This window comes from Streptomyces sp. TRM49041 (assembly GCF_008271805.1).
Taxonomy (GTDB): domain Bacteria; phylum Actinomycetota; class Actinomycetes; order Streptomycetales; family Streptomycetaceae; genus Streptomyces.
Genome location: NZ_VSRY01000173.1, coordinates 280,866 through 328,764, shown reverse-complemented (window position 1 = coordinate 328,764; position 47,899 = coordinate 280,866). Strand labels below are relative to the sequence as shown.

Genomic DNA, 47,899 nt, shown 5'->3' with positions numbered 1-47,899 from the left:
TGACCGGAGCGGGCGCGGCGGTGACCGTCAGGGGCCGCCGCCGGCGAACAGCGCGATGGCGGACGCCCTCCGCAAGGCGGGCCTGCTGGACGGCGGCGGCAAGCGCCGGCGCTGAGCCCCTGGGCGGATGCGGGGCGGGCGGGGTCTCCCCGCCCGCCCCGGTCGTGTTCCGGCCGACATGCGGAGGTGGCCGGGCCGTGTGACTCTGACCGCGTCGCGGGACCGTCCGACGACGCGACGGAGACGAGGACGGAGACGCTCATGAATCAGATCGGGGACAAGCCCGAAGAGGTCCGCAAGCACCACGAGGAGGAGCGGCGGCAGGCCAGGAAGGACAGGCGCGAGCCCGGTGAACGGGCGGCCGAGGCCCCGGAGCCGGACCGCGTCAAGGGCGCCGCACCCGACGACGAGGCATACAGCACCTTCGACGCCTACGAGGAGCCGGAGGACCGCCCGTAGGGTCGGCAGCGGTCGCGCCGGTCACGCCGGCCCGTCCGTCACGCCCGGCCCGTCCGTCACGCCGGTCCCGTCGGTCGCAGCGGCCATGCCGGTCGCACCGGTCACACCTCCGTGACCTTGCCGTCCGCGACCTCGATCCGGCGCGTGACGTGGACCGCGTCCAGCATGCGGCGGTCGTGCGTGACCAGGAGCAGCGTGCCGGGGTACGAGTCGAGGGCCTCCTCCAGCTGCTCGATGGCCGGCAGGTCCAGGTGGTTGGTCGGCTCGTCCAGGACCAGCAGGTTCACGCCGCGGCCCTGGAGCAGGGCGAGGGCCGCGCGGGTGCGCTCGCCCGGGGACAGCGTCGTCGCGGGCCGCATCACGTGCGCGGCCTTGAGTCCGAACTTGGCGAGGAGCGTCCGTACGTCGGCGGGCTCGGTGTCGGGCACGGCCGCGCAGAACGCGTCGAGCAGCGACTCCGTCCCGTGGAACAGCCGCCGGGCCTGGTCGACCTCGCCCACGACGACGCCGGACCCGACCGCGGCGTGGCCCGCGTCCAGCGCGAGGCGGCCCAGGAGCGCGGCGAGCAGGGTGGACTTGCCCGCGCCGTTCGCGCCGGTGATGGCCATCCGGTCCGCCCAGTCGACCTGGAGGGAGACCGGGCCCAACGTGAAGTCGCCGCGCCGGACCTCCGCGTCCCGCAGGGTCGCCACGACCGCGCCGGAGCGCGGGGCGGCGGCGATCTCCATGCGCAGCTCCCACTCCTTGCGTGGCTCCTCGACGGCATCGAGCCGCTCGATCATGCGCTGGGTCTGGCGGGCCTTGGCGGCCTGCTTCTCGCTGGCCTCGCTGCGGAACTTGCGGCCGATCTTGTCGTTGTCGCCGGCCTTGCGGCGGGCGTTCTTGACGCCCTTGTCCATCCAGGACCGCTGGGTCCGCGCGCGGCTCTCGAGGGCGGCCTTCTTGTCGGCGTACTCCTCGAAGTCCTCACGCGCGTGCCGGCGGGCGGTCTCGCGCTCCTCCAGGTACGCCTCGTAGCCGCCGCCGTACAGGGTGATCCGCTGCTGGGCGAGGTCGAGTTCGAGGACCTTGGTCACCGTACGGGCGAGGAACTCACGGTCGTGGCTGATGACGACCGTGCCGGCGCGCAGGCCCCGGACGAAGGTCTCAAGGCGCTCCAGGCCGTCCAGGTCGAGGTCGTTGGTCGGCTCGTCGAGGAGGAACACGTCGTAGCGGGAGAGGAGCAGCGAGGCGAGGCCGGCACGGGCGGCCTGGCCGCCGGAGAGCGCGGTCATCGGCTGGTCGAGGCCCACGGTGAGGCCGAGCGCGGCGGCCGTCTCCTCGGCCCGGTCGTCCAGGTCGGCGCCGCCGAGGGCGAGCCAGCGCTCCAGGGAGGCGGCGTACGCGTCGTCGGCGCCGGGCGCCCCGTCGACCAGGCCCTGGGTCGCCGCGTCCATCTCCGCCTGGGCCGCGGCGACACCGGTGCGGCGGGCGAGAAAGGCCCGCACCGTCTCGCCGGGGCGGCGCTCCGGCTCCTGCGGGAGGTGGCCGACTGCGGCGGTGCGCGGGGACAGGTGGACGTCGCCGTCCTCGGGGGTGTCGAGCCCGGCGAGAAGCCGGAGCAGCGTCGACTTGCCGGCGCCGTTGACGCCGACGAGGCCGATGACGTCGCCGGGAGCGACGACGAGGTCGAGTCCTGCGAAGAGGGAGCGCTCGCCGTGGCCGGCGGCGAGGTTCTTGGCGACGAGGGTGGCAGTCATCAGGAGGCCGATCCTAGGTCAGGGCGGTCCGGCGAGTGCGTGGAGGGCGAGGGAGGCGGCGAGGGCGATGTTCGGGCCGCCGCCGGCTCCGGGCCTGTGCGGCCCCGCTGCCGCGCCGGACCGGCCGGTCGAGGGGATCTCCCGTCCTGGGGCCGCCCCTCCGGGGAAAACGCGGGCGCCGACCAGCAGTAGGCGCGGCCCGGCCTCGGCCCGTGCCGCGTCGGAGGCGTCCGGGAGCGGTCGCCCGTCGCGGGTACCTGCCGGCCGACTGATCCGGGGTCGAGTTCACGGCCCCGTGCGGCGGATGTCGGTCTGCCTCTACGGTCCGGGATCTGTAGATTTGCTTGGTAGGGCAAAGGCCGCAGACCTGTCGGCGGCTATGCCGGTGCCCATCACCTCAAGGGCGAGGGAACCATGATCGATCTGAGCGCGCCGATCGTGATCATATTCATTGCCTATGTGCTTGCCATGATCGGTATGGGTATCTGGGCGTACCCGCGCATCCGCACCTTCGCCGACTTCGCCTTGGGCAGCCGCAGGCTCCGCGCACCGGTCGCCGCGCTCTCCGCAGGGGCCAGCGCCATGTCGGCCTGGCTGTTTCTGGCACTCCCCGGAGCGGTGTACGTCGCCGGCATCGGTGTCAGCTGGCTCCCCATCGGTCTGGTGATCGGCACGTACCTCAATTGGCTCTTGGTCGCGCCCCGGCTACGCACCTACACCGAGCGCGCCGGAAACGCCGTGAGCCTGTCGGCCTACCTGGAGGAGCGGTTCGAGGACCGCACCCGGTTGCTCCGGATCATTTCGGCGGCCGTCATCCTTCTGTTCTTCACCGTCTATATCGCCAGTGGCCTGCTGGCCGGCGGAGTGCTGCTCGAGCAGGTCTTCAACCTCGACTTCGAACTCGGCGCGCTCCTGACCGCCCTGGTGATCATCGTCTACTCATGCCTCGGTGGTTTCCTCGCCGTGAGCCTGACCCACGTGGGACAGGCGACGCTGATGTTCCTGGCGCTGGTCGTGCTCCCTGCTGTCGGCCTCGGGGTACTCGGGGGTTTCGGGGCGCTGAGCGACGACGTCAGGGACAAGGCGCCGACGCTCCTGGACATGGGGGCCGGAGCCAGTTTCAGCGACGGCCAGTGGTCGGCAGGCGGGGCACTCAGCGCTGTCGCGATCATTTCGCTGCTCTCCTGGGGCCTCGGTTACTTCGGCCAGCCGCACATCCTCGCCCGCTTCATGAGCATTCGCAGCACCCGTGCCATCCCCACGGCCCGGCGTATCGGAACGGGCTGGGTTCTCGTCGCGCTCACCGGCGCCACGCTCGTGGGCCTCGTCGGCATCGCGCGCCTCGATCAACCACTCGACAACCCGGAGACGGTGTTCATCGCCCTGAGCCAGACCCTGCTCAATCCCTGGATCGCCGGGGTGATGCTGATTGCCGTACTTGCCGCGATCATGTCGACTGCGGACAGCCAGCTCCTGGTGTCGTCCGTCGCCCTCACGGAGGACTTCTACCGAGCCTTCCTCCGCCGCCGCGCCTCGGACAAGGCGCTGGTGTGGGTCGGCCGCGGCGCCGTGGTCGTGGTGATCCTGGTCGCCTATGTGATCGCGCTCAATGGCGGCGGAGTGCTGAACATCGTCGCCTATGCCTGGGCGGGTTCCGGAGCAGCCTTCGGGCCGGTCGTCCTCCTCTCGCTCTACTGGCCGCGTATGACCTGGGCTGGGGCCGTGGCCGGAATCGTGTCGGGCGCGGCCACGGTGCTTCTCTGGAGGTGGATCAATCCGCTGCTCGGGCCACTGGAGTCGGACATCTACGAGATGGTCCCGGGCGTGCTGGTAGCCACGATCGCGGCACTGGTCTTCGGCCGGTTCGTCGGCCGGCCACCGGAAAGTGCCTTCTGGCGGATGCCGGGAGGTGGGGTGAGCCAGCTGATGCTCGAGCCTTTCCTCGCGCCCGCACCGGTCGGTGTGGCCGTCCTGGACACGGATCTGCGGTACGTCTGGGTGAACGACGTCCTGGGACGCGTGATCCCCCTCGAGCGCCGGCTGGGCCGGTCGGTGAAGGAGGTGCTGCCGAGCTTCGAGGCGGAGCCGTTCGAGGAGAAGATGCACATGGTCCTTCGGACCGGGGTTCCGGTGATGGACCACGAGTTCCGCGGCCCCAGCTATGCCGATCCCCACCGGGAGCGTGCGTACTCGGCCTCGTTCTTCGGGATGAGGGACCGCCACGGCAGGCACGTGGGCATCTGGTACATGATCATCGATGTCACCGAGCGCTGGCGCGCCCAGGAACGGCTTGCCCTGCTGAACGACGCCAGCGCACACATCGGCAGCACGCTGGAGGTGACGCGAACGGCACAGGAACTGGCCGACGACGCCGTGCCGTCCCTCGCCGACTTCGTCGCCATCGACCTGCTGGACTCGGTCATGAGAGGCGACGAACCGGCCCCGGGGCCGGTCGACATCGGCCCCGTCATCCGTCGGGCGGCCCAGAAATCGGTACGTGAGGGCTCTCCGGAGGCGCGACTGGCCGTGGGAGAGAGGGTCCAGCGCGCCCCCTCGTCGCCCGTCGCCCGCTGCCTGCTGGAAGGCAGGACCCTGGTGGAACCGATCCTGGACACCTCCGCCGGCGCATGGGTGGCCATGGACCCGTCGCTGGGCGCCGTCTTCCGCGAGTTCCAGTTCCGCTCGATCATGGTGGTACCGGTGAAGGCTCGCGGCGTCACCCTGGGCGCGGCGACCTTCGTCCGTTCCGGTCGCCTGGGTCCCTTCGAGGAGGACGACGTACGCCTCGCCGAGGAACTCGTCTCCCGTGCGGCGGTGTGTGTCGACAACGCCCGCCGCTACACCCGCGAGCGGAACGCGGCCCAGTCGATGCAGCAGAACCTGCTGCCGCGAGAGGTGACGGGAGGATCCGCCCTGGAGGTGGCGTCCTGGTACCTCCCGGCGGATGCGCCCAGCGGCGTGGGGGGTGACTGGTTCGACGTGATTCCGCTCTCCGGGACCCGGGTCGCACTGGTCGTCGGGGACGTGGTCGGACATGGAATCAACGCGGCGGCCAGCATGGGGCGGCTCCGCACGGCCGTGCGCACGCTCGCCAATCTGGACCTCCCCCCCGACGAACTGCTGGCCCACCTGGACGACCTCGTCATCGGCCTGATGGAGGGACACGGCGGCGACGGGCAGGGGGCCGAGAACGAGAGTGTGGGCGCCGCGTTCTTGGGAGCCACCTGCCTGTACGCCGTGTACGACCCGGTCACCGGGCTGTGCACACTGGCCCGGGCCGGCCACCTCCCGCCCGTGATCGTCAGCCCCGACGGCGCCGTCGACTTCCTGGACCTGCCCGCCGGACCGCCGCTCGGCCTGGGCTCCATGCCCTTCGAGTCCGCGGAACTGGAACTGGCACCGGGCAGCCTCATCGGGATGTACACCGACGGCCTCATCGAGACGTTCGACTGGGACATCGACGTCGGACTCTCCCGGCTGAGCAGCACACTCGCGGTACCGATGCCGACGCTGGAGGAGATCGGCGACAATGTGTTCGACGCACTGTTGACCGTTCCGCCGTCCGACGACGCCGCCCTGCTCCTTGCCCGTACCCGCCTGCTGGGCCCGGGCCGGGTCGCGTCCTGGGACCTGCCCTCGGACCCCGCAGCCGTCGCCGACGCCCGCAGCGTGGCCACCCGGCAACTGTCGGCATGGGGCCTGGACGATCTGACGTTCACCACGGAGCTGATCGTCAGCGAACTGGTCACCAACGCCATCCGTCATGCGACCGGCCCGATCAGTCTGCGGCTGATCCGGGACCGCGGCCTGATCTGCGAAGTGTCCGACGCGAGCAGCACCTCGCCTCGCCTGCGCCACGCCCGGACCACGGACGAGGGAGGGCGGGGCCTGTTGATCATCGCGCAGCTCGCGCGACGATGGGGCACGCGCTACACGAAAACAGGCAAGATCATCTGGACAGAACAGCCAGCCCCTGACGAATCGTCGGTATGAGCCCGGGTCGGCCCTGGCCAGGACCTCCTTCGGCACTCGGTGGAGTGCCGGCGTGACGCGATCGAGCCCGTGCGGTCGTCGGGCCGGACGGCGACCGAGGTCGCGGGTGGGCGGGGCGTCGACGACCGGGGGAGGACGAGGAGCTGAAGCGGCTGCGCAAGCCGACCGCTCAACTGCCGGTCCCGGTACGTGCGTACTGGCCGGGGGTGATGCCCACGACTCGCTTGAAGTGCCGGGTGAGATGGGACTGGTCGTAGAAGCCGACGGCGGTCGCCACCTCGATCGGCGGCTGTCCGTCGAGTAGCAGCCGTCGGGCCAGGTCGACGCGGCGGGATGTCACGTACTGGTGAGGTGCGATGCCGAAGGCGGCGCTGAAGGCACGTACGAGATGCGTGGGATGGGCGTGGACCACGGCTGCGGCCTCTTCCAGGGTGATGACTTCAAGCAGTCGCTCGTCGAGGAGCTCACGCAGGGTCTGGGCGACGCGGCGATCGGGCCCCGCGCTGCGGACGGCCGACCTGGGGCGCAGGTGTTCGCGCAGGCGTTCGCTGATGAAGGCGAGACGGCTCTCGGCCTCGAACTCGTCGCCCCGGTTCGCGAGAGCCGTGTGCAGCTGTCCGACGCGTTCGCGCAGCACGGGATCGGCGACGTCAGGGCCATCCACCGCCGGACCGATGAAGCTCTCGTCCAGCTGCGTCATGTCGAGATAGAGGACACGCTTGTGGAAGCCGTGAGGGGTAGCCGGTGATCCGTTGTGCGGAACCTGCGGCGGGAGCAGGCTCACGGTGTCGTTCGGGGTGCCACGTTCGTGGCGGTCAAGGTCGTAGCGGACCGCACCGTCGTCGACGATCAGCAGAGTCCAGGCGTCGTGGACATGCATGGGGTACGCGTGCTCGGTGAAGTGGGCGTGGAAGACCTCCACGACACCCGCGACCAGCGGGCGCCACGCAGAGACCTCCTGCCGGGGCATCACGCAAAGAACGTACATGACGGAGAATCCCAGCACCCTGGAGTCTCGAAGCATGAGAACCAAGGATGAGACTCACACCGGAACCGGGGTCGAGACCGGCGCAAGGGATGGGAGCGTGCCTGTCCGCTTCGACACCAAGATCGCCGTCCTGCTGCGCGACGACCTTGAGCCCTGGCAGCGCCTGAATGTGACCGCCTTCCTGGTCAGCGGGCTCGGCACGGTGTCACCCGAGGTGATCGGCGAGCCGTACGCGGACGCCGACGACACCGCGTATCTGCCGATGTTCCGCCAGCCTGTTCTGATCTTCGAGGGGACGAAGGAGACGCTGACCGCCGCCCACGGTCGCGCGCTGTCCCGCTCGCTGCCGAGGGCCGCGTTCACGGCGGATCTGTTCAGCACGGGCAACGACCGGGACAACCGCGCGGCCGTACGGGCTGTGGGAAGGGACCAGCTCGATCTGGTAGGGATGGCCGTCTACGGGCCACGCAACGCAGTGGACAAGGTCCTCAAGGGCGCGCGAATGCATCCCTGAGCAACGAGACATCACCGCAGAGGCCCTGCGTACCGCATCCGCTGCTATCGAGACCCGAGAAGAGCGGTGACCGCAGGTTGGACCGGCCCACGCAACGACGAAGCTCCTGGCAGACGGGGCGTCAATCAAGATAAACCGTCGTCGCCAGGGGCTTCGCGTGCTTGTCTGCCGTCGTCGACCTGTCCAGTCGCAGCCTTGCGACAACCGGCCGGACAACTCGCCGCATGCCGCAGCTGTCGTCGAGGAGTCCAGGCACGGGGGGTCAGTCCGCCCGTCAGCCGGACGCGGTCCGGCTTCTCGGCCTTCAACCACTTGCCGGCGTCGCCGAGGAGGCAGCCACGGCAACCGCGACATTCACGAGGAAAGGCCGGGCACCCTCCACAACCGGAGCGAACGGCGCTTTCCGCTCGGTAGGGCGGGGCTCGCGTCCGCGGCTTCGCGCGGCCTCGCCGCATCGCGCGGGGCGAAAGACCGAGACACGACATTGAAGAATCGTTGAACAATCCATAGGGTGATGCGAGTGGCGCCGCCCACGCCAGCACCGTGATGCCCCACTCACGGGCCACTTCCCCGTTCCCGCGCTCTCAAGGTGTGCCATGACCTTCGTCGCCACCCGGCCGCCGGCCGTACCGTCGCCACTCCTGCACAACCGCGTCCGGTACCGGCCGAGAGCGCCCTCGCCGCCGCCCGTCCCCGGCGGAGTGCGGCAGAGCGGCCGTACTGCCGCCGGGGGTGCTCTGATCGGTTGCCTCGCCGCAGGGACTGTTCGGGGCGGAGCCGACTACAGACTGTCATCCCTGCCACGCTGACGCTGCAGCGGTCGGCACAACTCACGCAATCAGGAGCCATCGTGCGCAAGGTGCTCATCGCCAACCGTGGCGAAATCGCTGTCCGTGTCGCCCGTGCCTGCCGGGACGCCGGGATCGCGAGCGTAGCCGTCTACGCCGATCCGGACCGGGACGCCCTGCACGTCCGTGCGGCCGACGAGGCGTTCGCTCTGGGCGGTGACACTCCGGCCGCCAGCTATCTGGACATGGCCAAGGTGCTTCGGGCAGCGGCCGATTCGGGGGCGGACGCGATCCACCCCGGATACGGTTTCCTGTCCGAGAACGCCGCGTTCGCCCAGGCCGTCATGGACGCCGGTCTGACCTGGATCGGCCCGCCGCCCCAGGCGATCCGCGACCTCGGCGACAAGGTCGCCGCCCGTCACATCGCCCAGCGCGCCGGCGCCCCGCTGGTCGCCGGCACCGCGGACCCGGTGACCGGCGCCGACGAGGTCGTGGCGTTCGCGCAGGAGCACGGGCTGCCGATCGCCATCAAGGCCGCCTTCGGCGGTGGCGGGCGCGGTCTGAAGGTGGCCAGGACGCTCGAAGAGGTGCCGGAGCTGTACGACTCGGCGGTCCGCGAGGCGGTCGCCGCCTTCGGCCGCGGAGAGTGCTTCGTCGAGCGCTACCTCGACAAACCGCGCCACGTCGAGACCCAGTGCCTGGCCGACTCGCACGGCAACGTGGTGGTCGTCTCGACGCGTGACTGCTCGCTGCAGCGCCGCCACCAGAAGCTGGTGGAGGAGGCCCCGGCCCCCTTCCTGTCACAGGCTCAGAACGCCGAGCTCTACCGCGCGTCGAAGGCCATCCTCAAGGAGGCCGGTTACGTCGGCGCCGGCACGGTCGAGTTCCTCATCGGCCTCGACGGCACGATCTCCTTCCTGGAGGTCAACACCCGGCTCCAGGTCGAGCACCCGGTCACCGAGGAGGTCACCGGCATCGACCTGGTCCGCGAGATGTTCCGTATCGCCGACGGCGAGAAGCTCGATTACGGTGACCCGGCGCTGCGCGGCCACTCTTTCGAGTTCCGGATCAACGGCGAGGACCCGGGCCGGGACTTCCTCCCCGCCCCAGGCACCGTGACCGCCTTCGCCCCGCCCAGCGGCCCCGGTGTGCGTCTGGAGTCGGGCGTCGAGACCGGCTCGGTGATCGGCCCGGCCTGGGACTCCCTGCTCGCCAAGCTGATCGTGACCGGCGCGACCCGCGAGCAGGCGCTGCAGCGCGCGGCGCGCGCGCTGGCGGAGTTCAACGTCGAGGGCATGGCCACGGCCATTCCCTTCCACCGCGCGGTCGTCGCCGACCCGGCGTTCACGGCAGACCCTTTCCGGGTCCACACCCGCTGGATCGAGACGGAGTTCGTCAACGAGATCAAACCCTTCACCGTCCCCACGGCCGCGGAGGAGGACGAGGCTGGCCGCGAGGCCGTCGTGGTCGAGGTCGGCGGCAAGCGCCTCGAGGTGTCGCTGCCGTCCTCCCTGGGCATGACGCCGGCCCGCACCGGTCTCGCGGCGGGTGCGAAGCCCAAGCGCCGGGCGGCCAAGAAGTCGTCGGCCGCATCCGGTGACACCCTCGCCTCGCCGATGCAGGGCACGATCGTCAAGGTCGCGGTCGAGGAGGGCCAGGAGGTAGAGGAGGGCGACCTGGTCGTCGTCCTCGAGGCCATGAAGATGGAACAGCCTCTCAACGCCCACCGGTCCGGCACGATCAAGGGCCTGGCAGCCGAGGTCGGCGCGTCGATCGCCTCCGGCGCCACCATCTGCGAGATCAGACACTGATGCCGGCTCAAGGGCCGGACGCTCCGTGGCCGCCCCCGCCCCGGGCGCCGAACGCCTCTCGGGCACCGAACGCCTCTCGGGCATCGAGCGCCTCTCACGATGTCGTCACCACTCACCAGGAGAAGGAGAGACGCCCATGACCTCCGAGCACACCGCCGAGATGAAGGACCCCTGTGCCGTCGGGGATCCGGAGGAGACCGTGCGTGACCGGGTCGACGAGACCGCGAGGCATCCGCGGGCGGGGACAACCGCCCGGGAGCGTGTGGAGCAACTGGTCGATGAGGACTCCTTCCTCGAGCTCGACGAGGCCGTCGGGCACGCCCTGAGCGGTGCAGGATCGCATCTCGGCCGTCCGTCCGACGGTGTGGTCGCCGGTTACGGCACGATCGACGACCGACCGGTAGCCGTCTACGCCGTCGACAGCACGATTCTGGGCGGTGCCCTGGACGAGGGACTGGGCCGGAGAATCGTCAAGGTGATGGACTTCGCGCTCAAGACCGGCTGCCCCGTCATCGGCATCCATGACGCCGGCCTCGCCGGCTGTGGTGACCGCACGAGCGCCCTCGGTGTCCACAGCGAAATCTTCCGCCGCCAGGTGCACTGCTCCGGTGTGCTGCCCCAGATCTCACTCATTTTCGGCTCGTGTGTCGGCACCGCAGCGTTCTCACCCGCCCTGACCGACTTCACGGTGATGGCCGAGCGGACCTCGTTCATGTTCAGCGCCTCGCCGAGCGCCATCATCACGGCCACCGGTGAGGACATCGGCCTTCGGGAACTCGGCGGTGCCCGCAGCCACACAACCACCTCAGGTGTCGCGCACTCCATGGCCTGCGACGAAGAGGACGCCGTCGACTACGTCAAATCACTGCTGTCGTATCTACCGTCGAACAACTGCGTAGAGCCGCCCGCCTTCCCGTACGACCCCGACACCTTCACCGAAGATCTGGAGCTGGACCTGGACACGGTCGTCCCCCACTCCCCCAACCAGCCCTACGACATGCGTCAGGTCGTCGAGCATGTGCTCGACGACCAGGAACTCCTCGAGACGCAAACGCTGTTCGCCCCGAACATCATCACCGGCTTCGGCCGGGTCGAGGGACAGCCGGTGGGCGTGGTCGCCAACCAGCCGATGCAGTTCGGCGGCTGCCTGGACATCGACGCCTCCGAGAAGGCGGCCCGGTTCGTGCGTACCTGCGACGCCTTCAACGTGCCGGTACTGACGTTCGTGGACGCCCCCGGTTTCCTCACCACGGCGGACCAGGAGCACAGCGGCATCATCCGGCGCGGCGCGAAGCTCATATACGCCTACGGCGAGGCCACTGTCCCGCTCATCACCGTCATCACCCGCAAGGCGTACGGCGGCGCGTACGACGTGATGGGCCCCAAGCACCTGGGCACCGACCTCAACGTGGCGTGGGCGACTGCACAGATCGCCGCGGCCGGGCCCCACACCGCCGTCGCCCCCCTGTTCCCGCAGGAGACGTCCACAGCCGACCTCGCGGAAGCCTCCCTGGCGGAGGAACAGCGCGCCGAGCTGATGAGCGAGTACGCACAAACGCTGCTCAACCCCTCTGCCAGCGCGGAACGTGGAGACATCGACGCGATGATCAAGCCGTCCAGTACCCGCCAGTACATCGTCCGCGGACTGCGCGCGCTGCGCACCAAGCGGGAAATCCTCCCCGCGAAAAAGCACGGCAACATCCCGCTGTAGATCGGGAGTCCGGATCACCCGTCGGAACCGGACCGGTCCACATCCCGTTTCAGGGCGTTCTCAGGAGTACACATCCCATGGATTCCATCAAAGTGCTGTACGGGCGGCCGACCCCCGAGGAACTGGCTGCGGTCGTCGCGGTACTCACGACCCGTACGGCACATGCCGCGGTCGCCGACATGCCGCCGCCCCGCTCCCCGCATTCGGCCTGGGCCGACCGCGCGGCCGCCATCGCCGTGCGCTCTCCCACCCTCCATCGCCTGACCGGCCTCCCCCACAACAGCTACGGCGGACTGGTCCGCTGAAAGCGGGGCTGTAAATCGTTCGGGTCTGGCCCGTAGCCGGTGGTGACGCCGGGTAGCCGTCAGAGGATCCGGTGGCGGAGGAGGTCGAATCCGGCACGTCCGGGCATCTGTCGCATGATCCTTTTGGTGCGGGTTTTGACGCCCTCGATGCGGCCGTTGTGGTAGGGCAGGGTGAGGCCGGCGTCCACGGCGGGCCGTGGTAACGGGGGGTCCCCTTCAGCGCGGCCCTGGTTGAGGTAGCGGACCAGTAGGTTGGCGCTGCCGGTGTAGCCCAACTCCCGGTTCTCTTCGAGGAGGTGGGTGACCGGGACGGCCGGTTCCTCGGCACGGCGCCGGCGCAGGTGCTCGCGGTAGGGGTCGACGAGGGTGGGCCGGTAGGCGGGGGCGATGCGCAGGGTCCGGGGTTCGGGCATGCGGGCGTAGCGTTCGACGGTGTTCAGGGCCACTCCGAGGCGGCGGGAGCAGTCGAGCAGGCCGACGCCTTGGCCGAGGAGGTCGTGGATCTTGTTCCGGCGTTCGCGGGTGGTCTGTTCGCGTACTCCGCCGGGGCGGGGCGGGTTGATGGTGGCCCGGCATCCGGTGTGCGCGCGGAAGGTCTGCCGCCGGCAGCCCAGGACCGGACAGACCAGCCGTCGTACGCGCAGGTGGACGACGACCTGGCGGCCGTCGACCGGCACGTCCGTCACTGACCGGCGGTGATACCCGTGCACCTTCGCCGTCGGCGTCCGGCACACCGGACACGGCACCGCCCTCGTCAGGAAGTTCATGGCCCGCCGTCCGAAACTTCGACGCAATCTCCTGTCAACCGAATCGGAAACCTCGACAACTCTTGGGCAGACCGCCGGGTGGCCAGCTCGCGGCATCCGCGCAGGAGGTGGGGCACCAGTGGCAGACAGCGGGTACGGACTCACGCCGAGCCAGACGTTAACCGACGGCTTCGACCCGGCGCGTGTGGCCGTGGCGGGAGAGTTCCGCCACTGCCGCGGCACAGTCGCCGCCCAGGCGCAGCACACCGAGTCTGGGTACGCCGCCAAGCTACGCAAAGGGCGCCTGAGCGCCCGGTTCCCCGTTCCGGACGGTGGACCCCCCTCGGTCGAGGAGGGCCACGCTCCACCGTCCGCCCTGTCTGCCTGCTGGGTCACATCTCGTGCAGGGCAGCGGCTCCATCTCCCAGAATCCAGAGGGCATCTCGTATGAATGCTGTTCCGCTGCTATTGATCGGCCTTGCGATGTTCGCGGGCGGATATGTCCTTTACTCGAAATTCCTGGGCAACCGGGTCTACAAGCTTGACGCTTCCTTCAAGACGCCCGCGCACGAGCTGCAGGACGGCGTGGACTACGTCCCGACCAACAAGTTCGTGCTGTGGGGCCACCACTTCACCTCGGTCGCGGGCGCAGCGCCGATCGTCGGCCCCGCAGTCGCCGTGATCTGGGGCTGGCTGCCCGCGTTCCTGTGGGTCACGCTCGGCACGGTCTTCTTCGCGGGCATGCACGACCTGGGCGCTCTGTGGGCCTCGGCGCGCAACAAGGGCCGCTCGATGGGCACGCTCTCCGGCCGCTACATCGGCCGCCGGGGCGCGAATCTTTTTCTCGTCGTGATCTTCCTGCTGCTCCTGATGGTGATCGCGGCCTTCGCGGTGGTCATCAAGAACCTGCTGATCTCCACCCCCTCAGCGGTGATCCCCGCCTGGGGCGCCGTCGCGGTGGCGTTGCTGGTCGGCCAGGCGGTCTACCGCTACAAGATGAGCCTCGGCCTGGTCACCGTGCTCGGCGTCGCGGCGCTCTACGGCCTGATCCTCCTCGGCGACGTCGTCCCGGTGGAGCTGCCCGACCCGATCCTGGGCATGTCCCCGGCGACCTTCTGGATCGTCGCCCTCTTCGTCTACGCCGGCATAGCCTCCCTGTTGCCCGTGTGGGTGCTGCTCCAGCCGCGTGACTACATCAACGGCGTCCAGCTCTTCGTCGGGCTCGGCATCCTGTTCGTCTCGGTGCTGCTGAGCGCCCCGACGATCGTCGCCCCGGCCATCAATGACGCCGTTCCCGCGGGTACCCCGGACCTCCTACCGCTGCTCTTCGTCACCGTCGCATGCGGCGCGATCTCCGGCTTCCACGGCATGGTCTCCTCGGGCACCACCTCGAAGCAGCTGGACAAGGAGACCGACGCCCGCTTCGTCGGTTACTTCGGCGCGGTCGGCGAGGGCATGCTCGCGCTCGGCGCGATCATCGCCGCCGTCGCGGGCTTCCGCACCCTGGCCGACTGGGAGGCCGTTTACAGCGCCTTCGGCCAGGGCGGTGTCGGGGCGTTCGTCGCGGGCGGCGGCGAGATCGTCAACAGCGGCCTGGGCCTGCCGGCCTCGCTGAGCTCGACGGTCCTGGCCACCATGGCGATCCTGTTCGCCGCTACCACCATGGACACCGGTGTGCGCCTGCTGCGCTTCGTCGTCCAGGAGGCCGGCGAGGTCGCAAAGGTGAAGATCAACAATGGTGTCGGCACTCTCATTGCGCTCGCCGCCGGTATGGCACTCACCTTCAGTCAGGGCGCCGACGGCGCCGGCGGCCTCCGTATCTGGCCGCTGTTCGGCACCAGCAACCAGCTGCTGGCCGCCCTGACCCTGTCCATCATCGTGGTCATGCTGATCCGCAAGCGGCGCAACCCGGTGCCTGTGCTGGTGCCGCTCGCGTTCGTGTTCGTGATGGCGTTCTGGGCCGCGCTCGCGCAGCTCGGCGACCTCTACGACGCCCGGGACTGGCTGCTGCTGGCCATCGACGTCGTCATCATCGTCGCCGCCGTGTGGGTCGCCTTCGAGGCGGTCGTCGCGATGCGGCGGGCGTCCCAGGAGCCGCCTGAAGCCCTTGACGCCGATGTGACGGAGAAAGCTGGGCTGAAGGGGTGACATCCCGCTGGGCCTCGCTCCGGGCCGGACTGGAGGAGTTCTACGCAGGCCCCTACCGGCGTACCTTCGCCCGCGCCAGGCGCGAGGAGGACGACCTCTTCCGGATGGTCGTCCTCGCGGAGGCACTGGGCGTGCCCGACCCGGCGGCGTACTACACCGCCGAGCTGATGCCCGCCCTCTACGAGGACTTCCACGCCTGGCACCACCGGATGGGCATGGACCGCTCACCACTGGAGCATGTCGGATGCTGCTAGACCTCATCACCTCGCGCAGGGTCGTCTTCGTCGGCGGCAAGGGCGGGGTCGGCAAGACGTCCATCGCCGCGGCGCTCGCCCTCGGCAGGGCAGGGGCGGGCGCCCGCGTGCTGCTGGTTTCCACCGATCCCGCCCACAACCTCGGCCACCTATGGGACCGCCCCGTGGGCGACGAGCCCGTGCGTCTCGCCGGCCCCGGGGGCCTCGCCCCCGGGGCGGGGGCCGGGACGACGGGTTACGTCGACGGGCTGGAGATCGACCCGGAGCGCACGGTCGAGCAGCATCTGTCCGCGGTCGCCGGGACGATCCGGCGGCTGCTCCCCGAGCGGATGCACGCACCGGCTGCCCGGCACCTGGAACTGGCCCGGCAGGCGCCCGGCACCCACGAGTCGGCGGTGCTGGAGCGGATCGCCGAGGCGGTGGAGCTCGGGGAGGAGGCGTACGACGTGGTCGTGTTCGACACCGCCCCGTCCGGCCACACGCTGCGGCTGCTTGCGCTGCCCGAGCAGCTCACTTCCTGGACCGAGACCCTGCTCGCCAACCGTGACCGGTCCGAGCGGTTCGGCTCCGCGGTGCGCGGTCTCGGCGGCGGCGGCGGCGGCGAGGAGAACGACCGCGACGCCGAGCTGCGCCGGATCCTCGTACGCCGACGCAACCGCTTCTCCCGGCTGCGCGAAGTGGTGACGGACCCGGCGCAGACCGGGTTCGTCGTCGTGCTGACCGCCGAGCTGCTCCCGATCGCCGAGACCATGGAGGTGTACGAGAAGCTCACCGGCCTCGGCGTCGATGTGGCCGCACTCGTCGCCAACCGCCGTTCCCCGGCGGACGCCGGTGAGCTGCTCGCACGGCGCCGGGGGCAGGAGGACGAGCACCTCGTCCGGCTGCGGCAGCGGGTCCCGGACGTACCGCTGCTCGACGTGCCGCTGCTGCCGGGGGATCTCGTGGGCACCGAGGCGCTTGCCGCGCTGGCCGACCGGCTCGGACCTTCCTCTTCCTGAGTTTCCGGATGATTCCGGACTATCTGCTGGTCCGTGACGCGCGCCGAGCCGGCGATCTCTTCGCCCGCGGTTCTTGCGGGAGTTGCCAGGCTGCTGTGGACCAGTAGTCCGGTCGCCTTCAACGCTTCACTGACGGTGCGGAATCCGGCCGCCGCTACCCGCTTGCCGAGATCCGCCCTCGGTCGAGCAGCCTGGGCGGGCTGCCAGCGATGATCGTGCTAGTCATACGGCGGTTCACGTGCCTTGGGCAGGACTGCCCGGCAGTGACTCCACTGGCTACTGCCTCGTGTCGCAGAGGCTCTGGCTGGACGTCCTGGCGAGCCGCGAGCCCGACACCCCGGACGCGGTCAAGGAAGACCTTCCGTACAACAGGCGAGGCCTCTTCTTGGTCGACGCGCTCTCCTCGGGCTGGGGTGCGGGGGCCTCCCATGGCCACATCGTGTGGGCAGCGCTGCCGACTTGGCTGGAAAGCACCGCCGATGTGCAGTGAAGACGACCCCGACGTGGCGCTGTTTCCTGAGGAGACGCCAGTTCACAGAAAAAAGTTCACATCTCTTGAAGGATCGTTCAACGATCCATATCTTGTTCTCATCGTCGAGCCGAGCCCGGTACACGTGGGCTCCAGACCATGAAGGCCGGGAACATCGCTTCCGCAGGCAGCTCTCCACACGTCTTGCCTCGTCCGGATCGCGGGGTTTTTCACGGCCAGGAGCCCCCACCCCCGTCGCTTCGCCCCCTGCCGCCCGGGACATGAGTCGAGGTCGGACGGCCCTGTTCCCACAGCGCTCACCGCCTCGGAGGCCAGGTACGCAACTTCGTCCGGCGGCATCCGGCGGCAGGCGCGGAACACGGGTCGGCCGGCGTCAGGTGTGCTGTGGGCGGCAGACGACCCTCCGGCGACCGCGGCACGACCGTTCCCGACAGTCCGCGTTCACGGTCACGGCCGTCCACGGACTCAACGCCCTCGCCGGGCACCAGAACAGCACTCACGAGAGGTTCCGTCCTTTGCACACCAGAGCGAGCCGACCCCCCAGAGGTAGACCCCGGCGTGGGCACCGGCCCGACCTCCAAGCTCTGCGCCGCCTCAACCGACCCGAGAACTGGCGCGTACGCAGCAAGCTGACCGCGGTCGTACTGCTCCCCGGCCTACTGGCCGGCGTCATGGCAGTCGTGAGCCTCTCGCACACCATCGAAGACGTGGACGACCACAGGCACTTCTCCGAGATGGCCAGGCTCCAGCAGCCCGCCCTCGACCTGGTTCGGGCTCTCCAGGACGAACGGGACGTCACCGCGTCCTTCATCGCGGGCCGGCGCAAGGCCGCCGACACCGACCCACGGCAGCAACGCGCTGCGGCGGACACAGCTGCCGCCGCCTACCGCGCGGCGGCAACCGAGATCGACACCACCGACGATCCGCAACTGCGAACGGTCCTCATGGCCATCACCCGGGAACTGCACGGCCTGCCGGCACTGCGCGCGTCCGTGGATACCGCCAACCTCACACAGAGCTCCATCCTCGCCAACTACACCACCACCATACGCAGGTTGATGGATCTCGGACCGGCGCTGGCCTCGTACAACGGCGGCAGTAAGGCCGCCTCCCGGGTGCGCTCCCTCAACGCGCTGTCCCAGGCCGTGGAGAACACCAGCCAAGTACGGGCCTCGCTCAACAGCATCCTCACCACACGTACCTTCCTCGTCGGGGACTTCCCCGAATTCGTCGGCACGGTCGCACGCCAGCAGCAATCCGTCAGAGAGTTCACGACCACGGCGAACAAGGATCAGAAGAGCCTGTACACCGACACCGTGAAGGGCGCACCGGTCAGTACCGTCCACGCCATCCAGGAACGAGCCGCCGAACAGGCGCAGGCTCCCCGCATCGACGTGGAACCCGCGGCCTGGCACGAGGCCTCCAGCCGCAAGATCACCCTGATGCGCCAGGTGGAAGCGGAGATCCTCGGCGATCTGGTCACCGTCAGCAGCGAGGCGCATGCCTCCCGGGAGCGTGCGGCCGTCTGGGGCGCGGTCGGGCTGGCCGCGGCGTTCGCAGCCACGGGCTGGATGGTCACCGCCGTCGTGCGGTCCATGACCCGTCCGCTGGGACAACTGCGCATCTCGGCGCTGGAGGTCGCCAACGAGCGTCTGCCCGAGGCGCTCACCCGCCTGCGGCAGGCGGACGTCGACGATCTCGGCGATTACCGAGCCACGCCCACCGATGTGGCGTCCACCGATGAGATCGGGGAGGTCGCCGACGCCTTCGACGCGGTGCAGACCGCCGCCGTCGCCCTGGTCAGGGACCAGGCCGCGCTGCGCGCGCACATCAACGGCATGTTCATCCACCTCTCACGCCGCAATCAGCAGTTGGTGAGCAAACTGCTCGCCGAGATCGGCGACCTGGAGCAGCACGAGGACGATCCCGACCACCTCGCCCGCCTCTTCCGGCTGGACCACCTGGCCACGCAGATGCTGCGGACGGACGAAAGCCTGCTGGTACTCGCAGGTTCCGACACGGGCCGCGTCTGGGAACAGCCGATGCCCCTGGCGGAGATCATGCTCGCCGCCAGCGCCGAAGTGGAGCAGTACACCAGGATCGACTGCCGGTCCACGGTGCCCGCCGACATCGCGGCAGACGCCGTCACCGATCTGGTGCACCTGCTGGCCGAACTGATGGAGAACGCGACGGACTTCTCCGGCGTCCACTCCCGGGTCACGGTGACCTGCGGAGCGGCCTCCGGCCCTCACAAGGACCTGTTGGTCTCCATCCAGGACGAGGGCACCGGGATGACAGCCGAACACCTGGCCCTGGTGAACCAGCGGCTCGCCTCGGCTTCCTCTCTGGACCCGGGCGCAGGGCAGAGCATGGGACTGATCGTCGTAGGACGCCTGGCCGCCAAGCACGGCATCCAGGTCCGCCTGGCCTCCCTCGTCCAGCGCGGGACCACGGCACTGGTCCGCATTCCCCCGAGCCTGCTCGCCACCTCCCGCCACAACGCCGGTCAGGTCACCGACCAGCAGTTCCATGCGTCGGTCGACGGGCACACTGCCGACCCCCGGCCCGCCTGGGCTCCCGTGCGGGTCTCCTCGCCGGCCGTGACCCACGACGATGAATTCCCCCACGACACGACCCGGGCCACCGACGCGGCACCCATGTTCTCCTCACCGCAGGAATGGCTGACCCAGCGCCGGTTCGCCCGAGAGCTGCACACCGGCGAAAGCTCCTCCCCCGGCGAGCTGCCCTCGCCCCACCCCGACAGCACCCCCGGCACCTCACCGACCACGGAAGAGCACCTCTGATGCCAAGACCAGCCGCCGGCGTCGCCGCGCTCCTGTGCACCGCCCTGCTCGCCACCTCCGCCTGCGTCGGCGACCCGGACACGCCGGACCCCTCCCATCACGCCGTGAACATCGGCTTCCTCGCACCCATGTCGGGTCCGGCGGCCTCAGTGGGCGCCGACACCCGACGGGGCGCCGAACTGGCCGTCGAGATCGTCAACGGCCGTCATTCGATCCCTCTGCCCCTCGGACCAGGCACGGGCCTGCCACGCCTGAACAACGCCGGCGTCAAACTCCTGGTGGCCGACACCCACCGTTCCACCACGCGGGGCGCCGCCGAGGTCGAGCAACTGGTGAACGAAGAGCAGGCGGTCGCCATAGCCGGTGGATACGAGTCTTCCGTCACTGAAGCCGCCAGCGCACGGTCCGAGGAACTGAAGATCCCCTTCGTCAACGGAGGTTCCTCGGCCACCTCGCTGACCGAACGGGGCCTGGACTGGTTCTTCCGCACCGGACCTTCCGAACTCGACTACGGCCGCGTGGTCTTCTCCCTGCTCAAGGAACGCCAGAGCACGGGAACCGCGGTCAAGCGGATCGCCGTGCTCCACACCGACGACCAGTACGGCAACGACGGCGCCGCCATGATCAAACGCCTCGCGTCCCAGGTCGACGGGCGCGTCGTCGCCGATGTGACGGTCGGCACCGGGTCGGACGGCCTCCTCGCCGACGCACGGGAGGTGGTACAGGCGAAGCCCGACGTCGTCCTGACACTGCTGTACACCGCTCAGGCCCTCGCACTGAGGGAGTCCTTCCGCTCCCTCGCCTACCGCCCGCCGGCACTCATCGCCTTCGGCGGCGGCCATGCGGACCCGGTCTTTTTGCAGGAGCCCCGGGCCGGGGCGGAAGGAATCTGCAGCCGCTTCGCCTGGTCGGCGGATCTGGCCCAGCGCAACCCCACCGCCAAAGCCGTCGCGGACCTGTACCGGAAGAACTACGGCTCCCCGATGAACGACGACGCCGCCCGCGCCTTCACCGCCGTCATGACCCTCGCCCAGGCAATCGACAGCGCCCGATCCCGAACGCCGGCGGACATCCGCTCGGCACTGGTGAACACCGACCTCCCGGGACGGGAGACGATCATGCCCTGGGACGGTGTGAAGTTCGACGACAACCACCAGAACGCAGGCGCACGCGGCATCGTGGAACAGGTCCAGGGCGGCAGATACCGCCTGGTGTACCCCTTCGATGTGGCTCAGGCCCCGCTGAGTTGGCCCATGGGGGACGACAACGGGTAAGCGGCCGAGGCGTCCGCGGACGTCGACCGGGCCCCGCCCCGAGGCAGCCTGGCTGCCCCGGTCGGGGTGGTGGCTGTGACCGGGTCCGCTCCGCCGTGCCCGCGGTGCGGGCGCTCTTTCCGTCGTGCCGTGGCGTGACGCCGCCGTCATCGGGTCTACATGAACACGGAGACGGGCCTCTTTCCCGAAACGTTACATAGCGTTGCGATCGCACTCTTCAGGGCGGCGCTACTGCGTCATGAGCGGTCTCGGGCTGGGTGTCCATTCCGGGGTTCTGTGCCGACTCTTGAGCAGACCCGCAGCTCAGCGCAGGTGGGCGGGCGGGCCGGAGGGTGCGGGGGTGAGCGGTCGAGGGTGCCGCGCGGGGCAGGGTGCCGCCCAGTGGGCGGCTGCCCGGGTGTCCGGTGCGGCGGCAGGGAGTTCGGGTGAGGGTTGACAGTCGGCGAGGGCGATTGATACTCCAGGGAAGCGGATTGTGGAACGATCCTACGCAGAAATGGAGAGGCGGAGGCTGTGACTCGCAGCCGACACCCCCGCCCCGCGACTGAGCCGACACCACGGCCTCGTCCCTTGTCCAGCCGCTTCGAAAGCCGTCCCGGAAGCGGAACCCGCCGCGCGGCGCAGTCCGTGCGCATCCCCAGTGAGTGCTCAGATGCCTCCTCATCCCGCTACTCAGGCGCATCCCGCTCCGGATGCCGACTCCGCCGACCAGCAGACCTGGACCCTTGCCGCTTCTGCCACGTCGGCCCGCTTGGCCCGCCGGCAGGTCGGGGACCGGCTACGGGCATGGAGGCTGCCGCATCTGGTCGATGATGCGGAACTGATCGTCTCCGAGCTCGTCGCCAACGCGATCCGCCACGGCTCCAAGGGTGATCCGGTGTGGCACACCCTGCGGCGCCTCCACACAGTGACCTACGACGCGGTCCGTCTCGAGGTCGGCGACCACGGTCGAGGATGGAGCGGGATTCCGGCTCCCCGCGAGGCCGGCGACGACATCCTCTGCAACGGGCGGGGGCTGCGCCTGGTCCGCGCTCTGTCCTCCGATTGGGGCGCCTGGCGCCTGCCGCACGGCCATGTGGTGTGGGCCGTACTGCCTGTCGATGTCGGCTGAGTCCGCCGGCGCGCGGCGCCCGCGGCTCACCGCACGCTGCCAGGTCGTATAAAGATTCTGTCAACCCCTTGAAGGATCGTTCAACGATCCCTAGTTTGTTCGCACATCAAGCCGCGAAACACGCGTCGCGCACAGATGGCTAAGGAGCTCCCCCATGAGTGAAATCGACAGCCAGGCGGACCAGGCAGGACAGCAACCAGCTGCCCGCCCCAGAAACCGCAGATTCGGACCGGGACTGCTGGTCACCGCGGCGTTCATAGGCCCGGGGACGGTCACGACCGCCAGCATCTCCGGTGCGAATTTCGGATTCGCGCTGGTGTGGGCCGTGGTGTTCTCTGTTGCTGCGGCGATGGTGTTGCAGGAGATGTCCGCCCGCCTCGGAATTGTGAGCCGGGCCGGTCTCGGCGAGGCGCTGCGTACGACCTTCCGCCAGCCCGCCGTGAAGTACGGCGCCATCGGCCTGGTCGTGGCCGCGATCGCGTTCGGCAACTCTGCCTACCAGACCGGCAACCTCACCGGCGCCGGCCTCGGCCTCGAAGCCATCACCGGAGTGTCGCCCCAGGTCTGGGCCGGGGTGGTGGGCGCCGCGGGCTTCATCCTGCTCCTGAGCGGCACCTACCGACTGATCGAGAAGGCGATCGTCGCCCTCGTCGTCCTGATGAGCGTGGTGTTTGTCGCGACGACGGTGATCGTGCGTCCGGATCTGGGAGACCTGTTCGGCGGGCTCGTTCCGTCGGTGCCCGATGGCTCGACGCTCATGGTGATCGCGCTCATCGGTACCACCGTCGTGCCCTACAACCTGTTCCTGCACGCCAGCTCCGTCAGCCAGAAGTGGAGCGAGGACGTGCCCGTCGACGAGGCGCTGAAGGAGTCGCGCAGCGACACCTACCTCGCCATCGGTCTGGGCGGCCTGGTCACCCTCGCGATCGTCACCACCGCGGCGACGGCCATGTTCACCAAGGGGCTCGGTGTCAAGAGCGCCGCCGACATGGCGGCGCAGCTGGAGCCGTTGCTCGGGTCGTGGGCCCAGGGCTTCTTCGCGCTCGGGCTGTTCGCCGCCGGACTCACCAGCGCGATCACCGCGCCGCTCGCGGCTGCGTTCGCCGTCAGTGGTGCGCTGGGCTGGAAGCCGGACCTGAAGGCCACCAGGTTCCGTGCGATCTGGGCGGTGGTGCTCCTCACGGGCACGATCTTCGCGGTGCTCGGCGAGAGCCCGGTTACCGCGATCCTCTTCGCCCAGGCGGCCAACGGACTGCTGCTGCCGATCGTCGCGATCTTCCTGCTCGTTGTGATGAACCGTCGTGACCTCCTCGGGAACCACCGCAACAGCCTCACGCGCAACATGCTCGGCGGCGTGGTGGTGCTCGTGGCGACAGGTCTCGGTGTCTTCAACATCCTGCGCGCGACAGGCGTCGTGGGCTGACCGCGCAACAGCGGGCCGACCACGTCGCACACGGGCCACGCCCCAGCGACCACCGGTCCTCGAACCCGAAGAAGCCCCCGCCCACGACAACAACACTTCACCAGCCACAGCGACCCACAGGGACATCGAAGATGACGTCCAGCGTCACGCCGGCCGACGACCGCGCCCCGGCCGGGCGTACGCGGGTCAGCGGCTGCCTCCTTGCCCGACCACACACAGACCGTCAATGACGATGCCAGACCCCTGTCGGAGGCCTTTCGGCCAGTCGGCGGGGGTTCTGGCCTCCGACCCCTTCGGACCCGGACACACGGAACCTCGCCAAGGGCCCCCTGTCAGAACGGAAGGCTGCACGCAATGCCGAACAGCACCAGGACCCCTTCGTCGCCGGTGCGGGGCCCGGCGCGCTCCCCGGAATCGCGGCCCGGGGAACCGGCGGTGACTCCGGCGGCCGGCGCCGTACTACCGGCGCGAGCCACCTTCGCCGGCGGCGATGCTCTCGGAGTACCGCTGGACGAGCTGCTTCTCGGCGTCGTCCAGATACGCGGCCAACAGCAGCTCGGCCTTGGCCCTGTCCGCCGCCCTGAGGGCGGAGAGGATCTCCCGATTGCGCGCCAGGTACGGTTCATGGAAACTGCGCGGATTGTCCATGGCATGGAAGACCAGGCGCAGTTCGGCCAGGACACCGCGCATCAGTTCATTGAGGCGTTCGCTGTGGGCGAGGGCCACGACGGCGTGGTGGAAGTGGATGTTGGCTGTGCCAAGTGCGAGCGAAGAGCCCCCCTCGGCGGCCTTCTCCCCTTCGGCGACCGCGCCCTCGGCCTGGCTCAGGTCGTAGGGCGGTGCCCCCAGGGAACGCACCGCTGCGCACTCGATGAGCCTGCGCACCTGGTAGATGTCGGTGACGTCCTGCACCGTGAGCATGCGGACGAAGACGCCGCGGTTGAGCTCGTGGACGAGCAGTCTTTCGTGGGTGAGCAGGCGAAACGCCTCTCGGAGGGTGTTGCGGGAGATCCCCAGCGCACTGCCGATGGCATCCTCGGAAAGCTTGCTCCCCGGCGGCAGGTACCCCTCGGCGATGCGCGCACGCAAAATGTCAGTGACCCGGTCGGCCGTGCTCGAGCGCCCGAGCAGTGCGCGGTCGCTGACGAGCACGGACGGGTCGACCTCGGCTGTCATGACTTTCATCCTTCACATACGGCCGACGGCGTCCGACGGTCTCCCACAGGCGTTTCTTGTGCTGTCCCAGTCAACCGGAAACCCGCGAACGAAACAACAGGGGCCTTGTCGGATCGTTCAACGATATTCTATCTTGGGTGGTGCGGCCCGCGGGGATCCCGCCCTGTCGGCCAGGACGCACACCTCAAAAGGGCGGAAGTAGACCTCCCCTGGAGGGCCGCGCGAATCCGCAGGGCCTGCCATGGGCGGGACCACGATTCCGGTGGGCGGACGGTTTTCAACGAAAGGACCGCTGATGACTGCAGTCGCCCCTCGGGAGGCCCTGCCCCCCGGCGAGGCGCGCGCCCTGTTCCGCGGCGGCACGAGTTCGCCCACCGCAGGATGGTGTGCCGGCTACACCCAGACCAATCTCATCGCAGTACCCGCCGACTGGGCCTACGACGTTCTCCTGTTCTGTCAGCGCAACCCTAAGCCCTGCCCGGTCCTGGACGTCACGGACCCGGGGTCCACGACCACGGCACTGGCCCCGGGCGCCGACCTGCGCACCGACGCACCCCGCTACCGCGTCTGGGAGAACGGCCGGCTCGTCGAAGAGCCCCGCGACGTCACCCATGCCTGGCGCGGCGACCTGGTCACCTTCCTCATCGGCTGCAGCTTCACCTTCGAGAGCGCACTGGCCGACGCAGGCGTACCCCTGCGTCACATCGATCAGGGGCGCAACGTCGCGATGTACCGAACAAGCCGCGAGTGCCGCCCCGCCGGCCGGATGCACGGTCCCATGGTGGTGTCCATGCGGCAGATACCGCTCGAACTCGTGGGCACCGCGAGCCGCCTGAGCGCACTGATGCCCTCGGTGCACGGAGGCCCGGTGCACATCGGGGACCCCGGCGCCCTGGGCATCGAGGACCTCACCCGCCCGGACTTCGGCGACCCCGTCGAGGCAGAGCCGGGCGACGTACCCGTGTACTGGGCGTGCGGCGTCACACCGCAGACGGCTCTGATGGCCTCGCGCCCCCCGTTCGCGATCACCCACGCACCCGGACACATGCTGATAACCGATGCCCGGGACACGGACTACCGCATCGGATGAAGGCGCTGTGGCATCTCGTGCCGAGCGGACTGTGCCAAGGAGACGAACCACCGATGACAGACACCGTTATCGACCTCAACGCCGACCTCGCAGAGGGCTACGGGCGATGGGTCCTCACCGACGACGAGGCCATGCTGAAAGTCGTCACCAGCGCCAACGTCGCCTGCGGCTTCCACGCGGGCGACCCGAGCATCATGCGCCGGGTCTGCGACATCGCGGCCGAACGCGGCGTGAGGATCGGCGCCCAGGTCTCCTACCGGGACCTGGCCGGATTCGGACGCCGCGCCATGGACGTACCCCTCGAGGAACTCGCCGACGAGGTCACCTACCAGATCGGTTCCCTCCAGGTGTTCGCCCGGGCCGCCGGAGCGACCGTGGCCTATGTCAAACCACACGGCGCCCTGTACAACCGAGTGGTGTCCGACCAGGAACAGGCCTCTGCCGTGGCCGCGGGCACGGCTCTCGCCGACCCTTCGCTTCCCGTGCTGTGCCTGCCCGGCTCCGCCATGCACGCCCAGGCCGACCGCATCGGTCTCCCCGTCGTCGACGAGGCCTTCGTCGACCGCCACTACACGCCGGAGGGGACACTGGTCCCCCGAACCTCCCCCGGTGCGGTGATCACCGACCCCGAACAGGTCGCCCACAGGGCCGTCACTCTCGCACAAGAGCGCCGCGTCACCGCCGCGGACGGCTCATCCGTGCCCGTGCGGGCACGCTCCCTGTGCCTTCACGGGGACACCCCCGGAGCAGTCGAACTGGCCGAGCGAGTTCGCGCGGCGCTGGAGGAAGCCGGAATCAGGGTGGAGGCGTTCGCGTGATACTGAGACCGGTCGGGCAGGACTCCCTGCTCATCGATCTGGACACCCCCGAAGAGGCCCAGGCATGGCACGCTCAACTCCTGAGCCGCCGCGACACGGGAACACTGCCGTCGGTGCGCGAGATCGTGCCCGGAGAGAAGACCGTCCTCCTCTACGGCGCCCATGACACCGGTGCCATGGAAACGGAGCTGCGCCGGTGGTCCGTGCCCGCGCTCGTGGCCGGCAGCGGACCTGTCCTCGACATCCCCGTGCACTACAACGGTGCCGATCTCGATGCCGTCGCGGATCTGTGGGGCGTGGCCCCGGACGAGGTGGCACGCATCCACAGCGGCATGGAACACCGAGTGGCCTTCTGCGGCTTCTCCCCGGGATTCGCCTACATGACCGGTCTCGGTGACACCTACCATGTGCCGCGCCACGCCGCGCCGCGTACCTCGGTACCAGCCGGCTCCGTAGCGCTCGCGGGCCCCTACACAGGTATCTATCCGCGCGCGTCTCCCGGAGGCTGGCAACTGATCGGAACGACCCACGTGCGCCTATGGGACATGGAACGCGAACCCGCGGCACTGCTGACCCCCGGCACGCGCGTGCGGTTCGTCCCACAGGAGTCCGGACCCGCCCGCGGGCCCGCACAGACAACGGGAGCCGAAAGGCACATCGCGTGAGCGGCGGCAAGCTCGAAGTCCTACGGGCAGGCGCCCTCACCACCATCCAGGACCGCGGCCGGTTCGGCCATGCCTGCCAGGGCGTACCGCGATCCGGGGCACTGGACCAGTCGGCACACCTCCTTGCGAACCGCCTGGTGGGCAACCACGCCGATGCGGCGACGCTGGAAACCACACTGACCGGGGTGGCCGTGCGCACCACTCACCCCGTGGTTGTCGCCGTGACCGGCGCCCCCGCACCGGTACGGGTCGACGGTCGGCCGGTGGCGTGGACGAGTCCCGTACACGTGCCGGCCGGCGCCGTGCTCGATATAGGCCCGGCCGCCACCGGTCTGCGCAGCTACGTCGCCGTCAGCGGAGGCATCGCGGTACGCCCCGTCCTCGGCAGCCGCTCCACCGACCTGCTCTCCGGCCTCGGCCCGGCCCCTCTCAGTATCGGGGACACCCTCCCTCTGGGAGACGTGACCGGCTCACCTCTCCACGCCGACACGATGGTGTGGCAGGCGCCCCCGAAGGAACTGGTGCTCCCCGTACTGCTCGGCCCACGGGACGACTGGTTCACCACCCGCGCGATCAACACCCTTGCCACGGCCCGCTTCCATGTCTCCTCCCGCAGCAACCGCATCGCGCTGAGGATGGACGGGCCCGCTCTCGACCGGGCGGTGCACCGTGAAATGCCCAGCGAAGGCATGGTGGTGGGTGCCATCCAGGTGCCGCCAGACGGCAAACCGGTGGTCTTCCTCGCCGACTGCCCCACCACCGGCGGCTATCCCGTGATCGGCGTCGTACCCGAGAACCGGCTGTCGGCGGCCGCCCAGGCCGGGCCGGGCAGTCCGGTCCGATTCGTTCCGACCCGGCGGCGGCGAACACCGTCCGTGTGACACCCTCACCCGGTGCCGCGGATCAGGGGCCGGGCCGGTGACGCCGCCGGTCGGAGTCAGGGTCAGGGTCAGGACGGCGATGGACATTCCTGGTCAGCAGATACGCGGCGAGCAGGGCGAGACCGCATCCAGGCACCCAGGCGAGCTGGTACCAGTAGAAGAACGGCACTCCAGCCAGTCGCGGGCGCGCACCGCCGTACCAGGGGACCCACAGCAGTCCTGCCGCGGGTGCGAGGAGCAGAACGGCTGCCGTGACACGCCGCAGCCGGTAAGGGACAAACCGTGTCACATCACGCATTCCTCTCGCCTTCATCGATGGGTTCGTGTAAGAGTTGCCGACCGGCCCCAACCGGTTGACAGCACATCTCCAGAAGATTTCCGCATGTTTCTGTCATCCGGACCGGCGTTCCACGCAACTCGCGGTCAGAGGCTGATCCACACACGGAAGGTGAGCGATGACGGATGCCGCCATGATCGCTCCGTTCCTCGCCGTCATCGGCGGGGCCTCACTCGTCGCCGTCACCGCGCGCCGCCTCCACCCGACCGACCGCCTGCCGTCCCTGGGGGGCTGGGCACTGGCCGACCGCAGCCTCGGGCCCGTATGGACGTGGTTCCTGCTGGGCGGCACGATCTTCACCGCGTACACCTTCACCGCCGTACCGGGGCTGGCGTACGGGGTCGGCGCCCCTGCCTTCTTCGCGGTGCCGTACACCGTGATCCTGTGCCCGCTCGCCTTCGTCCTGCTGCCTCGCCTGTGGAACGTGTCCCGCCGCCACGGTTACATCACCGTCGCCGACTTCGTCCGCGGGCGCTACGGATCGTCGCCTCTGGCCCTGGTGGTCGCGCTGACCGGCATCCTCGCCACCATGCCGTACCTGGCGCTGCAGTTGGTCGGCATCCGCGCAGTGCTCGTCGCAGGCGGCCTCTACCCACGGGGTGGCGCCGGCGACCTGGTGATGGTCGTGCTCTTCGCCGGGCTCGCAGTGACGACGTACCGATACGGGCTGCGCGCTCCCACGGTCATCGCGGCCCTCAAGGCGGTGGCCGTGTTCACCTCGGTCGGCGTCGTGTGCTGGCTGGCCCTGAGAGGTCTCGGCGGCCCGGGAGCCGTCTTCGACACGGCTGCCCTCCGGGCCGCCGAGACCGGCAACGCCTCACTGCTTCTGGCTCCCGGACAGGAGTCCGCGTACGCCACGCTCGCCCTGGGCTCCGCCCTGGCCCTGCTGATGTACCCGCACGTGCTGGTCGCCGGCTTCGCCGCCTCCGGCCCCGACGCTCTGCGGAAGGCCACGGTCGCATTGCCCGCATGGACCGCGCTGCTCGCCCTCTTCAGCCTGCTCGGCATCGTCGCGCTGGCTGCCGGCGTACGCGCCCCGGCAGGCGGCGCCGAGTCGGCCGTCCCGATGTTGGTGGACCGGCTCATGCCCGCGCCGCTGGCAGCGCTGGTGTTCGCCGCGATCACCGTGGGGGCGTTGGTCCCGGCCGCCGTGATGTCGATCGCAGCCGCCACGTCTTTCGTACGCAACGTCTATGTCGAATACGTTCATCCGACGGCCACCCCGAAACGGCAGGTGCGCGTCGCCCGGCTGGTGTCGCTCACCGCGAAGGTCGGGGCAGTCGCGTTCGTGTTCGGTCTGCGGGACCAGGACGCCATCAACCTCCAACTCCTCGGTGGCGTATGGATTCTGCAGATATTCCCCGCGGTGGCCATCGGGCTGTTCACTCGCCGGCTGCACCCGAGGGCACTGCTCGCGGGGTGGGCGGTGGGAATGGCGGTCGGGACGGTCATGGTCGTGCGCGAGGGATTCTCGCCCGCTGTGCCTTTCGGGCCCGCCGACCACCACGTGGAGATCTATGCCGGACTGGCCGCTCTCCTGATCAACCTGACGGTCGCGCTGGTCACCACCGCGGCGCTCGAACGCCTCGGCACGCCTCGCGGGACCGACACCACCGAACTGCCGTCGCGCCTGACTGCCAGGCGGCGCCCCGAGACGGGAACGAGCAACTCATGAGACGCAGACACGACGGTCCTGCGACACTGCAACCCGCCGCGCAGGTCCCGAAGCCGCCCGTACCGGAATCCGCCGATGCCGCCGCCGACGGCGGAACCGTCAGCGGACGCGCCGCCGGTGAAGTGACCGCTGGTGGCTCTGCGCAGACGGTGACCGACCCGGACGGACTCGAACGGGAGGTGACCGTATCCCGGTTGTTCGATCTGCACTACGCCTCGATGCTCCGTCTCGCCGCACTGCTCGGCGCCGACGATCCTGAGAACATCGTTGCCGAAGCCTACTACCAGATCTACCGGAAATGGCGCAAGCTGCGGGACACCGAGGCGGCGGAAGCCTATCTTCGCTCCACCGTATGCAATCTGACCCGCATGCGCATACGCCATCTGCAGGTTGTGCGCAGGCACGCCGAGACCCCGCCCGCCGATTTCGTCGCCTCGGCCGAGAGCTCTGCCCTGCTCCGCGCCGATCAGCGCGTGCTGATCGGCGCCCTCCAGCAGCTGCCCGCGCGACAGCGTGAGGCCCTCGTTCTGAGACACTGGCTCGGGCTGAAGGAGAGCGAGATCGCCGCAGCGATGGGCATCTCCGCAGGCTCGGTCAAGACACACACATCGCGCGGTATCGCCGCCCTGACCCAGGTGATGGAGGCCCGGCGATGAACGACACCTCCCACGATCGCACCGAACAGCAACTGCGTGAGGCCCTGGGAGCCCTGGCCTGCAACGTGCATGCCACCCCCGACGCCTACCGCCTGGCCCGCGGGGACTGGCTGCGCCGTGAACGCCGCCGCCGCCTGGTCCTCACCGTCCTGATCACCGTCGTCTTCGCGCTCGCCATTCTGATCGGCCTGTGGGTCCTCAATCAGAACCCGTCCGGACCCGGTGTCGTCTTCGACCGCACTTACGGCCGGCTCGGTCCCGGACTCGACGGCAAGGCTGTGTTCGACCTCATCGGGCCTCTCTGACGGCAACCACGCGAGGGTGGGGCAGCCGGCGGCCACGTCCCGCAGTTCAAAGGTCGATGCGTGCCCCGGCGTCCTCGCCACACACGACCCGAACCGGCGACGCCACAAAGGGGTTTGCGGAAACGGATCGGCCAGTTCGAGGGCGGTCAGAAACCGGCGGCGCGAGGCAGGTCACCGGTGTTCTGCCGGACGCTGAGGAGTTCCGGACGCACAACCGCTCGGAACCTGTCGGACTCCCGCGCTGGATCGCGGCACCTTGTACGGAAGTGGCGCGAGGGGCCGTTCTGGTTGACGGGGAAACAGCGGGAAATCTTCTGGGTACTTGCTGTCAACCGACTCCGGCGGTCGGGCAACTCTTGGGCACGAAGCGGGAGAGGGGAGGCCGCCCCGGCACGTACCGGTGACCCCGGGTAAGACGTGCCGTGGCCGTCACACGGGTCCCTGCACCCTGTGGCCGGCCTGCTGTGGGTTGCGTGGTGCGCCGGTGAGGGTTCGACTCTCACCGGGGTGCCGCTCTTCTTCTGGTACCGGCTCGCCCGGGCCCTGCTGCCCTGGCGCCGCCGGCCGTGTGTCTACTGCGCCGGAAGTCTCCTCCGCCCCGGGGGTGACACCGGTCCGGCCGATCCGGGCCCCGTCCCGGGCACCGCACCGCACCTCTTCGTTGTTCCAGCTGTCGCACGAGGAGCCGCCATGCCTGAATCCGCTGCGCCCAGAACCGGCCTGCCCGCGCCGTCCGGGCCCCGCCCACCGTCCCGTCGCGCCCGCCCGACACTACGTTCGATCTTGATCTGGGCGGCGGTCGCCCTGGCCGGGGCGACCGCTTGGGGTGTGCTGGCTCTGTCCCGGGGCGAGAAGATCTCGGCCGTCTGGCTGGTGGTGGCGGCCCTGGGCTCGTATGCGATCGCGTACCGCTTCTATTCGCGGTTCATCGCCCGCCGCGTACTGGAGGTCGATGACACCCGTGCGACCCCGGCGGAGCGGCTGGAGGACGGTGTCGACTACCACCCCACGGACAAGCGGGTGCTGTTCGGCCACCACTTCGCGGCCATCGCCGGCGCCGGCCCGCTGGTCGGCCCCGTCCTGGCCGCCCAGATGGGCTACCTGCCGGGCACCGTCTGGATCATCGTGGGAGTGATCCTGGCAGGTGCCGTGCAGGACATGATCGTCTTGTTCCTGTCCATGCGCCGGGACGGCAAGAGCCTGGGGCAGATGGCCCGTGACGAGATCGGCAAGGTGGGTGGTGCCGCCGCGCTGATCGGCGTGTTCGCCATTATGATCATTCTGCTCGCGGTCCTGGCCATGGTGGTCGTCAACGCCCTGGCGGAGTCGGCCTGGGGCACCTTCTCGGTCACCATGACCATCCCCATTGCCCTCTTCATGGGCTTCTACCTGCGCTATCTGCGGCCCGGCCAGGTCGTGGAGACCAGTGTCATCGGTGTGGTGCTGCTGCTGCTCGCCATCCTCGGCGGCGGCTGGGTCGCGGACTCCTCGCTGGCCGAGTACTTCGTCTGGAGCCCCGAGACCCTGGTCTTCTGCCTGGTCGGTTACGGCTTCGTCGCCTCCGTGCTCCCGGTGTGGATGCTGCTGGCGCCCCGCGATTACCTGTCGACGTTCATGAAGGTCGGCACCATCGCGCTGATGGCCGTCGGCGTCATGGCCGCCGCCCCGGTGCTCAAGGCCGAGCCGGTGACCGAATTCGCCTCGACCGGAGCCGGCCCGGTGTTCGCCGGGTCGATGTTCCCCTTCCTGTTCATCACCATTGCCTGCGGTGCCCTGTCCGGCTTCCACGCCCTGATCTCCTCCGGCACCACGCCGAAGCTGATCCAGAAGGAGTCCCAGGTCCGGGCGATCGGCTACGGCTCCATGCTCACGGAGTCCTTCGTCGCCGTCATGGCCCTGATCGCCGCCTGTGTGCTGGAGCCGGGTCTGTTCTACGCGATGAACTCCCCGGCCGCGCTGCTCGGGCCGACGGTGGAGAGCGCATCCGAGGCGGTGAAGGGCCTCGGGTTCACCATCACCCCGGACCAGCTCACCGCGGCGGCCAAGGCCGTCGAGGAGGAGTCGCTGGTCGGGCGCACCGGTGGCGCGCCCACCCTGGCCGTGGGCATGGCGGAGATCTTCGCCACCGTGTTCGGCGGCGCCTCGATGAAGGCCTTCTGGTACCACTTCGCCATCATGTTCGAGGCATTGTTCATCCTCACCACGGTGGACGCCGGTACCCGGGTCGGCCGATTCATGCTCCAGGACATGTTGGGCAACGTCTGGAAGCCGATCGGCCGGGTCACCTGGAAGCCGGGCATCTGGATCACCAGCGCCGTCGTCGTGGGCGCATGGGGCTACTTCCTCTACGCCGGTGTCACCGACCCGCTCGGCGGCATCAAGCAGTTGTTCCCGCTGTTCGGGATCGCCAACCAGCTGCTGGCCGCGGTCGCCCTGGCCGTCACCACGACGCTGCTGATCAAGCACGGCAAGCTGAAATGGGCCTGGGTCACCGGCATTCCGCTGGCCTGGGACGTGGCCGTCACCTTCACCGCGGGATGGCAGAAGATCTTCTCCGACAACCCGGCGATCGGCTTCTTCGCCCTGCGGGACAAGTACGCGCAGGCCATCAAGGAAGGCCAACTGCTCCCGGGCGCCAAGAACATGGACGACATGCACACCATCGTGCTCAACAACACGGTCGACGGTGTGATCATGGCTGTGTTCCTTCTGCTGGTCCTCACGGTCCTGATCAACTGCGTCGTGGTGTGCGTCCGAGCCGTCCGTGCCACCGAGCCGCTGCCGACGACCGAGGCGCCGTACGTCAAGTCCCGCATCGAGGTGCCCGATCAGCGGAGCCCCGAGGAACTGGTGGGGACGGGCTCATGACGACCGTCCGGAAGCTGCTGGGGACCGTGCGCTGGTACGTGCGGGAGCTGACCGGGGAGGCGGAGTACGACCGCTACTGCGAACGACGCCGCCGCCACTGCCCCCACGCGCCCCTGCCCACCCGCCGCGAGTACGAACGGATGCGCACAGCACACCGGGAGCAGGACACCCCCAGCCGCTGCTGCTGAGGCGCGTCCCGTCCCGCAGGGCCCCGGCCTCCCCCGGATCTGCGTCCGGAGGAGACCCGCCGGGTCCCCGCCCGCTGCCGACGGGCGCCCCGGCCGTACTTCCACAACGCCGGCCGGCGACACCCTGGGTTCGTGACCAGGCCCCGGTCATCCGACCGTCGCCGACGACATGACCGGGTCCAACTCACCGAACAGGGGAGGACCGGGGCAAGACCCCAAGACCGAACGGCAATCCGAAGCCGGGCGGGACCGCCGTCCCGCCCGGACACCGCCCCCGAACCGCGGGGCGGGCGCCACCGTCCTGGCCCTGACAGCCGGCGCCCGCCCCGCTTCCCAGCCGCGCCTACTGGAAGCGACCAGATGCTGCGACGCCGAACACCCGTGGTCGTGGGTCCCGAACTCGACGACCGCCACCTGCGCCGGACCCTGTCGGAGCTGCGGCCGTCCCCGCAGCTGCACGGCCTCGGAGCCGGTACCAGCCGCCCGTCGTGGGAGCCCGTCGCGGAGCTGCTGCGTGCCGCCGGCCGGGACTGGGACCGGCGGGTGCACCGGATCTCCGTGCTGGCACCCGCCCTGCCACCGTCGGTCACCGACCGGTGGGTCGCGGACCGCCCCCAGGACCCCGATGCCCTCGTCGTCCACGCGTACGCGCGGGTGGCACGGGCGGACAGCGGGAACCGGTCGGAGTCCTGGGAGGCGTACGACGGTTGTATGCGGGCGGCGGAAGCCATGCCGGAGGACCCCACACCCTGGCTGGCCCTGCTGGATCTGATGTACGCCTGCGGATCCCCGCCCCATGCCGTCGTCCCCGTGTGGACCGAGGCCGCCAATCGCGATCCGTGGAACCGGACCGTCTACCACCGGCTGCTGCGCCATCTCTCCCCGCGCGGGCGCGGAACGCTGTCCGAGATGCTCGACTTCGCCCGTCACAGCGCCGCCCGGGCACCTTACGGATCGCCCATCGTCCTGCTGCCGCTCGCCGCCCGCGCCGAACTCGTCGCGTACCGGGAGGGGTTTCACTCCGCGAGCATCGTGGGAGCCGCCGCCCACTGGCACGAGCCGCAGGCAGCCGCGGAGATCGACACCGCCCTGGCCAAGTGGTTCCATGCCGACACGCCGCCCCACGCCGAGGCGCTCGCCGACCTCAATCTCCTCGCCTTCGCCCTGACCCGCGCCCAGCGCAGGGATCAGGCCGCGCTCGTCTTCCGGCGCATCGGCCGCGACATGACCAGCCGGCCCTGGGACCTTGTCCCCGACCCCGTCGGCACGTTCCGCTACTGGTGGGACCGGGCACGCGGCTGAGCACGGGTATCACGGCGCCACGGCGTCCCGCGGCAGACAGTCGAGGGGAAGTCGGTGAACGAAACAACAACACACCTGTCGGATCGTTGAACAATCCTCTAGCATGAGTTCGGAAGAGCCGGACTGCACGCGGCGGCAGTCGTAGCCGAATCCTGCGACGAGAGGATCATCCATGATGACTGCCGAGGCAGGCGTTCACCTGCGCCATGTGGATCAAGGCCGCAAGGTCTCCATGTACCGGACCGCTCTCATGCCGACGGTGCCGCAGTCCCCGATGGCGAGCACGTATGCGCCCGGGTACGTGCTGATCACCGACGCTCGTGAAACCGCCCACCGCCTCGCATGACCGCGCAGTGGCTGCTCGTGCCGAGCGGACTGCCTCAAGGAGACAGAACAGCTGTGCCAGAGATCGTGATCGACCTGAACGCCGATCTGGCGGAAGGCTTCGGTCGTTGGCCCCTCACCGACGACGAGGCCGTGCTCTCGGTGGTGACCAGCGCCAATGTCGCCTGCGGATTCCACGCCGGAGATCCGAGCACCATGCACCGCGTCTGCGACATGGCAGCCGAACGCGGTGTGCGGATCGGAGCCCAGGTGTCCTACCGGGACCTGGCCGGTTTCGGCCGCCGAGCCATGGACGTACCGGCCCAGGAGCTCGCCGACGAGATCACCTACCAGATCGGCTCCCTGAAGGTATTCGCCCGGGCAGCTGGAGCGGACATCGCGTACGTCAAGCCCCACGGCGCGCTGTACAACCGAGTCGTGTTCGACCACGAGCAGGCAACCGCCGTTGCCGCCGGGGTGTGGCTCGCGGACCCCGCGCTGCCCGTCCTCGGCCTGCCCGGTTCGGCCATGCACGCCGAAGCCCACCGCTTCGGCTTGCCGACGGTCGAGGAGGCTTTCGTCGATCGCGCCTACACGGCGGAAGGAACACTCGTCCCCAGAGCCACCCGAGGCGCGGTGATCACCTCGCCGCAACAGGTCGCCCGACGGGCCGTCGCCCTTGCACGGCACGGCCACGTCGAATCCCTCGACGGCAGCACGGTGCCCGTGCGGGCGCGCTCACTGTGCCTCCATGGAGACACCCCGGGCGCCGTCGAGCTGGCCAGGCAGGTGCGCACGGCGCTGGAGGCCGCGGGAGTCAGGGTGGAGGCCTTCGCATGAGACTGAGCCCGGTGGGAGCCGACTCCCTCCTCGTGGATCTGGACACGCCGGAAGAGGCGCAGGCCTGGCACGCCCGGATCCTGCACCGCCGCAGTGCGGGCAGGCTTGTGCCGGTGCGCGAGATCGTGCCCGGTGAGAAGACCGTGCTCCTGTACGGCATCGGCGATGCCGACGCCATGGCTGCGGAGCTGCGCCAGTGGTCCGTGCCGCCTCTTGCCGCCGACAGCGGTCCGCTGATCGAGATCCCGGTGCGCTACGACGGTGCCGATCTCCCCGCCGTGGCGGATCTGTGGGGTGTCACGCAGGACGAGGTGGCCCGCATCCACAGCACCACCCACCACCGCGTCGCCTTCTGCGGCTTCGCTCCCGGGTTCGCCTACTTGCTCGGGCTCGAGGAGCGCTGTCACGTGCCCAGGAAAGCCGAACCCCGCACCTCCGTACCCGCCGGATCCGTGGCACTGGCCGGCCCCTACACCGGTATCTATCCGCGCGCCTCCCCCGGCGGCTGGCAGCTGATCGGCACCACCGACCTCCGCCTGTGGGACATGGAACGCGACCCCGCCGCAACGCTGTCGCCGGGCACGCGGGTCCGCTTCGTCCCGCAGCCGGCATCCGAGAGCACGAAAAGATCCAAGGCAACGACGCAGGGCAGGACGAAGGGCGAAAGGCACCACGCATGAGCGGCGGCAAGATGGAAGTCGTACGGGCCGGCGCCCTCACCACCGTCCAGGACCTCGGCCGGTTCGGCCATGCCAGCCTCGGTGTACCGCGCTCGGGCGCCATGGACCAGCCGGCACACCGACTGGCCAATCGGCTGGTAGGCAACCCGGCCGACGCGGCGACCATGGAAACCACCCTCACCGGCATGGCCGTCCGCGCCACCCGGCCCGTGCTCGTCGCCGTGACCGGCGCCCCCGCACCGGTACGCGTCGACGGCCGACCCGCAGCATGGGCCGACCCGGTGTACCTGCCCGCGGGCGCCGTACTGGACGTGGGCACGGTCACGAGCGGCCTGCGCAGCTACGTCGCGGTCAGCGGAGGCATCACCGTCCCGTCCGTCCTCGGCAGCCGCTCCACCGATCTCCTCTCCGGCCTCGGCCCCGCCCCGCTCCAGGACGGCGACATCCTTCCCGTGGGCGCTCCCGGCGGTCGGCCGATGCGATCCGACACCGTGGCATGGCAGGCGCCCCCGTCCGAGTTGGTGCTTCCCGTACTCCTCGGCCCTCGGGACGACTGGTTCACACGCGCCGCGGTGGACACTCTCGCGAGCGCCCGCTTCTCGGTCTCCTCCAAGAGCAACCGCATCGCACTGCGGACGGACGGTCCCGTTCTCGAGCGCAGTGTGCACCGTGAAATGGCCAGCGAGGGCATGGTCGTCGGTGCCGTTCAGGTGCCACCCGAGGGCAGACCCGTCGTCTTCCTGGCGGACTCCCCCACCACCGGCGGCTATCCCGTCATCGGAGTCGTGCCCGAAAGTCGTCTGGCCGCGGCCGCCCAGGCCGTCCCCGGGCTGCCGATCCGATTCAGCCCGATCCGCCAACGGCCCCGGCGCTCGGCACGACCGGGCCATGCGTACAGCCTCGGGAGCGATTGAGGCGCGGGCATGTCGGGAAGTCGATCGGTGGACGCGAGACGCTGCCGGGCCCCGCGCCGGCCGCCCTTCGACAGGCCGCCGCGACACTCGCGCAGCGAAGACTCATGGGCGGCCTGCCACTGGTCGGTGCGGGTGGTGCAGGCGCCGGCTCTGCCGTTCGGCCAGTCGACGACGGCCTTGGCGGAGACGCTGTCGGAACCGCCGCCGACGTCGGCACAGCCGTCCGAGCGTTGCCTCCTCGCCGCCCCCGCGGGAGTAGTACGCGCCGGCGTCCATGACGACCGGGACCCAGCGGTCACGCTGTGCGGCCTCGCGCGGCCGGATGTGTCGGCGGCCATCCGGTCCGTACCGCCGTCGCCGTCGAGGCCGGTGGCCATTCACACGGACTCGCGGACGGCGTCGTCGTAGGCGTAGACGGGCCGGGACTCGCCGGGCGCGGGGGCTCGGCGCCGTGGGCGCCGCCCGCCGGGACCGGGACGGATGTCAGGACGGCTGTTGCCGCCACGACCAGGCTTCTGCTCGCCATGGGGATCGCCCCTGCTCGTATCGGCGCGGGCGGACGGCACTGTGGTCAACTCCCTTTGCAAAGCGGACGATTGAGGGAGAAGAGCGACAGTCGGAACACGGCGGGCACGGGGTGGCCAGGTCGGCCGGATGGCGATCGTGGGATGCGCGGGGCCATGGACATGACTGCGGCGAATGAGCTGAATGTCATGCAGACCATCTGTCGTCCCTACGACTTGGAGTGTCATACGTGCACCGCAGACTGATCGTCCCGGGCGCGATCGCGGCTTCCCTGATGCTGGCGATCCCGGCATCGGCCGCCGACTTCGAGCCGGGAGCGCCGGGTATCGGCGACCCCTACTATCCGGCGAGCGGCAACGGCGGATACGACGTCACCCACTACGACCTGCGGCTGAGGTACCGGCCGAAGACGGACCTGCTGGAGGGGACCGCGACGATCCTCGCCACCCCGACGCAGAACCTCTCCCGCTTCAACCTCGACCTCGGGCTCACGACGCACGAGGTGCGGGTGAACGGCCGGAAGGCCGCCTTCAGGACGTCGGGGGGCCGGGAACTGGAGGTCACCCCGGCCGTCCCGCTGCCGAAGGACCGACCGGTTTCGGTCGTCGTGCGGTACTCGGGCAAGCCGTCCGAGCTGAAGGTCGACGGGTGGACCGCCTGGCACCGCACCCCGGACGGCGGTGTCGCCGCGCAGGAGCCGGAGTCGGCCGTGTGGTGGTTCCCGTCCAACGACCACCCGCTCGACAAGGCGACCTTCGACATCTCCGTCGCCGTCCCGGACGGCACGCAGGCCATCAGCAACGGCGTACTGCGGTCGCAGAACTCACGGCTCGGCTGGACGCGGTTCAACTGGCGCTCCGACAAGCCGCAGGCCACCTATCTGGCCACGCTGGCCGTCGGCAGGTTCGACATCACCACCGACACGACCGCGAACGGCTTGCCCGTCCTCAACGCCTACAGCAAGGACCTCGGCGCGAACGCGGGCGCCGCCCGCGCGAGCATCGAGCGCACGGCGGAGGTCGCCGAGTGGCTGGAGGAGATCTTCGGCCCGTACCCGTTCAACGCGCTCGGCGGCTACGTCCCCAACGTGCGCAGCGGCTACGCGCTGGAGACGCAGACCAGGCCGTTCTACAGCCCGCGTCAGTTCGCGAACGGCTCCAACGTGTCGGTGGTCGTGCACGAGCTGGCCCACCAGTGGTACGGGGACAGCGTCTCGGTCGAGGGCTGGAAGGACATCTGGATCAACGAGGGCTTCGCCCGCTACAGCCAGTGGCTGTGGTCCGAGCGGGAGGGCGAGGGCACGGCGCGGGAGCTGGCGGACTGGGTGTACGCCACGCGTGCCGCCGACGACCCGTTCTGGACGGTCGAGCCGGGCGATCCGGGCCCCGACAACCAGTTCCACATAGCCGTCTACGACCGGGGCGCCCTGGCGCTCCAGGCCCTCCGCGACGAGATCGGCGACAAGGACTTCTTCCGCGTCCTGAAGGGCTGGCCGACCGAGCGCGCGTACGGCAACGCGAAGGTGGCCGACTTCGTCTCGTACGCGGAGCGGATCTCCGGCGAGCGGCTCGGCACGCTCTTCGACACCTGGCTGTACCAGCCGTCGAAGCCGGGCATGTCGTCCGCCGGGGCGTCGAGGATCACCCGCCCGTCGGTGGCCGGCGGCGGGGGCGTGGCGCCGCCGAAGTCGTGGCGGAAGATCGCCGAGACCAACAGCGTCCACGACAGCGGAGACGGGACGGGCCGGGACCACTGATGAGCTGACGCGCGTCGGGGCGGCCGGGGCCGAGCCGGGCGGCCAGGGGGGCGCGGGGCGGCCAGGGGGGCGCGGGGAGGCCGGGGCAGGAGGACGGGAGGAGCGAGACGAGCAACAAGAGTGAGAGCGCTCTCTCTCCCTCGAAGACCGGATATTCTGACTGGCGTACGCCCCGCCGCACCGCCCGAGGAGCTCGCCTTGCCCGATCCGACCCCTGGGGCCCGTCCCACCCTCGAAGCCGTCGCGGCCCGCGCCGGGGTCTCCCGGGCGACGGTCTCCCGCGTCGTCAACGGCGGGGAGGGGGTGCGCCAGCCTCTGGTGGAGCGGGTGCGGCGGGCCGTCGAGGAGCTCGGCTACGTCCCGAACCACGCGGCGCGCACCCTGGTGACCCGGCGCAACGGCGCGGTGGCCGTGATCATCGCCGAGCCGGAGTTCCGGATCTTCTCGGACCCGTTCTTCGAGCAGCAGGTGCGCGGTATCAGCCGCGAGCTGACCGCGCACGACTCGCAGCTGGTGCTGCTGTGGGTGGAGGGCGCCGGCGACTACGAGCGGATCGCCCGTTACCTGGGCGGCGGCCACGTCGACGGCGCCCTCGCCTTCTCGGTCCACAACGACGACGAGTTGCCGTCGATCGTCCGCCGCGTGCAGGTGCCGACCGTGTTCGGCGGCCGCCCGGGCTGGCCGGGCGCGAGCGGGGAACTGGCGGTGCCGTACGTGGACGCCGACAACCGGGGCGGCGCGCGGGAGGCCGTGCGGTACCTGCTGGCGCGGGGCCGCGAGCGGATCGCGCACATCGCGGGGCCGCGCGACCAGACGTCGTCGATGGACCGGCTGGACGGCTACCGCGACGTGATGCTCGACGCCGACCCGGGCCTGGTGGCGCAGGGCGACTTCACCGAGGAGAGCGGCGCCCACGCCATGGCCGAACTGCTGGAACGGCGCCCGGGCCTGGACGCTGTCTTCGCGGCCAACGACCTGATGGCGTCGGGCGCCCTGCGCGTACTCCGCGAGCGCGGGCTACGCGTGCCCGAGGACGTGGCGCTCGTCGGCTTCGACGACATGGCGTCGGTCGCCGAGGCCACGGACCCGCCCCTGACGACGGTCCGCCAGGACATCGAGGGCATGGGCCGCCTGATGGTCCGTCTGCTGATGCGCACCCTCAACCAGCACGGCGAGCCCGAGGCGGCGGCCACCCCGGGCTCGGTCATCACACCGACGGAACTGGTCCGCCGGGCCTCGGCGTGAGCCCTGCGCGTAGGGGACGGCCTTCGGAGGGCTCACCCTGACTTGGCGCCACTCCGACTACGCGCGCAGCTGTGTGTCGGGCGGCACCATCCGTACAAGAGCAGGGCTGAGATCCCCACGCGCTCAGTGAAGCCGAGGACTATTCAGCGCGCACCCGGGTCCAACGATGTGCTTCAGGTCTGTGCATTCGTGGGTTCGGGTGAAACACCAGGGTGCTGAGCGAGCCGGAGAGCTTCGGCGGTGACCTCGGCGTCGACCTCCGCCGGTGATCCGTCGCCGTATTGGAGGATCCCGCGATGTGCGGGTCGCTGCCGGACGTGGACGTCAGAAGTGTGAGGGGCGGTGATGACACTGTGGTCGGGGATGGTGCGTGCGGCGAGGGTGACGCCGCTGGCGATCCGGCAGTCGCGGCCGAGCACGAGGCCGGGGCCGAGGCTGATGCTGTTGCCTGTCTGGACCCGGTCGCCGATCAGTGCGCCGAACTGCGCTGTGCCGCAGCGGTAGAGGCCGCCGGGGGTACGCAGGATGATCTCCCGTTCGGGGTTGCTCATGTGGGGGCTCCACATGCTGATGGCCGCGACGGTCAGGTTGGCGGACAGGTGGGCGTCGGCACCGACGACGGTGCGGTTGACACCTATGCGGTGGCCAAGGATAGCCCGCTCGCCAACGAAGGAGCGGGTGACCTCGCAGTTGAAACCGACCGAGACGTCCGAGCACAGCACGGAGCCGGCGCGGACCGTGGAGAACTCCCATACGCGTACGTGGGGGCCGATGATGACGTCGTCCCCGATGATTGCAGTCGGGTGGATCTGCGCGGTGGGGTGGATGCGGTGCGCGAGCCGGACGAGGGCCTGGCGGTGCCAGTCCTCCCACAGCGCGAGCAAGTCGGCCAGCTCGGTCTTCTCCAAATGCTGGTACGGAGTGCCTTCCAGCATTCCGCTGGTGGAAACGGTGAGGTAGTCGCCAAGGCGGATGGTGGGCATCGGTGGCCTTCCGGTGGTGTGGTCGGTGGCCGTTTCTCTGGGCGGCTAGCATCAACGGCACCGACCCCGAGGAACGGAGGGTGTTCTGTGCGTCACCCGCGCGTTGGCGTCGCCGTCTTGACCATGGGCACGCGGCCCACCGAGCTGGCCGGCCTCCTGGCATCGGTCGCCGGGCAGGAAACGCCTGCGGCGCGGGTGGTGGTCGTCGGCAACGGTTCGCCGCTGCCGCCCCTGCCGGAGGGGGTGACCGGTGTCGAACTGCCGGAGAACCTGGGGGTGGCGGGCGGCAGGAACGTCGCACTGGCCCGACTGCGGGAGTTCGGCGATGTCGATGTGGTGGTGGACCTGGACGATGACGGTCTGCTGATCAGCCCGGACGTCTTCTCCCGGCTTGCTCAGTTGTACGCGGCGGACGAGCGGCTCGGCGTCGTCGGTTTCCGCATCGCCGACGAGCAAGGCCGTACCCAGCGCCGTCACGTTCCACGGCTGCGCGCGGCGGATCCGATGCGCGGCGGGCTGGTGACCACGTTTCTCGGCGGCGGGCACGGGCTGTCCATGCGGATGCTGGACCAGATCGGTGACTGGCCCGAGCCGTTCTTCTACGCGCACGAGGAGACCGACCTGGCTTGGCGTGCCCTGGACGCGGGATGGAAGGTGCTCTACGAGCCGGAGCTGGTGCTCCAGCATCCGTGGACGTCGCCGACCCGGCACGCGGTCTTCCACCGCATGGTCGCCCGTAATCGGGTCTGGCTTGCCAAGCGGCACCTTCCCGCCCTCCTCGTTCCCGTCTACCTGGGTGTCTGGACTGTGATGACCGTGGCCCGCACACGGTCGGCGGCGGGGCTGAGGGCCTGGTTCGGCGGGTTCGCCGAGGGCCTTCGCACCCCGTGCCCGCCTCGTCGGCCGATCCGGTGGTCCACGGTGTGGCGGATGGCCCGCCTGGGGCGGCCGCCGGTCATCTGATCAGGCGGTCGTGGCCTTGGACCGGGTCCGCAGCCATGTGGGGATGGCCTCGGGGGTCTTGCCCAGCCAGTCCGCGTAGCGGGCCACCCCGTCCTTGACGGTGATGGTCGGCCGCCAGCCGAGTACCGCTTCCAAACGGTGTGTGGACGCGTAGCCGCCGAGCGGGTCACCGGGGGGCATCGGCGTCTCCACGAACCGGGTGCCCGGGTACTGCTCGGCGACCAGCTCGGCCACGGTGCGGATGCTGGTGGGGATGCCGGTGCCGATGTTGATCGTCTCGTTGTGGGCTCGCGGGGCGATAAGGGCCCGCACGGTGGCGGCGGCGATGTCCTCGACGTGGGCCAGGTCCCGAATCTGGTGGCCGCCGCCGTTGAGGTGCAGGGGCAGCCCCAGGGCGGCGCGGGTGGCGAACCATGCGACCACCCACGAATGGCTGTTCTCTTTGATGACCTGCGGCTCTCCGTAGACGGAGAAATACCGCACGACCGTGTACGAGGTGCCCACGGCACCCAGCGTGAGAGCGGTCTGTGTCTCGCCCCACGCCTTGGTGTTGGCATAGACGGACATCGGCCGCAGTTGCGTGTGCTCGTAGAACCGCGGCGGCACCCGACCGTAGACGGCCTCCAGCAGCTGGCGCACGGTCCGGTACTCCTCGCACGGGCGCGGCGGGTCTTCCGGGTTACCGTTGCCGTAGACGCTGGCGGAGGAGACGAAGACGAGCCGGCGGGTCCGCTCGCAGGCGGCCACCGCGTCCAGCAGTACCTGGGTGCCGGTGATGTTGGTGCGGATCGCCGCCATGGGCTTGCGGGTGCAGGCGGCGACATCGGCAAGGGCGGCGGCGTGGATCACGTAGTCGGATTCGGCCACCGCCTTCCTGATCACATCCGGATTCTGGATGTTGCCGACGATGACATCCGGGTCGGTGGGGTCGATCCCGAACAGGTCGCGGTAGGTGTTGCGGGGGTAGGCGTCCATCGTGCACAGCAGGATCGGCCGGGCTCCCGCCTTGCGCAGGCAGGCGGCGATACGGCTGCCGATCAGCCCGGCTCCGCCGGTGACCAGCACGGTCCGGTCGGCGAGTTCCTTCAACTGGATGTCGTACACGGTGCCTCCATGTCGTGGTGCGGTGTCACCGGGTCGCCTGGCGGGCCTGCTCGCGCTTGACGATGAGCTGCTCGAACTGGATGGCGTACAGCTCCACCTGGTCCGGGGTCAAGACGAGCACCGACTGAACGGTCCGGCCGTCGGTGTGGTGGATCTCGATGTCCAGGACGGCCTGCTCGGCGCGGTGGTCGTACGCCGCGTCCCGCTTCAGCGGCCTCGCGTGGGTGATCGACGCCCATACACCTTGGGCAGCCGGGGTCTCGTTCATCTCGCTCTCCCTTCGGGGATGGCCTGCGGCCCGCTCTGATGCGCCGTTCGTGGTCACAAGGACACAGCAACCCGCCCGGCGAGGGGAGGTGCGGCCCCTCGGCGCGCACACGGTTTGCACCGGGCGTAAACGGCTTGCAACTTCTCGTGCTGGAGGCCGGTTTGACGGGACAATGAGCCCGGGAGGAGGTGAGTCGTGGACAACACCCATCCGATCTGGCGTTCCGCGGCTATGCGTGACGCGCTCGCCCACCGGGATGCCGGCGCGATCGTCCGGTTGGCCCGCCGCGCGGCCGACATCACACTCGCCGAACTGGGCAAGCAGGTCGGCTATACCGCCGCCTCTCTGTCGCGGATGGAACGCGGCAAGCAGCCCATGCGCGACATGCTGTTGCTCCAGAACCTCGCCGCCTGCCTCGACATCCCTCCGCACTTACTCGGCCTCGCTCCGCAACAGCAGCGAGCCGCCTCAAACCCAGCCGGTGCCACTAGGGTGAGTACGCAAACCCTGTTCGGCGAAGAGGGAGACGACCCGGTGCGACGCCGAAAGCTCCTGGCAGGCCTGGCCGGAGTCACCACCAGCGCGGTCCTCGGACCGTCAGCCGCCGTCCATGCCCCGGCACAACCGAGCCTGTCCGGCTTGGAAGACCTCCTGCTTCACCGGCAGCACATCCATCCCGTCACTCCGGACCCCACTCCGTCAGCCGTCACCGCGGCGGTGAACGCCTCCCGAGGCGACTTCAGCGCCTGCCGCTATGACACCCTCGCCCGCGCACTCCCGGCCCGGATCACCCTCGCCCAGGCCCTCGGCGCCCACGGGCACTCGGAGCAGGCGGCGACCGCAGTCGCCGAGCTCTATACGACTGCCACCCGACTCTGCATCAAGCTCGGCGAAGACGGCCTGGCCGCCGTCACTGCCGACCGGGCCCTCACCGCGGCACTCGGCGGCGCGGACGCCCTCACCGTCGCCGAAGCCCACCGCATGGTCTCCTCCGCCTGGCGCCGCCAGGGACACCACGCACGCGCCACCGACGTGGCCGTCACCGCCGCCCAACAACTGACCGCCGACCGCACCACCGAGATCACCGAACGGCTCTCCGTCCAGGGCAATCTGTACGCCACGGCCGCCTACACCGCAGCCAAGCAAGGCGACCGGCACACCGCACACGCCCTCATCGCCGAAGCCGAAGCCACCGCCGGGCAACTCGGCCACGACGCACTGCTACGCGGCACCGTCTTCGGCCACAGCCAGGTTCTCCTCCACCAGGTCTCGATCAGCCATCTGCTCGGTGACGCGGGCCAAGCCATCGAGCACGCGCGCCTCATCGACCCCTCTGCCCTGCCCACCGCCGAACGCCAGGCCCGATACTGGATCGACGTCGCCCGTGCCTTCGATCAATGGGGCAAACCCGACCGCTGCTACCGGGCACTTCTGGCCGCCGAGCAAGCAGCGCCACAGGAGGTCCGCCGCGGCTCAGTCCAGATCATGGCCGCCCACCTGATGCGGCACGACCGCACCCTCCCCGGTGTACGGGTCTTCGCTCACCGCGTCGGCGCCCTCGCATAGCCGGTCCCCCTGCGACGAGAAGCTGATCCGCAACCTGGTGCTGCTCTCCCCGGTGCAAGAGCGCCGCCCACCGACTGCTCTTGTCGGCCTGGCTGCCCACACCTGCCGGGTCTGCGAGGGCATCCTCATCGCGAACCCCCGACTCCGCCAGATCTTCGGCTCGCCCGAAGCCGTCGCGAGTCGGAAAGGCAACGCAACCGGACCCGCGACGAAGAACGTGCACGCCGCCTCGGCGAAACGGCCCCGGCCCTGCCGCCAGTCCCGCAGCCAGCGGCCCCGACAACCGTCGCCCCCTGGCACCGACGGCCGTCCGGAACTGTCCCCACTGGCGACCAGCCCGTGACGATCGTCGCCCTGCTCGCCGCCCAGGAAGCCGCCGCCCGCCCCACGATCACCAACCGCGTCACCGACATCGCCCCGCTCAGACGCCTCCAGTGAGCATCGGCTAACCGTCACCGATCGCCGGGCCCGCCGACCTGCCGGTCGGCGGGCCCACGACGCGGCTTCGTCCACGAGTTCGACCGCGTTGGACTCCGCCCCAGCAGTGCCTGTCGCGTTGGGGCTACGCGGCCGTCGAGCGCGAGTTCAAGCGGACGGCGTGACCGGCAACCGCAAGCCGAGCCACTGCTCGGCGTCCCAGGCTTGGAACCGCTCTACCTCGGTGAACCCCAGCTTTGCCGCGAGGCGCATCGAGCCGAGGTTGGCGGTCTGGGTTGTGAGCACCACCGGCTCGCCGGGAAGGACGCCGTCGACCCAGTCGAGTGCCGCCGCGCACGCCTCGGTTGCGTACCCGAATCCCCACGCCCGCGGTAGGAACAGGTAGCCGAGATCGACCTTCCCCACGGCAGCCGGGCGACGGTGCTCCGTTGTCCTCCTGAGCAGGATCTGGCCGATCATCGCCCCATCGAGATCGACGACGAAACTCCCGGGCAGCCGCCCGGACAACTCGGGCATCTCGCGCTCAAGCTCGTCACGCGGCCGGGGGCCGCCAAGGTAGGTGTACACCTCCGGCGAGGCGTGTAGCTCGATGAACGCCGCACGGTCTCGGGCCTCGGGCTCACGGAGCACGAGCCGCTCAGTCCTGATCTGGGCAGGCGGCCAGGCGACGGGTCCGAGTTCAGTCATGCCGACCAACTAATCAGCAGGCTCAGCAACGATCAAGGCTCGCGGAACCGATCAAGCCAACGGCCCGAGCCCCACACTCACCACCGGGG

The 47,899-nt window shown here is 69.8% G+C and carries 40 protein-coding genes and 1 pseudogene; 32 read left to right on the top strand and 9 right to left on the bottom strand.

The window, feature by feature from the left end:
• Window positions 1-261 precede the first annotated feature (261 nt).
• Window positions 262-459, top strand: a complete 198-nt coding sequence (locus FVS66_RS34305) for a hypothetical protein (RefSeq protein ID WP_149185138.1) — start codon at window positions 262-264, stop codon at window positions 457-459.
• Window positions 460-560: 101 nt separating this feature from the next.
• On the opposite strand, the gene FVS66_RS34300 is transcribed toward FVS66_RS34305, so the two are convergent.
• Window positions 561-2,198: an ABC-F family ATP-binding cassette domain-containing protein gene (locus FVS66_RS34300; protein WP_149185137.1), complete on the bottom strand. Its 1,638-nt coding sequence runs from the start codon at window positions 2,196-2,198 to the stop codon at window positions 561-563.
• A 414-nt stretch (window positions 2,199-2,612) separates the two neighbouring features.
• Between FVS66_RS34300 and putP the strand changes: the two genes are divergently transcribed.
• On the top strand, window positions 2,613-6,191 hold the full coding sequence (gene putP, locus FVS66_RS34295) for a sodium/proline symporter PutP (RefSeq protein ID WP_149185136.1): 3,579 nt from the start codon (window positions 2,613-2,615) through the stop codon (window positions 6,189-6,191).
• A 169-nt stretch (window positions 6,192-6,360) separates the two neighbouring features.
• Here putP and FVS66_RS34290 read toward each other — a convergent pair whose 3' ends face one another.
• On the bottom strand, window positions 6,361-7,179 hold the full coding sequence (locus FVS66_RS34290) for an AraC family transcriptional regulator (RefSeq protein ID WP_149185135.1): 819 nt from the start codon (window positions 7,177-7,179) through the stop codon (window positions 6,361-6,363).
• A gap of 34 nt (window positions 7,180-7,213) precedes the next feature.
• On the opposite strand from FVS66_RS34290, the gene FVS66_RS34285 reads away from it, so the two are divergent.
• The 4 genes from FVS66_RS34285 to FVS66_RS34270 all read left to right on the top strand — a co-directional run bounded on the left by FVS66_RS34285 (window position 7,214) and on the right by FVS66_RS34270 (window position 12,308).
• Complete coding sequence (locus FVS66_RS34285) at window positions 7,214-7,693, top strand: DUF2000 domain-containing protein (protein WP_187645826.1); 480 nt, start codon at window positions 7,214-7,216, stop codon at window positions 7,691-7,693.
• Between the two features lie 850 nt (window positions 7,694-8,543).
• A complete protein-coding gene (locus FVS66_RS34280) occupies window positions 8,544-10,292 on the top strand; it encodes a biotin carboxylase N-terminal domain-containing protein (RefSeq protein ID WP_149185133.1) in 1,749 nt (582 codons plus the stop codon).
• A gap of 136 nt (window positions 10,293-10,428) precedes the next feature.
• Window positions 10,429-12,003, top strand: a complete 1,575-nt coding sequence (locus FVS66_RS34275; protein ID WP_149185132.1) for an acyl-CoA carboxylase subunit beta — start codon at window positions 10,429-10,431, stop codon at window positions 12,001-12,003.
• Window positions 12,004-12,080: 77 nt separating this feature from the next.
• Window positions 12,081-12,308 (top strand): acyl-CoA carboxylase subunit epsilon, encoded by a 228-nt coding sequence (locus FVS66_RS34270; protein WP_149185131.1) that lies wholly within the window; start codon window positions 12,081-12,083, stop codon window positions 12,306-12,308.
• A gap of 59 nt (window positions 12,309-12,367) precedes the next feature.
• On the opposite strand, the pseudogene FVS66_RS34265 reads toward FVS66_RS34270, so the two are convergent.
• A pseudogene (locus FVS66_RS34265) lies at window positions 12,368-13,051 on the bottom strand (transposase family protein); the annotation flags it as partial.
• Window positions 13,052-13,501: 450 nt separating this feature from the next.
• On the opposite strand from FVS66_RS34265, the gene FVS66_RS34260 reads away from it, so the two are divergent.
• The 8 genes from FVS66_RS34260 (at window position 13,502) to FVS66_RS34225 (ending at window position 23,556) form a co-directional block, all read left to right on the top strand.
• A complete protein-coding gene (locus tag FVS66_RS34260; protein ID WP_149185129.1) occupies window positions 13,502-15,202 on the top strand; it encodes a carbon starvation protein A in 1,701 nt (566 codons plus the stop codon).
• Complete coding sequence (locus tag FVS66_RS34255; protein ID WP_149185128.1) at window positions 15,199-15,456, top strand: cory-CC-star protein; 258 nt, start codon at window positions 15,199-15,201, stop codon at window positions 15,454-15,456. Before FVS66_RS34260 ends, FVS66_RS34255 begins: the two co-directional genes overlap by 4 nt.
• On the top strand, window positions 15,447-16,454 hold the full coding sequence (locus tag FVS66_RS34250; protein ID WP_149185127.1) for an ArsA family ATPase: 1,008 nt from the start codon (window positions 15,447-15,449) through the stop codon (window positions 16,452-16,454). Before FVS66_RS34255 ends, FVS66_RS34250 begins: the two co-directional genes overlap by 10 nt.
• A gap of 238 nt (window positions 16,455-16,692) precedes the next feature.
• The gene (locus FVS66_RS35365; protein WP_187645825.1) at window positions 16,693-16,944 is read left to right on the top strand and encodes a hypothetical protein; all 252 of its coding nucleotides are present in this window, start codon (window positions 16,693-16,695) and stop codon (window positions 16,942-16,944) included.
• Window positions 16,945-17,651: 707 nt separating this feature from the next.
• Complete coding sequence (locus FVS66_RS34240) at window positions 17,652-19,748, top strand: nitrate- and nitrite sensing domain-containing protein (protein WP_187645824.1); 2,097 nt, start codon at window positions 17,652-17,654, stop codon at window positions 19,746-19,748.
• The gene (locus FVS66_RS34235) at window positions 19,748-21,022 is read left to right on the top strand and encodes an ABC transporter substrate-binding protein (protein WP_187645823.1); all 1,275 of its coding nucleotides are present in this window, start codon (window positions 19,748-19,750) and stop codon (window positions 21,020-21,022) included. The genes FVS66_RS34240 and FVS66_RS34235 overlap by 1 nt, the downstream gene beginning before the upstream one ends.
• Window positions 21,023-21,674: 652 nt before the next feature.
• Entirely contained in the window at window positions 21,675-22,133 is a 459-nt protein-coding gene (locus tag FVS66_RS34230) for an ATP-binding protein (RefSeq protein ID WP_149185124.1), read from the top strand.
• A gap of 154 nt (window positions 22,134-22,287) precedes the next feature.
• Entirely contained in the window at window positions 22,288-23,556 is a 1,269-nt protein-coding gene (locus FVS66_RS34225; RefSeq protein WP_149185123.1) for an Nramp family divalent metal transporter, read from the top strand.
• A 459-nt stretch (window positions 23,557-24,015) separates the two neighbouring features.
• On the opposite strand, the gene FVS66_RS34220 is transcribed toward FVS66_RS34225, so the two are convergent.
• The gene (locus tag FVS66_RS34220; RefSeq protein WP_149185122.1) at window positions 24,016-24,732 is read right to left on the bottom strand and encodes a GntR family transcriptional regulator; all 717 of its coding nucleotides are present in this window, start codon (window positions 24,730-24,732) and stop codon (window positions 24,016-24,018) included.
• A gap of 295 nt (window positions 24,733-25,027) precedes the next feature.
• Between FVS66_RS34220 and FVS66_RS34215 the strand changes: the two genes are divergently transcribed.
• Genes FVS66_RS34215 through FVS66_RS34200 form a run of 4 tightly spaced genes read left to right on the top strand, consistent with a single transcriptional unit; the run spans window position 25,028 to window position 28,186 of the window.
• Window positions 25,028-25,822 (top strand): putative hydro-lyase, encoded by a 795-nt coding sequence (locus FVS66_RS34215; RefSeq protein ID WP_149185121.1) that lies wholly within the window; start codon window positions 25,028-25,030, stop codon window positions 25,820-25,822.
• Between the two features lie 53 nt (window positions 25,823-25,875).
• Window positions 25,876-26,640, top strand: a complete 765-nt coding sequence (locus FVS66_RS34210; RefSeq protein WP_149185120.1) for a 5-oxoprolinase subunit PxpA — start codon at window positions 25,876-25,878, stop codon at window positions 26,638-26,640.
• Window positions 26,637-27,305: an allophanate hydrolase subunit 1 gene (locus tag FVS66_RS34205; RefSeq protein ID WP_149185119.1), complete on the top strand. Its 669-nt coding sequence runs from the start codon at window positions 26,637-26,639 to the stop codon at window positions 27,303-27,305. Before FVS66_RS34210 ends, FVS66_RS34205 begins: the two co-directional genes overlap by 4 nt.
• The gene (locus tag FVS66_RS34200; protein ID WP_149185118.1) at window positions 27,302-28,186 is read left to right on the top strand and encodes a biotin-dependent carboxyltransferase family protein; all 885 of its coding nucleotides are present in this window, start codon (window positions 27,302-27,304) and stop codon (window positions 28,184-28,186) included. Before FVS66_RS34205 ends, FVS66_RS34200 begins: the two co-directional genes overlap by 4 nt.
• Window positions 28,187-28,208: 22 nt before the next feature.
• Here FVS66_RS34200 and FVS66_RS34195 read toward each other — a convergent pair whose 3' ends face one another.
• On the bottom strand, window positions 28,209-28,475 hold the full coding sequence (locus tag FVS66_RS34195; protein ID WP_399226856.1) for a DUF3311 domain-containing protein: 267 nt from the start codon (window positions 28,473-28,475) through the stop codon (window positions 28,209-28,211).
• A 166-nt stretch (window positions 28,476-28,641) separates the two neighbouring features.
• On the opposite strand from FVS66_RS34195, the gene FVS66_RS34190 reads away from it, so the two are divergent.
• The 12 genes from FVS66_RS34190 (at window position 28,642) to FVS66_RS34135 (ending at window position 41,801) form a co-directional block, all read left to right on the top strand.
• Window positions 28,642-30,198 carry a sodium:solute symporter family protein gene (locus FVS66_RS34190; protein WP_149185116.1) on the top strand — a complete coding sequence of 519 codons (1,557 nt, stop codon included), beginning with the start codon at window positions 28,642-28,644 and terminating at the stop codon, window positions 30,196-30,198.
• Window positions 30,195-30,854, top strand: a complete 660-nt coding sequence (locus FVS66_RS34185) for a sigma-70 family RNA polymerase sigma factor (protein ID WP_149185115.1) — start codon at window positions 30,195-30,197, stop codon at window positions 30,852-30,854. Before FVS66_RS34190 ends, FVS66_RS34185 begins: the two co-directional genes overlap by 4 nt.
• On the top strand, window positions 30,851-31,159 hold the full coding sequence (locus FVS66_RS34180; protein WP_149185114.1) for a hypothetical protein: 309 nt from the start codon (window positions 30,851-30,853) through the stop codon (window positions 31,157-31,159). Before FVS66_RS34185 ends, FVS66_RS34180 begins: the two co-directional genes overlap by 4 nt.
• Window positions 31,160-31,849: 690 nt before the next feature.
• On the top strand, window positions 31,850-34,027 hold the full coding sequence (locus FVS66_RS34175; RefSeq protein WP_149185113.1) for a carbon starvation CstA family protein: 2,178 nt from the start codon (window positions 31,850-31,852) through the stop codon (window positions 34,025-34,027).
• Window positions 34,024-34,215, top strand: coding sequence for a YbdD/YjiX family protein (locus FVS66_RS34170; protein WP_149185112.1), 192 nt, complete (start codon window positions 34,024-34,026; stop codon window positions 34,213-34,215). Before FVS66_RS34175 ends, FVS66_RS34170 begins: the two co-directional genes overlap by 4 nt.
• A gap of 360 nt (window positions 34,216-34,575) precedes the next feature.
• Window positions 34,576-35,517 carry a hypothetical protein gene (locus FVS66_RS34165; RefSeq protein WP_149185111.1) on the top strand — a complete coding sequence of 314 codons (942 nt, stop codon included), beginning with the start codon at window positions 34,576-34,578 and terminating at the stop codon, window positions 35,515-35,517.
• Between the two features lie 172 nt (window positions 35,518-35,689).
• Window positions 35,690-35,863 (top strand): hypothetical protein, encoded by a 174-nt coding sequence (locus FVS66_RS35360; protein ID WP_187645822.1) that lies wholly within the window; start codon window positions 35,690-35,692, stop codon window positions 35,861-35,863.
• Between the two features lie 53 nt (window positions 35,864-35,916).
• Window positions 35,917-36,681: a 5-oxoprolinase subunit PxpA gene (locus FVS66_RS34160; protein WP_262387361.1), complete on the top strand. Its 765-nt coding sequence runs from the start codon at window positions 35,917-35,919 to the stop codon at window positions 36,679-36,681.
• Entirely contained in the window at window positions 36,678-37,361 is a 684-nt protein-coding gene (locus FVS66_RS34155) for an allophanate hydrolase subunit 1 (RefSeq protein ID WP_149185109.1), read from the top strand. The genes FVS66_RS34160 and FVS66_RS34155 overlap by 4 nt, the downstream gene beginning before the upstream one ends.
• Window positions 37,358-38,275 (top strand): biotin-dependent carboxyltransferase family protein, encoded by a 918-nt coding sequence (locus tag FVS66_RS34150; protein WP_149185108.1) that lies wholly within the window; start codon window positions 37,358-37,360, stop codon window positions 38,273-38,275. The genes FVS66_RS34155 and FVS66_RS34150 overlap by 4 nt, the downstream gene beginning before the upstream one ends.
• A gap of 754 nt (window positions 38,276-39,029) precedes the next feature.
• Window positions 39,030-40,556: a M1 family metallopeptidase gene (locus tag FVS66_RS34140; RefSeq protein ID WP_149185107.1), complete on the top strand. Its 1,527-nt coding sequence runs from the start codon at window positions 39,030-39,032 to the stop codon at window positions 40,554-40,556.
• 198 nt (window positions 40,557-40,754) lie between these two features.
• Window positions 40,755-41,801, top strand: coding sequence for a LacI family DNA-binding transcriptional regulator (locus FVS66_RS34135; protein WP_149185106.1), 1,047 nt, complete (start codon window positions 40,755-40,757; stop codon window positions 41,799-41,801).
• Between the two features lie 173 nt (window positions 41,802-41,974).
• Here FVS66_RS34135 and FVS66_RS34130 read toward each other — a convergent pair whose 3' ends face one another.
• Complete coding sequence (locus tag FVS66_RS34130; RefSeq protein WP_149185105.1) at window positions 41,975-42,784, bottom strand: transferase; 810 nt, start codon at window positions 42,782-42,784, stop codon at window positions 41,975-41,977.
• A gap of 87 nt (window positions 42,785-42,871) precedes the next feature.
• On the opposite strand from FVS66_RS34130, the gene FVS66_RS34125 reads away from it, so the two are divergent.
• A complete protein-coding gene (locus FVS66_RS34125; protein ID WP_149185104.1) occupies window positions 42,872-43,747 on the top strand; it encodes a glycosyltransferase in 876 nt (291 codons plus the stop codon).
• Here the strand turns inward: FVS66_RS34125 and FVS66_RS34120 are convergent, their stop codons facing one another.
• Together FVS66_RS34120 and FVS66_RS34115 are read right to left on the bottom strand one after the other, a co-directional pair.
• Window positions 43,748-44,851 carry an NAD(P)-dependent oxidoreductase gene (locus FVS66_RS34120; RefSeq protein ID WP_149185103.1) on the bottom strand — a complete coding sequence of 368 codons (1,104 nt, stop codon included), beginning with the start codon at window positions 44,849-44,851 and terminating at the stop codon, window positions 43,748-43,750. It abuts the gene before it with no gap.
• A gap of 25 nt (window positions 44,852-44,876) precedes the next feature.
• Window positions 44,877-45,119 carry a hypothetical protein gene (locus FVS66_RS34115; protein ID WP_149185102.1) on the bottom strand — a complete coding sequence of 81 codons (243 nt, stop codon included), beginning with the start codon at window positions 45,117-45,119 and terminating at the stop codon, window positions 44,877-44,879.
• Between the two features lie 195 nt (window positions 45,120-45,314).
• Between FVS66_RS34115 and FVS66_RS34110 the strand changes: the two genes are divergently transcribed.
• Entirely contained in the window at window positions 45,315-46,685 is a 1,371-nt protein-coding gene (locus FVS66_RS34110) for a helix-turn-helix domain-containing protein (protein WP_149185101.1), read from the top strand.
• 585 nt (window positions 46,686-47,270) lie between these two features.
• Here FVS66_RS34110 and FVS66_RS34105 read toward each other — a convergent pair.
• The gene (locus FVS66_RS34105) at window positions 47,271-47,810 is read right to left on the bottom strand and encodes a GNAT family N-acetyltransferase (RefSeq protein ID WP_149185100.1); all 540 of its coding nucleotides are present in this window, start codon (window positions 47,808-47,810) and stop codon (window positions 47,271-47,273) included.
• Between the last annotated feature and the right edge of the window lie 89 nt (window positions 47,811-47,899).

Coding starts and splice junctions, on each gene's coding strand:
- FVS66_RS34305 (WP_149185138.1), top strand. CDS start 262: ATGAATCAGATCGGGGACAAGCCCGAAGAGGTCCGCAAGCACCACGAG.
- FVS66_RS34300 (WP_149185137.1), bottom strand. CDS start 2,198: ATGACTGCCACCCTCGTCGCCAAGAACCTCGCCGCCGGCCACGGCGAG.
- putP (WP_149185136.1), top strand. CDS start 2,613: ATGATCGATCTGAGCGCGCCGATCGTGATCATATTCATTGCCTATGTG.
- FVS66_RS34290 (WP_149185135.1), bottom strand. CDS start 7,179: ATGTACGTTCTTTGCGTGATGCCCCGGCAGGAGGTCTCTGCGTGGCGC.
- FVS66_RS34285 (WP_187645826.1), top strand. CDS start 7,214: ATGAGAACCAAGGATGAGACTCACACCGGAACCGGGGTCGAGACCGGC.
- FVS66_RS34275 (WP_149185132.1), top strand. CDS start 10,429: ATGACCTCCGAGCACACCGCCGAGATGAAGGACCCCTGTGCCGTCGGG.
- FVS66_RS34270 (WP_149185131.1), top strand. CDS start 12,081: ATGGATTCCATCAAAGTGCTGTACGGGCGGCCGACCCCCGAGGAACTG.
- FVS66_RS34260 (WP_149185129.1), top strand. CDS start 13,502: ATGAATGCTGTTCCGCTGCTATTGATCGGCCTTGCGATGTTCGCGGGC.
- FVS66_RS34250 (WP_149185127.1), top strand. CDS start 15,447: ATGCTGCTAGACCTCATCACCTCGCGCAGGGTCGTCTTCGTCGGCGGC.
- FVS66_RS34235 (WP_187645823.1), top strand. CDS start 19,748: ATGCCAAGACCAGCCGCCGGCGTCGCCGCGCTCCTGTGCACCGCCCTG.
- FVS66_RS34230 (WP_149185124.1), top strand. CDS start 21,675: ATGCCTCCTCATCCCGCTACTCAGGCGCATCCCGCTCCGGATGCCGAC.
- FVS66_RS34225 (WP_149185123.1), top strand. CDS start 22,288: ATGAGTGAAATCGACAGCCAGGCGGACCAGGCAGGACAGCAACCAGCT.
- FVS66_RS34220 (WP_149185122.1), bottom strand. CDS start 24,732: ATGACAGCCGAGGTCGACCCGTCCGTGCTCGTCAGCGACCGCGCACTG.
- FVS66_RS34215 (WP_149185121.1), top strand. CDS start 25,028: ATGACTGCAGTCGCCCCTCGGGAGGCCCTGCCCCCCGGCGAGGCGCGC.
- FVS66_RS34210 (WP_149185120.1), top strand. CDS start 25,876: ATGACAGACACCGTTATCGACCTCAACGCCGACCTCGCAGAGGGCTAC.
- FVS66_RS34190 (WP_149185116.1), top strand. CDS start 28,642: ATGACGGATGCCGCCATGATCGCTCCGTTCCTCGCCGTCATCGGCGGG.
- FVS66_RS34185 (WP_149185115.1), top strand. CDS start 30,195: ATGAGACGCAGACACGACGGTCCTGCGACACTGCAACCCGCCGCGCAG.
- FVS66_RS34180 (WP_149185114.1), top strand. CDS start 30,851: ATGAACGACACCTCCCACGATCGCACCGAACAGCAACTGCGTGAGGCC.
- FVS66_RS34175 (WP_149185113.1), top strand. CDS start 31,850: ATGCCTGAATCCGCTGCGCCCAGAACCGGCCTGCCCGCGCCGTCCGGG.
- FVS66_RS34170 (WP_149185112.1), top strand. CDS start 34,024: ATGACGACCGTCCGGAAGCTGCTGGGGACCGTGCGCTGGTACGTGCGG.
- FVS66_RS34165 (WP_149185111.1), top strand. CDS start 34,576: ATGCTGCGACGCCGAACACCCGTGGTCGTGGGTCCCGAACTCGACGAC.
- FVS66_RS35360 (WP_187645822.1), top strand. CDS start 35,690: ATGATGACTGCCGAGGCAGGCGTTCACCTGCGCCATGTGGATCAAGGC.
- FVS66_RS34155 (WP_149185109.1), top strand. CDS start 36,678: ATGAGACTGAGCCCGGTGGGAGCCGACTCCCTCCTCGTGGATCTGGAC.
- FVS66_RS34150 (WP_149185108.1), top strand. CDS start 37,358: ATGAGCGGCGGCAAGATGGAAGTCGTACGGGCCGGCGCCCTCACCACC.
- FVS66_RS34130 (WP_149185105.1), bottom strand. CDS start 42,784: ATGCCCACCATCCGCCTTGGCGACTACCTCACCGTTTCCACCAGCGGA.
- FVS66_RS34115 (WP_149185102.1), bottom strand. CDS start 45,119: ATGAACGAGACCCCGGCTGCCCAAGGTGTATGGGCGTCGATCACCCAC.
- FVS66_RS34105 (WP_149185100.1), bottom strand. CDS start 47,810: ATGACTGAACTCGGACCCGTCGCCTGGCCGCCTGCCCAGATCAGGACT.